51 protein-coding genes and 1 tRNA gene (2 of these 52 running past the window's edge) are annotated in these 56,558 nt (G+C 56.6%); 33 read left to right on the forward strand and 19 right to left on the reverse strand.

Annotated features, from left to right (window positions below; all coding sequences use genetic code 11):
* The 4 genes in view from folE2 to WG622_RS09670 are tightly spaced (at most 51 nt apart) and all read left to right on the forward strand, a layout consistent with a single transcriptional unit that may run on beyond the window.
* Nucleotides 1-878, forward strand: partial view of a GTP cyclohydrolase FolE2 gene (gene folE2, locus WG622_RS09655; RefSeq protein WP_339403404.1) — the 3' portion only. Its footprint begins 223 nt before the window's first position; the window shows 878 of its 1,101 coding nt (coding positions 224-1,101); its start codon lies off the left edge, out of view; it ends in the stop codon at nt 876-878.
* A 38-nt stretch (nt 879-916) separates the two neighbouring features.
* Entirely contained in the window at nt 917-1,306 is a 390-nt protein-coding gene (locus WG622_RS09660) for a lysozyme inhibitor LprI family protein (protein ID WP_339403405.1), read from the forward strand.
* A gap of 51 nt (nt 1,307-1,357) precedes the next feature.
* Complete coding sequence (locus WG622_RS09665; protein WP_339403406.1) at nt 1,358-2,806, forward strand: TrkH family potassium uptake protein; 1,449 nt, start codon at nt 1,358-1,360, stop codon at nt 2,804-2,806.
* Nucleotides 2,807-4,387, forward strand: a complete 1,581-nt coding sequence (locus WG622_RS09670) for a 5-guanidino-2-oxopentanoate decarboxylase (protein WP_339403407.1) — start codon at nt 2,807-2,809, stop codon at nt 4,385-4,387.
* 59 nt (nt 4,388-4,446) lie between these two features.
* Here WG622_RS09670 and WG622_RS09675 read toward each other — a convergent pair whose 3' ends face one another.
* From WG622_RS09675 to WG622_RS09695, 5 genes are all read right to left on the reverse strand, one after another.
* Entirely contained in the window at nt 4,447-5,484 is a 1,038-nt protein-coding gene (locus tag WG622_RS09675) for a threonine aldolase family protein (protein WP_339403408.1), read from the reverse strand.
* Entirely contained in the window at nt 5,485-5,955 is a 471-nt protein-coding gene (locus WG622_RS09680) for a YcgN family cysteine cluster protein (protein ID WP_339403409.1), read from the reverse strand.
* Nucleotides 5,952-6,884 (reverse strand): bifunctional riboflavin kinase/FAD synthetase, encoded by a 933-nt coding sequence (locus tag WG622_RS09685; RefSeq protein ID WP_339403410.1) that lies wholly within the window; start codon nt 6,882-6,884, stop codon nt 5,952-5,954. Before WG622_RS09685 ends, WG622_RS09680 begins: the two co-directional genes overlap by 4 nt.
* Nucleotides 6,885-6,991: 107 nt before the next feature.
* Complete coding sequence (locus tag WG622_RS09690) at nt 6,992-7,435, reverse strand: MaoC family dehydratase (protein WP_209357123.1); 444 nt, start codon at nt 7,433-7,435, stop codon at nt 6,992-6,994.
* A gap of 175 nt (nt 7,436-7,610) precedes the next feature.
* Nucleotides 7,611-8,501 (reverse strand): TIGR01459 family HAD-type hydrolase, encoded by an 891-nt coding sequence (locus WG622_RS09695; protein ID WP_339403411.1) that lies wholly within the window; start codon nt 8,499-8,501, stop codon nt 7,611-7,613.
* Nucleotides 8,502-8,608: 107 nt separating this feature from the next.
* On the opposite strand from WG622_RS09695, the gene WG622_RS09700 reads away from it, so the two are divergent.
* The gene (locus tag WG622_RS09700) at nt 8,609-9,025 is read left to right on the forward strand and encodes a hypothetical protein (protein ID WP_339403412.1); all 417 of its coding nucleotides are present in this window, start codon (nt 8,609-8,611) and stop codon (nt 9,023-9,025) included.
* Between the two features lie 34 nt (nt 9,026-9,059).
* Here WG622_RS09700 and WG622_RS09705 read toward each other — a convergent pair whose 3' ends face one another.
* Nucleotides 9,060-9,980 carry a manganese-dependent inorganic pyrophosphatase gene (locus WG622_RS09705; RefSeq protein WP_339403413.1) on the reverse strand — a complete coding sequence of 307 codons (921 nt, stop codon included), beginning with the start codon at nt 9,978-9,980 and terminating at the stop codon, nt 9,060-9,062.
* A 193-nt stretch (nt 9,981-10,173) separates the two neighbouring features.
* Here WG622_RS09705 and WG622_RS09710 point away from each other — a divergent pair, with 193 nt between their 5' ends.
* A complete protein-coding gene (locus tag WG622_RS09710) occupies nt 10,174-10,821 on the forward strand; it encodes a DUF2161 domain-containing phosphodiesterase (RefSeq protein WP_339403414.1) in 648 nt (215 codons plus the stop codon).
* On the opposite strand, the gene WG622_RS09715 is transcribed toward WG622_RS09710, so the two are convergent.
* Nucleotides 10,818-11,051 carry a hypothetical protein gene (locus WG622_RS09715; RefSeq protein ID WP_339403415.1) on the reverse strand — a complete coding sequence of 78 codons (234 nt, stop codon included), beginning with the start codon at nt 11,049-11,051 and terminating at the stop codon, nt 10,818-10,820. The two genes, WG622_RS09710 and WG622_RS09715, sit on opposite strands and share 4 nt — an antisense overlap.
* A gap of 183 nt (nt 11,052-11,234) precedes the next feature.
* Here WG622_RS09715 and WG622_RS09720 point away from each other — a divergent pair, with 183 nt between their 5' ends.
* From WG622_RS09720 to WG622_RS09730, 3 genes are all read left to right on the forward strand, one after another.
* The gene (locus tag WG622_RS09720) at nt 11,235-11,522 is read left to right on the forward strand and encodes a co-chaperone GroES (RefSeq protein WP_209357118.1); all 288 of its coding nucleotides are present in this window, start codon (nt 11,235-11,237) and stop codon (nt 11,520-11,522) included.
* A 42-nt stretch (nt 11,523-11,564) separates the two neighbouring features.
* Nucleotides 11,565-13,205, forward strand: coding sequence for a chaperonin GroEL (groL, locus tag WG622_RS09725; protein WP_339403416.1), 1,641 nt, complete (start codon nt 11,565-11,567; stop codon nt 13,203-13,205).
* 111 nt (nt 13,206-13,316) lie between these two features.
* On the forward strand, nt 13,317-14,150 hold the full coding sequence (locus WG622_RS09730; RefSeq protein WP_339403417.1) for a DMT family transporter: 834 nt from the start codon (nt 13,317-13,319) through the stop codon (nt 14,148-14,150).
* Nucleotides 14,151-14,188: 38 nt separating this feature from the next.
* Here the strand turns inward: WG622_RS09730 and carB are convergent, their stop codons facing one another.
* Nucleotides 14,189-17,521 carry a carbamoyl-phosphate synthase large subunit gene (gene carB / locus WG622_RS09735; RefSeq protein ID WP_339403418.1) on the reverse strand — a complete coding sequence of 1,111 codons (3,333 nt, stop codon included), beginning with the start codon at nt 17,519-17,521 and terminating at the stop codon, nt 14,189-14,191.
* A 218-nt stretch (nt 17,522-17,739) separates the two neighbouring features.
* Here carB and WG622_RS09740 point away from each other — a divergent pair, with 218 nt between their 5' ends.
* A complete protein-coding gene (locus WG622_RS09740; protein WP_339403419.1) occupies nt 17,740-18,861 on the forward strand; it encodes an aminodeoxychorismate synthase component I in 1,122 nt (373 codons plus the stop codon).
* Nucleotides 18,816-19,448 (forward strand): aminotransferase class IV family protein, encoded by a 633-nt coding sequence (locus WG622_RS09745; RefSeq protein ID WP_339403420.1) that lies wholly within the window; start codon nt 18,816-18,818, stop codon nt 19,446-19,448. The genes WG622_RS09740 and WG622_RS09745 overlap by 46 nt, the downstream gene beginning before the upstream one ends.
* Here WG622_RS09745 and WG622_RS09750 read toward each other — a convergent pair whose 3' ends face one another.
* Nucleotides 19,449-20,636: a class I SAM-dependent methyltransferase gene (locus tag WG622_RS09750; protein WP_339403421.1), complete on the reverse strand. Its 1,188-nt coding sequence runs from the start codon at nt 20,634-20,636 to the stop codon at nt 19,449-19,451.
* 254 nt (nt 20,637-20,890) lie between these two features.
* Here WG622_RS09750 and aspS point away from each other — a divergent pair, with 254 nt between their 5' ends.
* The 3 genes from aspS (at nt 20,891) to WG622_RS09765 (ending at nt 25,463) form a co-directional block, all read left to right on the forward strand.
* Nucleotides 20,891-22,672, forward strand: coding sequence for an aspartate--tRNA ligase (gene aspS / locus WG622_RS09755; protein ID WP_339403422.1), 1,782 nt, complete (start codon nt 20,891-20,893; stop codon nt 22,670-22,672).
* A gap of 159 nt (nt 22,673-22,831) precedes the next feature.
* A complete protein-coding gene (locus WG622_RS09760) occupies nt 22,832-24,205 on the forward strand; it encodes a DUF1800 domain-containing protein (RefSeq protein ID WP_339403423.1) in 1,374 nt (457 codons plus the stop codon).
* Nucleotides 24,206-24,215: 10 nt separating this feature from the next.
* A complete protein-coding gene (locus WG622_RS09765) occupies nt 24,216-25,463 on the forward strand; it encodes a DUF1501 domain-containing protein (protein WP_339403424.1) in 1,248 nt (415 codons plus the stop codon).
* Here the strand turns inward: WG622_RS09765 and WG622_RS09770 are convergent.
* Nucleotides 25,460-26,176, reverse strand: coding sequence for a response regulator (locus WG622_RS09770; RefSeq protein WP_339403425.1), 717 nt, complete (start codon nt 26,174-26,176; stop codon nt 25,460-25,462). The genes WG622_RS09765 and WG622_RS09770 overlap by 4 nt on opposite strands.
* A gap of 181 nt (nt 26,177-26,357) precedes the next feature.
* Here WG622_RS09770 and mce point away from each other — a divergent pair, with 181 nt between their 5' ends.
* The 7 genes from mce to glmM all read left to right on the forward strand — a co-directional run bounded on the left by mce (nt 26,358) and on the right by glmM (nt 33,943).
* Nucleotides 26,358-26,762: a methylmalonyl-CoA epimerase gene (gene mce, locus WG622_RS09775; RefSeq protein ID WP_209357107.1), complete on the forward strand. Its 405-nt coding sequence runs from the start codon at nt 26,358-26,360 to the stop codon at nt 26,760-26,762.
* A 62-nt stretch (nt 26,763-26,824) separates the two neighbouring features.
* Entirely contained in the window at nt 26,825-27,106 is a 282-nt protein-coding gene (locus WG622_RS09780; protein WP_209357106.1) for a DUF1467 family protein, read from the forward strand.
* 196 nt (nt 27,107-27,302) lie between these two features.
* Nucleotides 27,303-29,798: a pyruvate, phosphate dikinase gene (gene ppdK, locus WG622_RS09785; protein ID WP_339403486.1), complete on the forward strand. Its 2,496-nt coding sequence runs from the start codon at nt 27,303-27,305 to the stop codon at nt 29,796-29,798.
* Between the two features lie 150 nt (nt 29,799-29,948).
* Nucleotides 29,949-30,584 (forward strand): cell wall hydrolase, encoded by a 636-nt coding sequence (locus WG622_RS09790; RefSeq protein ID WP_339403426.1) that lies wholly within the window; start codon nt 29,949-29,951, stop codon nt 30,582-30,584.
* A gap of 71 nt (nt 30,585-30,655) precedes the next feature.
* Entirely contained in the window at nt 30,656-31,549 is an 894-nt protein-coding gene (locus WG622_RS09795) for a dihydroneopterin aldolase (protein ID WP_339403427.1), read from the forward strand.
* Between the two features lie 39 nt (nt 31,550-31,588).
* A complete protein-coding gene (gene folP / locus WG622_RS09800; RefSeq protein ID WP_339403428.1) occupies nt 31,589-32,599 on the forward strand; it encodes a dihydropteroate synthase in 1,011 nt (336 codons plus the stop codon).
* Nucleotides 32,600-33,943, forward strand: a complete 1,344-nt coding sequence (gene glmM, locus WG622_RS09805) for a phosphoglucosamine mutase (RefSeq protein ID WP_339403429.1) — start codon at nt 32,600-32,602, stop codon at nt 33,941-33,943. It abuts the gene before it with no gap.
* Here the strand turns inward: glmM and WG622_RS09810 are convergent.
* Nucleotides 33,940-34,842, reverse strand: a complete 903-nt coding sequence (locus WG622_RS09810) for a DMT family transporter (protein WP_339403430.1) — start codon at nt 34,840-34,842, stop codon at nt 33,940-33,942. The genes glmM and WG622_RS09810 overlap by 4 nt on opposite strands.
* Before the next feature lie 284 nt (nt 34,843-35,126).
* Here WG622_RS09810 and WG622_RS09815 point away from each other — a divergent pair, with 284 nt between their 5' ends.
* A complete protein-coding gene (locus tag WG622_RS09815) occupies nt 35,127-35,591 on the forward strand; it encodes an SRPBCC domain-containing protein (RefSeq protein ID WP_209357100.1) in 465 nt (154 codons plus the stop codon).
* A gap of 60 nt (nt 35,592-35,651) precedes the next feature.
* On the opposite strand, the gene ilvC is transcribed toward WG622_RS09815, so the two are convergent.
* A complete protein-coding gene (gene ilvC / locus WG622_RS09820; RefSeq protein ID WP_209357099.1) occupies nt 35,652-36,674 on the reverse strand; it encodes a ketol-acid reductoisomerase in 1,023 nt (340 codons plus the stop codon).
* A gap of 140 nt (nt 36,675-36,814) precedes the next feature.
* On the opposite strand from ilvC, the gene WG622_RS09825 reads away from it, so the two are divergent.
* The 3 genes from WG622_RS09825 (at nt 36,815) to WG622_RS09835 (ending at nt 38,939) form a co-directional block, all read left to right on the forward strand.
* Entirely contained in the window at nt 36,815-37,270 is a 456-nt protein-coding gene (locus tag WG622_RS09825; protein ID WP_339403431.1) for an Lrp/AsnC family transcriptional regulator, read from the forward strand.
* Nucleotides 37,267-37,722 carry an Lrp/AsnC family transcriptional regulator gene (locus tag WG622_RS09830; protein WP_339403432.1) on the forward strand — a complete coding sequence of 152 codons (456 nt, stop codon included), beginning with the start codon at nt 37,267-37,269 and terminating at the stop codon, nt 37,720-37,722. Before WG622_RS09825 ends, WG622_RS09830 begins: the two co-directional genes overlap by 4 nt.
* Nucleotides 37,723-37,814: 92 nt before the next feature.
* Nucleotides 37,815-38,939, forward strand: coding sequence for an aminotransferase class V-fold PLP-dependent enzyme (locus WG622_RS09835; protein ID WP_339403433.1), 1,125 nt, complete (start codon nt 37,815-37,817; stop codon nt 38,937-38,939).
* A gap of 52 nt (nt 38,940-38,991) precedes the next feature.
* Here WG622_RS09835 and WG622_RS09840 read toward each other — a convergent pair whose 3' ends face one another.
* Both WG622_RS09840 and WG622_RS09845 read right to left on the reverse strand, forming a co-directional pair.
* On the reverse strand, nt 38,992-40,191 hold the full coding sequence (locus tag WG622_RS09840) for a UbiH/UbiF family hydroxylase (protein ID WP_339403434.1): 1,200 nt from the start codon (nt 40,189-40,191) through the stop codon (nt 38,992-38,994).
* A 116-nt stretch (nt 40,192-40,307) separates the two neighbouring features.
* On the reverse strand, nt 40,308-40,952 hold the full coding sequence (locus tag WG622_RS09845; RefSeq protein WP_339403435.1) for a pyrimidine 5'-nucleotidase: 645 nt from the start codon (nt 40,950-40,952) through the stop codon (nt 40,308-40,310).
* Nucleotides 40,953-41,048: 96 nt separating this feature from the next.
* On the opposite strand from WG622_RS09845, the gene WG622_RS09850 reads away from it, so the two are divergent.
* Entirely contained in the window at nt 41,049-41,687 is a 639-nt protein-coding gene (locus WG622_RS09850) for a GntR family transcriptional regulator (protein WP_339403436.1), read from the forward strand.
* Here WG622_RS09850 and WG622_RS09855 read toward each other — a convergent pair.
* Both WG622_RS09855 and carA read right to left on the reverse strand, forming a co-directional pair.
* Nucleotides 41,670-43,568 (reverse strand): glycosyltransferase, encoded by a 1,899-nt coding sequence (locus WG622_RS09855; RefSeq protein WP_339403437.1) that lies wholly within the window; start codon nt 43,566-43,568, stop codon nt 41,670-41,672. The genes WG622_RS09850 and WG622_RS09855 overlap by 18 nt on opposite strands.
* 83 nt (nt 43,569-43,651) lie before the next feature.
* Nucleotides 43,652-44,812 (reverse strand): glutamine-hydrolyzing carbamoyl-phosphate synthase small subunit, encoded by a 1,161-nt coding sequence (carA, locus tag WG622_RS09860; RefSeq protein WP_339403438.1) that lies wholly within the window; start codon nt 44,810-44,812, stop codon nt 43,652-43,654.
* Between the two features lie 189 nt (nt 44,813-45,001).
* Here carA and WG622_RS09865 point away from each other — a divergent pair, with 189 nt between their 5' ends.
* The 7 genes from WG622_RS09865 to WG622_RS09895 all read left to right on the forward strand — a co-directional run bounded on the left by WG622_RS09865 (nt 45,002) and on the right by WG622_RS09895 (nt 51,931).
* Nucleotides 45,002-45,460, forward strand: a complete 459-nt coding sequence (locus tag WG622_RS09865) for a GatB/YqeY domain-containing protein (protein WP_209357090.1) — start codon at nt 45,002-45,004, stop codon at nt 45,458-45,460.
* Between the two features lie 105 nt (nt 45,461-45,565).
* Nucleotides 45,566-45,640, forward strand: a tRNA-Gln gene (locus tag WG622_RS09870).
* Between the two features lie 135 nt (nt 45,641-45,775).
* A complete protein-coding gene (locus WG622_RS09875) occupies nt 45,776-45,985 on the forward strand; it encodes a hypothetical protein (RefSeq protein WP_339403439.1) in 210 nt (69 codons plus the stop codon).
* A gap of 49 nt (nt 45,986-46,034) precedes the next feature.
* Nucleotides 46,035-47,216, forward strand: a complete 1,182-nt coding sequence (locus WG622_RS09880) for an ATP-binding response regulator (protein WP_339403440.1) — start codon at nt 46,035-46,037, stop codon at nt 47,214-47,216.
* Complete coding sequence (locus WG622_RS09885) at nt 47,206-48,297, forward strand: type 1 periplasmic-binding domain-containing protein (protein WP_339403441.1); 1,092 nt, start codon at nt 47,206-47,208, stop codon at nt 48,295-48,297. Before WG622_RS09880 ends, WG622_RS09885 begins: the two co-directional genes overlap by 11 nt.
* Nucleotides 48,298-50,217 (forward strand): PAS domain-containing sensor histidine kinase, encoded by a 1,920-nt coding sequence (locus WG622_RS09890; protein WP_339403442.1) that lies wholly within the window; start codon nt 48,298-48,300, stop codon nt 50,215-50,217.
* Nucleotides 50,218-50,485: 268 nt separating this feature from the next.
* Nucleotides 50,486-51,931, forward strand: a complete 1,446-nt coding sequence (locus WG622_RS09895) for a primase-helicase family protein (protein ID WP_339403443.1) — start codon at nt 50,486-50,488, stop codon at nt 51,929-51,931.
* 1,855 nt (nt 51,932-53,786) lie between these two features.
* Here the strand turns inward: WG622_RS09895 and WG622_RS09900 are convergent.
* From WG622_RS09900 to WG622_RS09910, 3 genes are all read right to left on the reverse strand, one after another.
* Nucleotides 53,787-55,028 (reverse strand): hypothetical protein, encoded by a 1,242-nt coding sequence (locus tag WG622_RS09900; protein ID WP_339403444.1) that lies wholly within the window; start codon nt 55,026-55,028, stop codon nt 53,787-53,789.
* Between the two features lie 211 nt (nt 55,029-55,239).
* The gene (locus WG622_RS09905) at nt 55,240-55,413 is read right to left on the reverse strand and encodes a hypothetical protein (RefSeq protein ID WP_339403445.1); all 174 of its coding nucleotides are present in this window, start codon (nt 55,411-55,413) and stop codon (nt 55,240-55,242) included.
* Nucleotides 55,410-56,558: the 3' portion of a DUF6538 domain-containing protein gene (locus tag WG622_RS09910; RefSeq protein ID WP_339403446.1), read on the reverse strand. Its footprint extends 117 nt past the window's final position; 1,149 of the gene's 1,266 nt are visible here — the last part of the coding sequence; its start codon lies beyond the right edge, outside the window — the gene reads right to left on this strand; its stop codon occupies nt 55,410-55,412. The genes WG622_RS09905 and WG622_RS09910 overlap by 4 nt, the downstream gene beginning before the upstream one ends.

Below are 56,558 nucleotides of genomic sequence, written 5' to 3' on the forward strand. Positions count from 1 at the left end.
CTCTGCCGGATCTGCAAAACGGGCCGACCAGCCTGATCAAAGGCGCTAAGAAACAGATCCAGCACGTCGGGATCTCGAATTTCCGTCTGCCGATTTCCTACCGCACCCGCGAGGGCGGCGATGTGACCCTTGAGACCTCTGTTACCGGCACGGTCAGCCTTGAAGAGGACAAGAAGGGCATCAACATGTCCCGCATTATGCGCAGCTTTTATAAGCACGCGGAAAAGACCTTTAGTTTCGAAGTGCTGGAACATGCGCTGAAAGACTACAAGGCAGACCTCGGCAGCTTTGATGCGCGCATACAGATGCGCCTGCGCTATCCAATGAAGATCCCGTCCTTGCGCTCGGGTCTTGAGGGGTATCAGTATTACGATATCGCTATGGAAAAGGTGGATGTGAACGGCAAGCCGCTCAAGATCATGCACCTGGACTATGTCTATTCCTCGACCTGCCCCTGTTCTCTGGAGCTGTCCGAGCACGCACGCCAATCGCGCGGACAGTTGGCGACGCCGCATTCCCAACGCTCTGTGGCGCGGATTTCGGTGGTCACGAAACCGATCCAGAAACTGTGGTTCGAAGACCTCATCGACATGGCCCGCCGCGCCGTGCCAACCGAAACGCAGGTCATGGTGAAACGCGAGGACGAACAGGCGTTTGCGGAGCTGAATGCCGCGAACCCGATCTTTGTTGAAGACGCCGCACGCCTGTTCTGCGCTGAGTTGCAGCAAGACGAGCGCATCGGTGATTTCCGCGTCATCGCCAGCCATCAGGAAAGCCTGCACAGCCACGATGCGGTCTCGATCCTGACCGAGGGCGAGACATTTGAGTCAGGCTCCATCGATCCCAAGCTCTTCACAACACTCTTCCACGTTGGCTGATCCCTGCTAAGCTGGGATTAACCAGCTTAGGGGGTATTATGCGTAAGATTTTGATTGCTTTGGGGCTTTTGGCCTCGCCTTTGGCCGCACAAGAGGTCGATTGCACCAACGCCACGACACAGATGGAAATGAATTTTTGCGCGGCGCAGTTTTATGGCTATGCGGACGAAGACCTGAACCTCGCCTATAAACTGGCCATGGCGCAGGCCAAGGAAATGGACAAATACATCGCAGCAGACGAGCTGCCGTCGGCCACAATGCTGCGCGATGCTCAGCGTGCCTGGATCACCTATCGCGACCTCGCTTGTGCCGCGGAAAGCACCTTGGTGCGCGGGGGTAGCATGGAGCCGCTGATGTACTATAGCTGCATGGAACGCGAGACCCGCAGCCGCACGGAAAGCCTGCGCATTTTCGGAGAAACGAACTAACCCACTCGCTATGAGTTGACACTGGGTGAGGTTCACGCCAACGCTGCGCCTATGATCGACCTAAGACCAGTCGGATATGTCATTGGCCTCATGGTGGCCATGCTGGGTGTTGCGATGCTGCCGCCCATGGTGATGGATATCATCGACGGGCAGGGCCATTGGCCGGTCTTTGGCGAAAGCGCGCTGTTTACCGTTCTTGTAGGCGGACTCGTGGCCCTGGCCTGTCAGTCGGGCAACCAACAAGGGCTGACGCTGCAACAAACCTTTATGCTGACCACGGGCGTCTGGCTGGCTCTGCCGATCTTTGGCGCATTGCCCTTTGTATTGGGGGCGACCGAGGCACGATTTGTCGATGCCTTTTTTGAGGCGATGTCAGGTCTGACCACTACGGGGTCTACAGTTCTGACGGGCCTAGAAACCCTGCCGCGCGGGCTCTTGCTCTGGCGCGGTATTCTCCAATGGCTCGGCGGGATCGGGATCATTGTTGTGGCGATGGTGTTTCTGCCAGAACTGCGGGTCGGCGGCATGCAGATCTTCCGTTCCGAAGGCTTTGATACCATGGGGAAAATCCTGCCTCGCGCGACGCAGATTTCCGCGCAGATCTCGAGCATTTATATCTTTCTGACTGCTGTCTGCATCGTGGTCTACCTGATCTTTGGCATGTCATTTTTTGACGCCTTAGTGCATGCGTTCACCACCGTTTCGACCGGAGGCTTTTCGAACTATGATGCGTCCTTTGGCACCTTTAGCGGGCCGACGGAATATGCGGCCGTTGTGTTCATGTTCCTCGCGGCCTTGCCCTTCGTGCGCTATGTGCAGTTGGTGAACGGCGCTTCATCCCCGCTGTTCCAAGATTCTCAGGTGCGCAGCTTTCTGGCGATCATTCTTGTGCTGGTCGTGCTTTCGTCAATTCTGCTCACCACGGTTTTTGCAAAACACCCGGAAGAAAGCTTCCGCGAGGCACTGTTTAACATCACCTCGATCATCTCGGGCACGGGCTACGCCAGCGCGAATTACATGACTTGGGGCAGCAGCCTCATCGCCATGTTCTTTTTCATCGGCCTGATCGGAGGCTGCGCGGGCTCGACTGCCTGTTCGATCAAGATCTTTCGCTATCAGCTGTTGTTTTCGGCCATTCGCGTTCAGATCCAAAAGATCCACACGCCAAATGGCGTGTTCACCCCGCGCTATGCGGGTCGCGCGGTCAGCGACGACGTGCTGAGTTCGGTGATGGTGTTCTTTGTCTTCTTTGTGGTCTCACTAGGGCTCTTGTCTGTGTTTCTGGCAATGACCGGTTTGGATTTTCTGACGTCTGTGTCCGGTGCTGCGGCGGCCATCGCAAATATCGGCCCGGGGCTGGGCGATATCATCGGGCCGTCCGGAAATTTCAGCACGCTCAATGATACCGCCAAGTGGCTCCTGGCCATTGGAATGCTGGTTGGACGGCTCGAGCTTTTGGCCGTCTTTGTAATCTTTACCCCCCAATTCTGGAGAGCCTAGATGCCCAAACGCCCTCTCGGAGCGCAAATTTCCCATATGCTGAAGGCGCGTGGCGTCGATGTGATTTTCGGGATCCCCGGCGTGCATAATGTCGAGATGTATCGCGGCATCGAAGAGGCTGGCATCACGCATGTTCTTGCGCGTCATGAACAGGGTGCGGGGTTCATGGCCGATGGCTATGCGCGCGCGTCGGGCAATCCCGGCGTGGCCTATGTGATTACGGGGCCCGGCTTGTGCAATGCGATGACGCCGATGGGGCAGGCCTATAGCGACTCTGTGCCTGTGTTGGTGATTTCTTCCTGTCTGGACGAGACTGCCTCCTACAAAGGTCAGTTGCACCAAATGAAAGACCAAGAGGGCGCAGCGGCGACGGTCTGCGACTGGAGTCATGAGGCCTATACGGCCGATGCGGCCTATCAGTTGATCGACCGCGCCTTCAGCGAGTTCAAAACCGCTCGGCCGCGGACCAAACATATTCAGGTGCCGATTGCTTTGGCTGGGTCAGAAGCGGATGCAGCGCCCGCGCCGCAGAACTGGTCTGGCGCTGAGGCATTGGACGTAGGCAAGGTTTCGGATGTCGCCTCGCGGCTGGCCTCGGCTAAACGCCCGCTGTTCGTTTTTGGCGGCGGCGCGAAGCACGCCTCTGACGAGGCGCGTGCAGTTCTTGCGAAAACCAGTGCGGCGTCTTTTGTCACCTACGCTGGCCGCGGAGTTGTGGACCCCTCGGATCCTTTGACCTACGGCGCTACTTTGGCACGCCCCTCAAGTGCTGATGTAATCGCGACTGCGGATCTGGTGATTGCGGTGGGTACGGAACTGTCTGAGGTCGATCTCTGGCGGCGCGACTTGGGTCATGTGTGCGATCTGGCGCGCGTCGATATCGATCCGATGGTCCTTGGAGATCTCCATCGCAATGATGTGCAGGTGCTGAGCGACGCGAAGAGCTTTCTGGCGGCTTTGGACGCACAATTAGCGGAACAAACGTCCGAATGGACAGCTGCCGAAGTCGCCAAGTCCCGTGAGATCTGGCGCAATGAGACGGATTCAGAGCGCCCGGGCATCGTCGCGATCTGTGATGCTCTGCGCGAGGCCATGCCGGATGATGCGATGTATTTCTCGGATATGACGCAATTTGCCTATGTCGGCAAAGAGGTCTGGGACATGGAGCGCCCAGGCCATTGGCACCATCCGTCAGGCTTTGGCACGCTGGGCTATGCGCTGCCTGCTGCCATCGGAGGCGCTATGGCGCGGCGTGGCAAGCCTACGGTCTGTATCGCGGGCGACTATGGGTTTCAGTATACGGTGCAAGAATTGGGCGCGGCCGTGGAAATGGGCCTCGGGTTCCCGATCCTCTTGTGGGACAATGCCAAGCTTAAAGAGATCGAGGATTCCATGGTCCGCAGCCAGATCGCGCCAAATGCGGTGACGGCTTATAATCCTGACTTCTTGGCGTTGGCTAAGGCTTATGGCTGCCTCGCGGTTGAGCCTGCGAGTCTGTCAGAACTGACGACTGAAACTCTCAAGGCCTTTGACGCAGATCGTCCGACATTGATCAGAATGACACCTGCGCTGGCGGGGTAGGGGCTTTGCCCCTCGACCTGCGGTCTCACCCCAGGATATTTCTGGCAAGAGTATGAGGACTAGCCTTTAACGATTTCTATGAACTGGTCGATGCGTTCGTCACTGATGGACCAGTCGCAAACCAGTCGGGCTGGCAGAAGGTTTTCGTCGGGGCCGTCTAGTGGGCCGTCCAGCAGATAATACATAGCGCCCGCCGCTTGCAGACGCTTATGTGCATCGCGACGCAATTGGCAGAAGATCATATTGGCTTGAGGCTCGAAGTCGAACACAACGCCGGCGTCTTTTAGGCCCGCCGTCAGACGTGCGCAGTTGTCGTTGGCTTGACGTGCCGTTGTCTTCCAAAGGTCACCCGCCAGATAGCCCTTCATCTGCGCCGACAGGTAGCGCAGCTTGGAAAAGAGATGTGCTCCGCGCTTGCGCCTCAGTTCAAACTCCCAAGCTTTGGCCGGGTCAAAGATCACAACGGCTTCGACGCCCATACAGCCGTTCTTGGTGCCTCCGAAACTGACCGCATCGACGCCCAAGCGCCAAGTCATGTCCGCGGGGGAGCAGTTCAGCGCAACCAGAGCATTCGCAAAGCGCGCGCCATCCAGATGCACGGGGCAGTCGAAGTCTTTGGCGACGGCTGTTAGCTCTGCAAGTTCTGTGAGCGTGTAGATCTGGCCAAATTCAGTAACCTGCGTGATCGAAATAGGGCCACGCTGCGCGCCATGCACGCCAAGCACGCCGGTTGCGGCGATCTTTTTGCGCAGCACTTTGGGATCGAGTTTGTCGCCATGGCCCACGGTGGTTAGCTTGGCGCCGCTGTAAAACTCGGGCGCGTTGCATTCGTCCATCTGGATATGGGAATGGCGGGCACAGAAAATCGTGTCCCATGGGTTTGCGAGACAACCCAGAGCAAGAACATTCGCCGCTGTCCCCGTTGGAACGAAATGCACCATCGCTTCGGGCGCTTCAAAGAGGTCGCGGATCTGCGCCTGAACCTCTGCGGTTAGAGGGTCATTGCCATAGCCCATGGCATAGCCGTCATTGGCCTCGGCCACAGCCGCAAGCACCTGAGGATGAACAGGTCCTGCATTATCTGATGCGAAATACATTTACAGCGGCTCCTCGATAATATGATCTTCCCATTCGTCCTCGGAAACCTCCCACTCCGAGACCGTCATACCCTGCACCGAAATGCCCGCGTCGTGAACTGTTTCGGCGCGTCCCGAAATCAGGGGGTGCCAGTCATAGAGCGGCTTTCCCTCCCACAATAGGCGATAGGCGCAGGTCTTGGGCATCCAATAGGCATGCGTGTCGATATTGTCGGGGCTTAGAACGATGCATTCCGGGATGAACTGATGGCGGATTTCATATTGCGCGCAGCGGCAGGTGCTGTCGTCCAGCAGGCGGCAGGCGACGCGGGTGAGGGCGACCTCTCCGGTGTCGGCATCTTCGAGTTTGTTCAGGCAGCATTTGCCGCAGCCATCACACAGCGCTTCCCATTCTTTCTGGGACATCTTTGTGAGGGGCTTCTTTTCCCAAAATCGCTTGCCCAGCCCGTTGCGATCAATCGGGTCCGTCATAGCGCGCTCAGGATCTCGCGGCACTTTGCGCAATCGGCGTCCATTTGGGCGACCAATGCCTCCAGGCCGTCAAATTTCAGCTCGGGTCGTAGGAAGTCCACCAAGGCCACAGAGAGCTGCGCGCCATAGAGGTCCCCTTTGAAATCAAAGAGATAGGTTTCAATATTGGCGGTGTTCTCGCCGAACATTGGGCGCACGCCGACAGAGCTTGCGCCGTGATAGCTGCCCGCATGGGGGCCGTCCAGAACGTCAACAAGCACGGCATAGACGCCGAACTTTGGGGGATGCAAACCGTCGATAGACATATTGGCCGTCGGAAATCCCAGCTCGCGCCCGCGTTGTTCGCCACCAATCACGGGGCCTTCGATGCGGTGCCAATGGCCTAACATCGCGGCGGCGTCGCGTGGGCGGCCGTCGCTCAGTGCATTGCGGATGTTGGTCGACGAGACTTGCTGGTCGCCACCCGTCACAAGCGGTGCAATGGTCACCCCAAACCCGAGCTCTTCCCCCAAAGCGATCAGATCATCAGCAGTGCCTTTGCGCCCTTTGCCAAAACAGAAATCCGCGCCGACGACCACATGGGCCAAACCCAACCCATCGACGATCACATCCTGCGCAAACTCGCGAGGTGTTAGGCTCGCCAAAGCCTGATTGAACGGCAACTCATAAAGACGCTCGACGCCAAGCTTCTCCAACCGCGTTGCGCGTGCGTCCGGACCGGTCAGGCGAAACGGAGCCATGTCAGGTGCGAAATAGGCACGCGGATGGGGTTCAAAACACATGACACCCAAAGGCGCATCCGGCGCGGCGGCTTTGGCCAGAGAAATCACAGATTGATGGCCAATATGAACACCATCAAAATTTCCGATGGCGACGGTCGCGCCGCGGTCTTCATTCGCAATGAACTTATAGTCTCGGAGTATCCGCATAGGCCAAAGCGTTAGCCCTGTCAGACACCCCGTGCAAGGGGTATCGTCCCGTCGGCTTTCATCTTGCCAAAAATACTCAAATTCCCCGCGACCCGCGCGCGCTGCCCTCAGTCGAATTTGCGAGACGGTGCCATGACCATCGCTTCGCCGATGAGAACCTTCTTGCCATCCACGATACAGCGGCAATCCAATTGCACACGGCGTTTGCCGATCTCGATCCCGGTGACCTCGACCTCTGCCGTCACCAAATCGCCAGGTCTCACGGGGGCGAGGAACTTCAGGTTCTGGCTCATGTAGATCGTGCCGTGACCAGGCAGCTGTTCCCCAATGACTGCCGATACCAGCCCAGCGGTCAGCATACCGTGGGCAATGCGACCCTGAAAGATCGTGTCTTGCGCATAGTCATCGTCCATATGCACCGGATTGTGGTCGGTCGAGACCTCTGCGAATTTCTGAATGTCGTCATCCGTGACCACTTTACGCACATAGCGCATCATGCCCATTTCGATGTCTTCGATACAGATCGTACCGCGTGGGAAATTGTCCAACATTTGGTCCTCCGCAGATCGAGCGCAAAACAAATGCACGCGATTCATCCTTCCTGCGAAATTTTATTACTTCGCAGGTGCAGAAAATCAAGAGGAATTAGAGTGCCCTCTGGGCGTTCGGTAAAGAATTTGACTCAGAGCGTGATGTAAAAAGCTCAGGCTTTACCGCGCCCTTGGGTCATCTCAGGAAGCCGATGGAGTATTGTGGATGGCGCGCCTCTTTGGCAATATAGGCGTCCAGAGCGTCTGGATCGGGTTGCCGGTCGGTTTTCGTCTCGGCCGCCGCGAGGCCGCCTGTGATGAACAAAGCATCGATGTCCTCGCCCATTGCGCCTGCAATATCCGTGTGAATGCCGTCACCAATTGCGAGGATCTTTGTGACGGGGATGTCGGCCAGATTGCGTGCGTTTGTGACCTCGGCCAGTCGGCGGCGCGCCAGATCATAGATCGGTGGATGCGGCTTGCCGAAGTAAAGGCTCTCGCCGCCCATCTCGGTATAAAGTTTCGCGAGCGCACCCGCGCACCATTCCCGCACCTCGCCGCGGTCGACGATGATATCGGGGTTGGCGCAGAGCAGTTTCATGCCCTTCTGCTTGGCATAGAGGAAGGCCGGGCGGTTCACCTCGGGATCGGCCATCGTGTCATTGGGGCCGCAGCAGACGATGCCTTCGGCCTCTTCGAGTGGGACGATTTCGATGTCGAGTGGGTTGTCGAGCACGTTGAGGGGCTCAAAGAAGCCTTCATCGCGCGCCCATTCACCCATGAAATGCACCTTTTGGCCGACGGCGCCCTGATACATGGCCGAACGCGCGGAATCGCCCGAGGTCGAGATCGTGTCATAGGCATCGGCCGGAACCCCAAAGCTTGCAAGTTGCTCCCCCACACCTTTGCGGGGCTTCGGAGAGTTCGTGACCAGAACCACGATGCCACCACGCGCGCGGTAATCCTGCAGCGCTTTGACCGCCTCAGGGAAAGCCGTGATGCCGTTATGCACACAGCCCCAAAGATCGACGAACAGCGCGTCGTAGCGGTCAGAGATATCAGCGAGGGTTTCGATGATTTGGGTCATGTGTTGGTCCAATTTCGTAGAAATTTACTGGCCAATATCATCTGGGTCTGAAATCCACCAGCAGACAAAAAACCCTGCCATAATTTTTTCAAATTCCGAGCAAATTTATGACGAGTTTGATGCGTGAGCTGCACGCCACCAGCGTCCTGGGGCGTTGGAGTAAACATGTGAAAGGTACTGCAATGAAACATCTGACCGCTGCCACGGTCATGGCGTTGCTGGTGTCCGGTCCGCTCTTTGCGGCCAATGCAACAGATACGCCCGCTGATACGTTACACCCGAATATTCATGACAAAGTGGGCAATGGCCCCGGTGCGAACTCTAATGCCAATCCAAATGGGAACAATGGGCAGGGGTCCAATGGCGGGGCGATACACGGGATCGGAAACGTGCCCGGGCAATCCGGTGCCGATCCGAGTGACGGTGAGCCTGGTTTTGCCGACCAGTTGGAAACGGTGCATGGCGGCATTGGCGCGAAAAACAAAAACGCGGCCGATGGTGGCCGCGTTGAGATTGAAGGGTAAGGCTTAAGGGTGCCGCCTTAGGCACCCTTGGTTTTTAGACCTTGAGGTTCGGAATGATTTGCTTTTTGCGGCTCATGATGCCGGGCAGAACCACAGTGTCGCCCGCGACAGTCGCGCCAAAGCTCTTTTCAGCAACGCCTTTAACCAGATCGTTTGGCACCAGAAGGGTGGCTTCTTCTTTGAGGATGTCCACGACGAACAAGAGAACCTCGTCTACGCCGTCCTCAGTTTTGACGGTGGCATAGGTCTCCATCAGACTGTTTTTGCGGTTCAGCGGGATTTCTGGCGCGGTGGTTTCCAGAACCGAGACGCGGAACTTGGTGCCGTCGACTTCGTATTCCTTAGAGTCCATGCGGATCAGCTCTGCGTCAGAGAAGGCCGAGACATCGGATTTCGCGGCGAACATTTCAGACGCGTAGTCGGTGATGTTCAGACCCAGATCGGCGGCCAGTCTCTCGGCCACGGCCTTGTCGTGGTCGGTGGTGGTTGGAGAGCGGAATTCCAGCGTGTCAGAGAGGATGCAGGTCAGCGCCGCGCCTTTGATGGCGTCGGGCATTTTAGCGGCGTCCTCGCCCATCAGGTCGATCAGGATGGTGGCTGCGCAGGCCAGAGGGCGGACGGTGATCTCAATTGGGCCTTTGGTTTCCAGACCGCCGACCAGCTTGTGGTGGTCGATGATGGCTTGAATGTCGGCGTTGTTGATATTGGCTGGCAGCTCGGCTGGGTTGTTGGTGTCAACGATCACGATGGGCGCGTCATCGGCAACGTCTGCGATGATCTCAGGTTTCTCAAAGCCCCAGCGGGTCAGCATGAAAGCGGCTTCGGTGTTTGGCTCTCCGAGCAGCACAGGTTTGGCCGGGGTGCCTTTGACTTCGTTCAGGTACCAGGCCCAAACGATGGCAGAGCCGGTGGAGTCGGTGTCGGGGGATTTATGGCCAAATACTTGGATCGTCATCGGGTATGTCCTTGGTGGTGCCGGGGAGGCGTACGATTTTGCGGGCCTTATAGGCGGGGATTTCGGTGTTGTCACGTGGAGAGATGTCGCATTGAGGGCGCTGCCCTCTTGGCCTTGCGGCCAATTCACCCGGGATATTTTGAGCAAGAGAAAATGGGTGGGATTGGAGGCGGTCGCGGGGTAGCGTGGGTGCATGAAAGAGACGGATCTATATCTGCCGGTGAAGGCTTGGCTAGAGGGGCAGGGGTTTGAGGTGAAGGCCGAGGTCGGCGCTTGCGACGTGATGGCCTGTCGCGAAGGTGAAGATCCGGTGATTGTAGAGCTGAAGGTCGGGTTTTCCTTGGCTCTGTTGCAGCAGGCGGTGGCGCGGCAGCGGGTTTCCGATTGGGTCTATGTCTGTGTGCCGCGCTGGAAGGGGAAATCTGGGTGGCGGACGTTCAAGGGCAATGTCGGGCTGTGCAAACGGCTGGGCGTTGGGGTGTTGTCGGTCAAGTCGGAGGACGGTCATGTGCAGGTGCATGCTGACCCTGCTGAGTTCAAGCCGCGCAAGAGCAAGCCGCGCAAAGGGGCGCTCTTGAAGGAGTTTGAACGGCGCGAGGGGGACCCGAACCTTGGCGGTACGCGCGGGAAGGTAGAGACGGCCTATTTGCAGGAAGCGCGGCGATGTGCGGCTTATTTGGCGGAGCATGGGCCGAGCCGGGGGGCTGAGGTGGCAAAGGCTGTAGGTGTGCCCAAGGCGACGGCAATAATGGCGGCGAACCATTATGGGTGGTTTGAGAAGTTGGAGCGTGGGGTTTATAGCGTCACAAAGGCGGGTGTGACGGAGCTTTCCAGCAATTAGTGCAGGCTTAGAAGAACCTCAATGTCTCGGTGCCCAAGACGTTCCATGATTTTTCGTTCTTCGCCATTAAGAGTTTTCCCAGCATCGATCAGGTCGCGGATCAATCGAGCGATCTGACTTGTGGATTGGTAATATAAATCTGGGTAGCTGTTTGAAAGTTCTTTGACCAAACGCGTCAGTATGACCTTTTGTTTTTCCGCATCTGTTTCTGATCTCTTGTCTTGCAGCATGTCGAGTCCAATTCTGTTCTAGTGTGTAAGATAGAGCGGTTTTGCAATCGGCAAAAACTTTCCACACACCGTTGACTCCTCCCAATCCAACTCCTAACTATTCGCTTGTTAGCACTCGCCGACTGGGAGTGCTAACGACTCCGCTGAGGGAGTCAGGGAGACACTTTGTTAGGGAAACCTATAATGGCACTTACACCTCTACACGATCGTGTGCTGGTTCGTCGTCTTGAGAGCGAAGAGAAAACCGCAGGCGGTCTGATCATTCCAGATAGCGCAAAAGAAAAGCCTTCTGAGGGCGAAGTTGTTGCAGTGGGCGCAGGCGCGCGCAAAGACAGCGGCGAGCTGATTGCTCCGGCAGTTGCGGCTGGCGACAAGGTTCTGTTCGGCAAATGGTCCGGCACCGAAGTCACCGTCGACGGCGAAGAGCTGCTGATGATGAAAGAATCCGACATCATGGGCATCCTGTCCTAAGTCGTCGATCCAATTTCAAGAATTTCAAAGAGGTAAAGCACAATGGCTGCTAAGGACGTAAAGTTCGACACCGATGCCCGCAACGCAATGCTGCGCGGCGTAAACATCCTCGCGGATGCTGTTAAAGTTACTCTGGGCCCCAAAGGTCGGAACGTTGTTCTGGACAAATCTTTCGGCGCTCCTCGCATCACCAAAGACGGTGTATCCGTTGCCAAAGAGATCGAGCTTGAGGACAAGTTCGAGAACATGGGCGCGCAGATGGTCAAAGAGGTTGCGTCTCGCACCAATGACGAAGCGGGCGACGGCACCACCACCGCGACCGTTCTGGCGCAGGCGATCGTTAAAGAAGGTCTGAAGCAAGTTGCAGCTGGCCTGAACCCAATGGATCTGAAGCGCGGCATCGACCTGGCAACTGCGAAAGTTGTTGAAGCGATTGTTGCTTCCGCACGCGAAGTCAAAGACTCTGACGAAGTTGCTCAGGTTGGCACCATCTCTGCAAACGGCGAAGCAGAAATCGGTCGTCAGATCGCAGACGCGATGCAGAAAGTTGGCAACGAGGGTGTGATCACCGTTGAGGAAAACAAAGGCCTCGAGACCGAGACCGACGTTGTTGAAGGTATGCAGTTTGACCGCGGCTACCTGTCCCCATATTTCGTGACCAACCCAGACAAGATGACTGCAGACCTCGAAGACTGCATGATCCTGCTGCACGAAAAGAAACTGTCTTCTCTGCAGCCAATGGTGCCTCTGCTTGAGTCTGTGATCCAGTCTCAGAAGCCTCTGCTGATCATCGCAGAAGATGTTGAAGGCGAAGCGCTGGCAACTCTGGTTGTCAACAAACTGCGCGGCGGTCTGAAAATCGCGGCTGTGAAAGCACCTGGTTTCGGTGATCGTCGTAAGGCGATGCTGCAAGACATCGCGATCCTGACCGGCGGCCAAGTGATCTCTGAAGACCTCGGCATGAAGCTTGAGAACGTCACCATGGACATGCTGGGCACCGCCAAGCGCGTCAACATCACCAAAGACGAAACCACTGTTGTGGACGGCGCTGGTGAGAAGGCAGAGATCGAGGCACGTGTTGGCCAGATCCGCGGCCAGATCGAAGAGACCTCTTCTGATTACGACCGTGAAAAGCTGCAAGAGCGTGTTGCGAAACTGGCAGGCGGCGTTGCGGTTATCCGCGTTGGCGGCATGACCGAAGTTGAAGTGAAAGAGCGCAAAGACCGCGTTGATGACGCCCTGAACGCGACCCGTGCGGCCGTACAAGAAGGCGTGATCGTGGGTGGTGGTGTTGCTCTGGTACAGGGCGGCAAGGCTCTGGACGGTCTGGAAGGCGCAAACGCTGACCAGAACGCAGGTATCAACATCGTTCGCAAAGCTATCGAAGCGCCTCTGCGTCAGATCGCTGAGAACTCTGGTGTCGACGGTGCAGTTGTTGCGGGCAAGATCCGTGAATCTGACGACACTGCCTTTGGCTTTAACGCGCAGACCGAAGAATATGGCGACATGTTCGGCTTTGGCGTGATCGACCCTGCCAAAGTGACCCGCACCGCTCTGGAAGATGCGGCGTCGGTTGCTGGCCTCTTGATCACCACCGAAGCAATGGTTGCGGACAAGCCTGTCAAAGATGCACCAGCAGGTGGCGGTATGCCAGACATGGGCGGCATGGGCGGCATGATGTAATCATCACCGCACATCTGTGTGAATTGAGGGTCGCTCCGGTTGGAGCGGCCCTTTTTTGTGGCTAAGGGTGGGATGCCTTCGGCGAGGATATTTGGAGCAAGAGAAAAAGCGATGCGAATTTTTGTGCTGACCCTTGTGACCATGGTGGCCTTTGCCGCGAACTCGGTTCTCAATCGTGTGGCGATTGTGGATGGGGGAATGGATGCGGTTGTGTTTGGCGCGTTGCGGCTGGCGGCGGGGGCGGTGATGCTCGCGGCTCTGGTGGCTTGGCAGGGCAAAGGATTTGCGCTGGGCGGTCGCGCAAGGGCCGTTGGGGTGGCCTCGTTGTTGGCCTATATCTTTGGATTTTCGCTGGCCTATCAGGCGCTTGATGCGGGTGTGGGGGCTTTGGTTTTGTTTGGCGTTGTTCAGGTGACGATGTTTGTCGCAGCGCTGACGCATGGCGACGATGTACCCGCACAGAGGATGCTTGGGGCTGGGATCGCGGTTGCGGGCCTGGCATGGCTTTTGTGGCCGAGTGAGGCCTTGACCTTGCCGATAGGGGCGGTGGGTTTGATGGCAGCGGCGGGTGTCGGCTGGGGGATCTATTCTTTGGCCGGGCAGGGGGCGAAGGATGCAACGCAATCCACGGCCATGAATTTCATTCTGGCAGCGCCCGTGGGTTTGGCCGCGATGTTCTTGTTGCCGGACTGGGGCGTGTTGAGCGTGACCGGCGTGGCTTTGGCGATTGTGTCAGGTGCTGTGACCTCGGGGCTGGGCTACGCCTTGTGGTACGCCATCATCCCGTCGCTCGGGGCAAGTCGGGCAGCCGTTGCGCAGTTGACCGTGCCGGTGATTGCAATGGGCGGTGGCATGGTGTTTTTGGCCGAAGATTTGACGATCCGTTTTGTGATCTGTTCGATCTTGGTCTTGGGCGGCGTGGCCCTTTCCATAAGAAAAGGGTGAGCCGCGAGGACCCACCCTTTACGTGATTTTTCAGATGCTTATGCCTGCAGGGCGCGGACTTCGATCTCGCCTTCTTCGCGCGCTTTGATGGCGCGGGCGGCGGCGTGAGAGGCCGCTGCGGTGGTGAAATACGGGATCTTGTCGTTCAGAGCGATCGAGCGGATGTCGCGGCTGTCGTCGATGGCCTGCTGACCCTCGGTGGTGTTCATCAACAGAGCGATGTCGCCGTTCTTGAGGTTGTCGGTGACGTTTGGACGGCCCTCATAGACCTTCTTGACCACACCACAGTCCACGCCATTTTCCGCCAGCCATTTCTGGGTGCCAGAGGTCGCGATAATCGAGAAGCCGAGGCCTGCGAGGATCTGGGCTGCGTCCAGCATCTCCGCGGTTTTGTCGGAGTCTTTGATCGAGATGAACACGGTGCCTTCACTTGGCAGAACCATGCCCGCGCCCATCTGCGCCTTGAGGAAGGCGCGCGCAAAGCTGCGGTCCCAGCCCATGACTTCGCCGGTCGAACGCATTTCTGGGCCGAGGATCGTGTCGACGCCAGGGAAACGGTTGAACGGCATGACCGCCTCTTTGACCGAATACCAAGGCATCATCGGATCCGCCAAGGTCATCTGATCCGCGATCTTTTGCGGCTTCGAGATGTCGGCGTCCTCAGCATAGGGTGGGCGCTCTGGGAAGTTCGACAGTGGCTCGCCCGCCATAAGGCGTGCCGCGATAGAGGCGATAGCACTGTCCGTGGCTTTGGCCACGAATGGTACTGTCCGCGAGGCACGTGGGTTGACTTCGATCAGGTAGATCACTTCGCCCTTGACGGCGAATTGGACGTTCATCAAGCCCTTCACGTGAAGCGCTTTGGCCAGCGCCACAGTCTGTTCCTTGATCTCGGCGATCACGCTGTCAGAGAGGCTGTAGGGCGGCAGCGAACAGGCGGAGTCCCCAGAGTGTACGCCCGCTTCTTCGATGTGCTGCATGATGCCTGCGATGTGGACGTTTTCACCGTCGCAAAGCGCGTCGACGTCGAGTTCGGTCGCGCCATCGAGGTAGCTATCGAGGAGAACCGGGCTGTCGCCGGAAACCACCACGGCCTCAGAGATATAGCGCTCCAGCTGCGCCATATCGCGCACGATTTCCATCGCGCGGCCACCCAGAACATAAGAGGGGCGGATGACCAGTGGGAAGCCGATCTCTTTCGCGATATCAAAGGCTTGCGCGTCCGTCGATGCGATGCCGTTGTTTGGTTGCTTGAGGCCCAGTTGATTGACAAGCGCTTGGAAACGCTCGCGGTCTTCGGCCAGGTCAATCGCGTCAGGCGTGGTGCCGAGGATCGGGATGCCTTCGGACTCCAGAGCATTCGCCAGTTTCAGAGGGGTCTGGCCGCCGAACTGAACGATGACGCCGTGCAGCGTGCCGTTTTCCTGTTCAACGCGCAGGATTTCCATGACGTGTTCAAAGGTCAGCGGCTCGAAATACAGGCGGTCCGAGGTGTCATAGTCGGTGGACACGGTCTCTGGGTTACAGTTGACCATGATGGTCTCGTAACCCGCGTCGGTCAGCGCGAAACAGGCGTGACAGCAGCAATAGTCAAACTCGATGCCCTGGCCGATCCGGTTTGGACCGCCGCCGAGAATCACGACCTTTTTCTTGTCGCTTGGGCGCGCTTCGCATTCTGCTTCGCCAAAGACAGGCACTTCGTAGGTGGAGTACATGTAGGGCGTCTGCGCTTCGAATTCGGCGGCGCAGGTGTCGATGCGTTTGAACGAAGCTTTGACGCCTGCGGCGACACGCTTTTTGCGAACATCGTTTTCAGAGAAACCGGTAAGTTTCGCCAGACGCGCATCGGTAAAGCCGAGCATCTTCAGCTCGCGCAGGCCCTGTTCGTCATTCGGCAGACCGTTTGCGCGTACGTTTTCTTCGGCGTCGATGATTTCGCGGATACGATCCAGGAACCATGGGTCAAACATAGTGGTCGCGAAGATCTCATCGTTGGTCAGCCCGTGACGCATGGCCTGCGCGATGGTGCGCAGGCGGTCTGGGGTCTGTTTGCTGATCGCTTTGATCACTGCCGCTTTGTCTGGCGCGCCTTCGATCTCGATCTCGTCAAAGCCGGTCAGGCCGGTTTCCATCGAGGCCAGCGCTTTTTGCAGGCTTTCGTGGATGGTGCGGCCGATGGACATGGCTTCGCCCACGGATTTCATCGCGGTGGTGAGGTAGGGTTCAGAGCCTGGGAATTTCTCGAACGCAAAGCGTGGCATCTTGGTGACGACATAGTCGATGCTGGGCTCGAAAGACGCAGGGGTCACTTTGGTGATGTCGTTGTCGAGCTCGTCCAGCGTGAAGCCAACCGCCAGTTTCGCAGCGATCTTGGCGATCGGGAAGCCGGTTGCTTTGGAGGCGAGCGCCGAGGAACGGGACACGCGCGGGTTCATCTCGATCACAACCATACGGCCGTCAGCCGGATTCACCGCCCATTGCACGTTCGAACCGCCGGTTTCTACGCCGATCTCGCGCAGAACCGCAATCGAGGCGTTCCGCATCATCTGGTATTCTTTGTCGGTCAAAGTCAGCGCAGGGGCCACGGTGATCGAGTCACCGGTGTGCACGCCCATCGGGTCTACGTTTTCAATCGAGCAAACGATGATCGCGTTGTCCGCGGTGTCGCGGACCACTTCCATCTCGTATTCTTTCCAACCCAGCAGGCTTTCATCAACGAGGATCTGGTTCACAGGGGACGCGTCCATACCGGTGCGGCAGAAGTGCATATAGTCTTCGCGGTTGTACGCCACACCGCCGCCAGTGCCGCCAAGCGTGAAGGCCGGACGGATAATCGCAGGCAGGCCGATGTCTTCGAGTTCTTCCAGAGCGATCCGTACGCCTTCGTCCAGATCCGCGTCGCCGTTCTCTTTCTTAGGCGCGGTCACAATGGTCGCTCGCGGGTTCTCAAGGCCCAGACGGTCCATCGCCTCGCGGAACAATTTCCGGTCCTCGGCCATTTCAATCGCGTCGCGTTTCGCGCCGATCATTTCTACACCGAATTTTTCAAGCACACCCATTTCTTCCAAAGCCAGCGAGGTGTTCAGACCAGTCTGACCACCCATTGTTGGTAAGAGCGCGTCGGGGCGTTCTTTTTCGATGATCTTGGCAACCACATCGGGTGTGATGGGTTCGATATAGGTTGCATCCGCCAGTTCCGGATCGGTCATGATCGTCGCTGGGTTGGAGTTCACGAGAATGACGCGATACCCCTCTTCTCGAAGCGCTTTACACGCCTGTGCACCGGAGTAGTCGAACTCGCATGCCTGGCCGATCACAATCGGACCTGCGCCGATGATCATGATGGATTTGATGTCAGTTCTTTTGGGCATGGCGGACCTCGGGGTTCAAAGCGGCAGGAGAGCGCACAGGGCGGCGCGCAAATTGTCCTGCCTTATAAGGATCGGCGGGCAAGGTGCAAGGGGTTTATAGCGAGTTTTGCGCCAAAGGTCTTCTGGGCCGATTTCAACTGAGAAAAGCCGCTTTTCACCCTGTTCAGCGAGAGCGAGAGCGCTATACCAATTTCGTCAAACACTTGCAGGAGATGCGCGTGCAGATTCGCTTTGATCAGGGGCCCTTGGGCGCTGGGACGTGGTTCGGGGATCCGTTCCGCGTGATTGAAGCGTGGGAGCCCGCGGATGTGCCGGCTGCGTTCGACGAAATTGAAGCGGCGCAAAGCGAGGGGCTTTGGGTCGCGGGCTACGGCACCTATGAGCTGGGCTATGCGCTGGAGAAGCGGTTGTTGCCCCTGATGCCAGCCGAGCGGCGATTGCCGTTGCTGCGCTTTGGCGTTTATCAAGCCCCGTCGATACGGCCTTTGCAGCACGGATCGACGGCTTTGACAGAGCCTTGCCCTTTATGGACGCAAGTCCGCTATGAAGAGGCTTTTGATCAGGTCAAAGCCTATATCGGCGCAGGCGACACTTATCAGATCAACCTGACCTTCCCGATGGAGGCCGTTTACGAGGGCGACCCTTCGGCGCTCTATGCGGCCCTGACCGCGCGGCAGCCGGTCGGGCAGGGGGCCTTGGTGTTGCAAGAGGACGGGCCGGATCTGCTCAGCCGCTCGCCTGAATTGTTTTACCGCACGCTCAGCGATGGCACGATTGAGACGCGCCCTATGAAGGGCACGCAGCCGCGCCTTGAGGATCCTGAAGAGGATGCCAAACGGGTTGAATGGCTGAGGAATGACGAAAAGAACCGCGCGGAAAATTTGATGATCGTGGATCTTTTGCGCAATGACATCAGTCGGGTTGCTGAAACCGGATCGGTCGAAGTGCCCGAGCTCTTCAAGATCGAAAGCTACGCTACCGTGCACCAGATGGTGTCGCTTGTGCGCGCAAAGCTGCGCGCCGATGCGGGCTTGGGTGATATCTTCAAAGCGCTCTTCCCTTGCGGATCGATCACCGGCGCGCCGAAACTGCGAGCCATGGAGATTATTCGCGAGCTGGAACCCGAACCGCGCGAGATCTATTGCGGCGGCATTGGCTGGGCGGCGCCAGACGGGCGCAGCAATTTCAATGTGGCGATCCGCACGTTGATGGTGGAGGATGGTCTGGCCAAGCTCAATGTGGGTGGTGGCGTGGTCTGGGACAGCACCGGCCCATCTGAATATGAGGAAGCCCTATGGAAAGCGCGCTACGCGACAGCCTTCCGCGTGACGCGCGACTGATCGAGACCTTCCGCTGGGAGCCTGAGGCCGGATTTATCAATCTGGACCGGCATCTGGCGCGGATGGCGCGGTCGGCAGGGGTTTTGGGCTTTGACTATGAAGATCTTTGGGCGCTCTATGTGATTCAGGCCAGCGGGGATATGCCCCTGCGGTGTCGGCTGACTCTTGGTGACGAAGGGTTCGCGTTTTCGTCGGCGCCGCTGGGCAACACGCCGGATGTGTGGCGTGTCGCGATCAGCGATGTCAGGCTGCCGTCTGAAGACGCGCTTCTAAAGCACAAAACCACGCGCCGTGACCTCTACGACAAGGCGCGCGAAGAGAGGCCAGAAGGCATCGATGAGGCGCTTATGCTGAACGAGCGTGGCGAGGTGTGTGAGGGCACGATCACAAACGTCTTTGTCACACTTGAGGACGGGCAGATCGTAACGCCTCCGCTGTCCTGCGGGTTGCTGCCCGGCATTCAGCGCGAAATTGCCTTAGAAAACGGAACCCTCGAAGCTGTAGTGACCGTCGACATGCTGAAAACGGCGAAGGCCATTCACATGGGCAATTCCCTTCGGGGCATGATCCCTGTGGAATTGGTCTGATCAGGTGCGATAGAGATAGTCTCTACTCAATGGCACGGCCTTTTGCCGGCGTGAGATCTGAAACTGAAACACACATTGCCGATGCAGGCGGAAGGTGAGTTCGCTCGCGATCAAATAGAACCGCCACATGCGGCAGAACCTGTCGTCATAAATCTCCCTAGCTTCATCAATCCGTGCCATAAAGCGGTCGTGCCAATGTTTCAGCGTCTCGGCATAGTGCAGCCGCCAGACCTCGACATCCGTCACCCAGAGGTCTTCTTTCTCGACCGCTTTCAAACATTCCGACATCGACGGCACATAGCCGCCGGGGAAGATGTATTTGGTGATCCAGGGGCTCGTGCGACCAGGCGGGGCTGCGCGCCCGATTGTATGGATCAATGCCACGCCGTCTTCTGACAGTTTGTCGTGCACATGGCGAAAATACTCGCGGTAATGTGGCACGCCGACGTGTTCAAACATGCCCACGGACACGATCCGGTCAAAGGTCTGGTCGACCGCGCGATAGTCCTTCAACAGGATTTTCACGCGATTCTCTAACCCCGCTTGGCGGACACGCTCGGTCGCCACCGCGTGCTGTTCCTCGGACAGGGTGACCCCGGTCACCCGAGCGCCGTACTCTTGCGCTAAGGTCAACGCCAGACCGCCCCAGCCACAGCCGATGTCCAGCACATGCATGTCGGGCTCGATCAATAATTTCCGCGCGATATGGCGTTTTTTCGCGACCTGCGCGGCCTCAAGGCTCAAGTCGGGGTCGGTGAAATAGGCGCAGCTGTACTGCTTGTCTTCATCAAGAAAGAGGTCATAAAGCCGCCCGCTGAGGTCGTAGTGATGCGCCACATTTTTTTGCGCGCGGCCGACCGGATTGAATTGTTCGACATAGCGTTTGAGTGGCGCGATCCGCGACTCCAGACCTTCGCCGTGACCGACCGCAAAATTGCGCACGCCCAAGGCGATAAACCCGTAAAGATCGTCCCCAGCGATGGTCAGAGTTTCATCCATATAGGCTTCGCCGACGGCCAGCTCAGGATTGAACAGAATGCGGCGGGGCAAGTCAGGATCTGAAAGTGTAATCCGGATAGGATCGCTCCCGTCTCCAATCCGTTCGATCTGCCCATCCGGCATCGTGATTTCCAAAGCGCCGTCCCGAATGAGCCCCCGCATCATTCGCAAAAATAAGGTCGCCCACATGCGCAAAGCCCCCTTGTTTACTCACTAAAACAGGTCAGTTGACCCGCAACTCCCGAGGCAAAGTCTGCCGAAATTCCCCCCGTTTTGTAAAGATTTTCGAATTTCGAGCGAAATTCGACGCAGCGCACGTGGCCACGGATGCGCAAAAACGGGTCATTTGGTCAGCATTTGCTTGACTTCCGGCCGCGTTGACTGTGTATCACCCCAGACGAATTTCGGGCCCCATCTGGGCGGCCCTTAGGAAAGGCATCGATATGCACGCTTACCGCAGCCATACCTGCGTAGATCTGAACAAATCCAACGTGGGCGACACCGTGCGCCTCGCAGGCTGGGTCCACCGTGTCCGAGATCACGGCGGCGTTCTGTTCATCGACCTGCGCGACCACTACGGCATCACTCAGGTGATCGCGGATGGCGACAGCCCGGTGTTTTCCGAGCTGGAAAAGGTGCGTTCTGAGTGGTGTATCCGCATCGACGGCAATGTGCTTGAGCGTGACGAGAGCCTTGTGAACCCGAACCTGCCAACCGGCGAGATCGAAGTTTTCGTCCGTGACCTCGAAGTGCTGGGCGCGTCTGATGAGCTGCCGCTGATGGTCTTTGGCGATCAGGAATATCCTGAGGAAACGCGCCTCAAGTACCGCTTCCTCGACCTGCGCCGCGAGCAGATGCAGAAAAACATGACCCTGCGGTCGGACGTTGTGTCCTCGATGCGCAAGCGGATGTGGGACAAGGGGTTCAAAGAATATCAGACCCCGATCATCACCGCATCTTCCCCGGAAGGCGCGCGCGACTTCCTCGTGCCATCGCGTCTGCATCCGGGCAAATTCTATGCGCTGCCGCAGGCCCCTCAGCAGTTCAAACAGCTGATGATGGTCGCGGGCTTTGACAAATACTTCCAGATCGCGCCGTGCTTCCGCGACGAAGACCCGCGCGCAGATCGCAGCCCGACCGACTTCTACCAGCTCGACCTCGAAATGAGCTTTGTGGAGCAACAAGACGTCTTTGACACCATCGCGCCGGTTCTGGCGGGTGTGTTTGAGGAATTCGGTGGCGGCCGCAAGGTCGATGCGCCAAGTGAATGGCCGCAGATTTCTTATCGCGACGCAGCACTCTGGTATGGCTCTGACAAACCCGACCTGCGCAACCCAATCAAAATGCAGGTTGTCTCTGAACATTTCGCGGGCTCTGGCTTTGCGATCTTTGCGAAGCTGCTGGAACAAGACGGCACCGAGATCCGCGCGATCCCAGCACCGAAAGGTGGCAGCCGCAAGTTCTGTGACCGCATGAACAAATTCGCACAAGGCGAAGGCCTGCCAGGTATGGGCTATATCTTCTGGCGTGATCAGGGCGAAGGCCTAGAGGCCGCGGGGCCTCTGGCGAAAAACATCGGCCCAGAGCGCACCGAGGCGATCCGTCAGCAACTGGGTCTGGGCGTGGGCGATGCGGCCTTCTTCCTTGGCGGCAAACCCAAGGCCTTTGAAAAGGTTGCGGGCAAGGCGCGTGACGTCATCGGGGCCGAGCTTGGTCTGACCGAGCAGGACCGTTTTGCCTTTGCATGGATCGTGGATTTCCCGATCTATGAGCAGGACGAAGAAAGCGGCAAGATCGACTTTGAACACAACCCGTTCTCGATGCCTCAGGGTGGCATGGATGCGCTGAATGGCGATCCGCTAGAGGTGCTGGGCTATCAGTATGACCTCGCGTGCAACGGCTACGAGCTGGTCTCTGGCGCGATCCGGAACCACAAGCCAGAAATCATGCTGAAGGCGTTTGAACTGGCAGGCTATGACGAGGCCGAAGTGAAATCCCGTTTCGGCGCGCTTTACAAAGCGTTCCAATACGGTGCGCCGCCACACGGCGGTTGCGCGGCAGGTGTCGACCGCATCGTAATGCTTTTGGCCGATCAGCAAAACATCCGCGAAGTCATGCTCTTCCCGATGAACCAGCGCGCGGAAGACCTGATGATGAACGCGCCAAGCGATCCATCCTCTGATCAACTGATGGAGCTGGGCCTGCGGGTTATTCCTCAGGAATAACAACGACCTAAAGCGCAAAACATGCAGGGCCCTTCGGGGCCCTTTTGTTTTGCGCGGCACCGCGCTTGGCGAAAAATCGCGTGGCTGCCGACGGAACGACCCAATTGTGCCGTATTATGGACACAAGGATTTACGACGCATGTGCGCAGGGAGGGTCGGATGTTCAATACAGAGGTTGCAGAAATTCGGTTTGGAACAGGTCTTTCCCCACGTGTGTCCGCGCCTCAGAGTGCTGAGGAAATGCTTGATGATCTTGTGGGGCCTGACCGCATGATGCGCGCTTTTCCAATCGAAGGTTTCGACGACTTCCGCCACCGCATTGTGGCGTTTCAAAAGGCGCGGCGCAGCGAGCGCAAAGCCAAGACTGAGGACGACCGCGCGGCAGCCACCAAGGCTAAGAAACGCGCGAATACTGCGGCGCGCAAAGCCTATGCAGGCATGATCCGCGATACTCTTTTGCGGCGCACCCAAACATCCACCGGCTTTCGCGAACGGCTCGCGTTTTTCTGGGCCGATCATTTCACCGCGCGGGGCAAGAGCAATATCGTGCGCTTCGCGACATCGCCTTATATCGAAGAGGCGATCCGCCCCCATATCGCAGGCCGTTTCGAGGATCTGCTGATCGCAGCGGTCACCCACCCGTTGATGCTGCACTATCTGGATCAGGCGCAATCCGTTGGACCCAACAGTAAACTTGGTAAACGCCGGGCCCGAGGGCTGAACGAAAACCTCGCGCGCGAGGTGATGGAACTGCATACGCTGGGCGTCGACGGTCCTTATACGCAGGACGATGTGCGCCAATTGGCGGAACTTTTTGCAGGGCTAAGCCTTAACCAAGAGGGTGGATTTAAATTCAAACCTGCCCATGTCGAACCGGGCGCGGAAACCGTTTTGGGCAAGAGCTATGGTCGCAAAGGTTCTTTGGATGACATCCATGCAGCCCTGCGCGACCTCGCGCGCCATCCGGCGACCGCGCGGCACATCGCGACCAAACTGGCGCAGCATTTTACGGCGGATACGCCTGATCCCGACCTGATTGACAAGCTGACAGCGGCCTACCACGAAAGCGATGGGAATTTGCTGAACGTCTATGTCGCCCTGCTGAACCATCCCGCAAGCTGGCAGCCCGAGATGACCAATATCAAACGTCCCATCGACTTTGTCGCCACCGCCATGCGGGCGCTGGACGTGGGTGAGGCTACATTGGCGCGTAGCAATCAGAAGTTTCTTCTGAACCTGATTGTCACGCCGATGCAGATCATGGGGCAACCCTGGCAAACGCCAAACGGGCCCGACGGCTGGCCTGAGGAAGATAGCTTTTGGATCACGCCGCAATTCATGGCTGCACGTCTGGCTTGGGCCCTATCTGCGCCGCAAGAGATGCTGCGCGTGCTGCCGGATCCGCGCGAATTTGCGCAAACTGCTCTGGGGCAGAACGCCCCTGCCGAGGTTGCCTTCGCGGCCTCTGCTGCCGAAAACCGATGGGAAGGCATCGCTCTGGTGCTGACCTCTCCTGCCTTTCAGAAATTTTAGGGGGAACGATATGACACATGAAATTTCACGCCGAAATTTCCTTGGATCTGCCGGGGCCATTGGCTGTTCATTGGCCGCCAGCCCACTGCTGACACCGGTCAGTCTGGCTGCTGCGCCCGGCGACAATCGACTGGTGGTGATCATCCTGCGCGGAGGCATGGACGGCATTGATGTGCTGCGCCCCTGGGGGGATCTGAGCCTCGCGTCCCATCGTCCCAATCTCGCGGTGTCCCGTGACAATGAACTGCATCTGAACGAATTTTACGGCATTCACCCCGGCTTGAAATCGCTTAAGCCGCTTTGGGATCGTGGAGAGCTGTCCTTTGTGCAAGCCACCTCGACGCCCTACCGCGACAAGCGGAGCCACTTTGACGGGCAAGACTTGCTTGAGGCCGGAACCGTGGATCTTGCGCCTATGGGTCGCCGCGACGGCTGGCTCAACCGGATGCTGCCCTACCTGGGAGGCGCTCAGGCGCGGACGGCCTTTGCCTTGGGGCGCGAGAATATGTTGATCCTGACGGGGGAAACGCCTGTGTCCAACTGGTCTCCGGATGTGGATCTGGGCATGAGTTCGCAAGGGCTGCGCCTGCTGGATCTGGTGATGAAGGGCGACCCGACCATGGCTGCTTCCATGCAAGAGGCCATAAGTCTGGCCAGTTCTGATGGGGACTCCGTTGCTTTGGATATGCACGGCGGGATGGTCGACCAAGAGGATATGATGAACGCGATGGCCGATGACGTTCAGAATGCACGCAAAGGCAAGACACACCTGAAAATCGTAGACTTCGCGGCCGAGCAATTGCGGGCTGAAACCCGGATTGCATCCTTCTCAATTGGTGGCTGGGACACCCACGCGGCGCAGAACCGGACCCTGAACCGACCGCTGCAGGAACTGTCTGAAACCATCCTGCGTCTGCGCAAAGAGCTCGGCTCGATTGTCTGGGGACAGACGACCGTGCTTTGTATGACCGAGTTCGGCCGCACCGTGCGCGAGAATGGCACAAAGGGCACGGATCACGGCACCGGAGGCACGATGATCGTGGCAGGTGGCGCGGTGCGCGGTGGGCAAGTGCACGGGCGCTGGCCGGGGCTTGAAGAAGCAGATCTTTACGACCGGCGTGACCTTATGCCGACGACCGACATTCGGGCCTGGGCCGCCTGGGCGATGCGGGAGTCCTTTGGGATGTCGAAATCTGCGTTGGAAACATCTGTTTTTGGTGGACTGGATATGGGGTCGGGTCCGAAACTCTTGCTTTAGACGCTTTGTTGGGTGGCGAGGCGTTGATTGAGCAGTGACGCCAGTCGCGCGATGATTTTATCGCTTGGTTTTCGGGCCTTCTGCGTGGCCAACAGTGTTTCGGCAGCGGTTTGCAGATCAATGTCACCCGCACTGCGCGCGATGCCAGAGACAAATCGACCAAGGTAAACCAACTGGCGTGCTTCGCTGTTTGGCGAAAGGCTTGAAGCCGCTTTGCGCAGGTCATCGTTATAGGCCAAAGCATCCGGGTGTACTATCTCTAGGTTGGCTGCACGGGGGCGGGCGGATGTAGCCAAGGCCGACAGGTGTTTTAGTACGGCTTGTTGGAAGACTGCGACTGACGTTAGAGGTTTCGACAAGAACCCATGGGCTCCGGCTGATATCGCGGCATGGGCCAAGGTATCATCGCCTGAGGTCGCTAAAATCGCCTGAATACCGTGATCATAGCGATGCAAATCCCGGATCAGATCGAGGCCGGATCCGTCAGGCAACCCAAGATCCACAATGATCACAGAGGGCCGATAAGTGCGCAGATGTTTGCGTGCCGCCGCCAGCGTATCTGCCCGCCTGATCCGAGCCCCACTTTTCAGACAGAGCAACCTAAGGGCCTCGCAAGCGAAACGGCTGTCTTCGACGACCAGAACCGTCACGCCCAACAGCGGGCGCTGCGCAGTGGGGGAGATGAGGGGCGGGAATTGCGGGAGATCATCCATGAGTCTTTCCTTTCCGATGGAGGAAAGCCTAGGCGCATATTGCCTAATGAGCCGTTAAGTTCAGCATCCTCACCCATTGCGCGCCAAATGGTCGCGAGGAACGTCACGGCACGGCGGTTGCTTTGCTAAAGGGGATGCCGGATAAGTCTGGCAAATTCGCAGCCATGCCAAGAGGTTTATTATGATCGGTCGCCTGAACCATGTCGCTATCGCAGTTCCAGATCTGGAGGCCGCATCCGAGCAATATCGCACGGCGCTTGGGGCTAAGGTCGGCGCGCCTCAGGATGAACCTGATCATGGGGTGACCGTGGTCTTTATCGAGCTGCCCAACACCAAGATCGAATTGCTTTATCCGCTGGGCGACGCGAGCCCGATCAATGGCTTTTTGGAGAAGAACCCAGCCGGTGGCATTCACCACATCTGTTATGAAGTCGAAGACATCTTGGCCGCGCGCGACCAGTTGCAAGCCTCTGGTGCGCGTGTGCTTGGGTCCGGCGAGCCAAAGATTGGCGCGCATGGCAAGCCAGTGCTGTTCCTGCACCCTAAGGACTTTAACGGCTGTTTGGTGGAGCTCGAACAGGTCTGACCCATTGCAGCGCGCATCGCGCGTGCTATGTGCTTTGGGGTAGGAATTAGGAAATCACGCTCATGGGTATCACCTCTGCAATTGTTCTTTATGCCGTGCTTTGGTTCATGACGTTCCTCTGCGTCATTCCGTTTCGCCTGCAAACGCAAGGCGATCTCGGAGAGATCGTGCCAGGCACGCAGGCCGGAGCACCAGAGGTGCACAACCTGAAACTAAAAGCCTGGATCACCAGCGGAATTGCTGCGGTTTTGTGGGTCATTCTATATTGGGTAATCACGCAGGGCATTATCGACGTGCGCGATTTCAATTGGATGGACAGCCTGCCGCCTGTCGGCGAAAGCTAAGAGGCGCTTTGCCCGCTTGGCGGATGGCCAATTCCAACGGAGTATTTGCTGCAAGATGAAATCCGAACGCGTCCCGCGCGCGTCAAGCTTTTCCTTGCCAGGTTAAGTGCAATGCTTATGCTGCACGGACAGCAGGAGAAATGCCGCGGTGCAGAATAATAGTTCCTATATCACGCTGATCACACCGGATGCACCGATGTCGCCTGATACCCACGGCGGGCGGGCGAAGTGTTTGCAACGTCTGGTGCGCATGGAGATGCCTGTGCCCACGACTGTGGCGCTGTCTTTTGAGGCCGTCCATAATATAGCGGCCGGTGATATGCCGGATCTGGCGCGGTTGATTTCGCCCTTTGAAGAGGGGCAAATTCTTTGTGTGCGGCCGAGCTCTCAGGATCCTGACTGGGGCGGGCCCGGTGCTGTGTTGAATATCGGTATGAATGCCGAGCGTCATGCGCATTTGTCCAATACGCTGGGCCGCGAGGCGGCGGATGAGCTCTATTTCCGGTTTATTCAGGCTTATTCAGTGCATGTGGCACGGCTTGATCCGGATATGTTTGATGACATTGACCCCACAGATGCCAATGCGGTGAATGAGGCATTGGATGCCTATGAGGATGAGGCCGATGAGGCCTTTCCTCAGGATCCGAAAGAACAGCTCGGCGGCGTTTTGCGCTCGATGGCGCGGGCTTGGGAAGGCACCTCGGCGCGGCTCTTGCGGATGGCGAAAGGGGCGCCTGCGGATGCGGGGCTTGGTCTTGTGGTTCAGGCGATGGTGCTTGGGCTGGGGCAGGGGGAATGCGGCTCGGGCGTGTTGCAATTGGTGGATAGCGTGTCCGGCACGCCGATGATCAAGGGGCGCTATCTGTCGCAATCTCAGGGCCGGGATGCTTTGGAGGCGGGCGAGAAGTCGCTGTTCCTTGAGAAAGATGACCGCGGCCCGTCGTTGGAAGATCAAGCACCAGAGGCCTTCTCTGAGCTGATCAAACACGCCGAAGCCATGCGCGTGCGCCTGCGCGAAGAGATGCAGGTCGAGTTTACGTTGGAAAACGGCGGCGTGCATATTCTGGACGGGGTGCGAGTTCAGCGATCTGCGCGCGCATCGGTTCGCATCGCTGTGGCTTTGGCCGAAGACGGGGTGATCTCGCGCCAGGAAGCGCTGTTGCGGGTGGAGCCGCGCGCGTTGAATGAACTTTTGCACCGGCAGGTGGATCCTGATGCGGACCGCGATGTGGTCGGATCAGGCGTGGCCGCGAGTCCGGGGGCTGCGACGGGGAAAATCGTGTTCTCTGCGGCTGATGCTCAGGCCTCGGCGGCGCGAGGTGAGGCTGCCGTTTTGGTGCGGCGTGAGACAAACCCTGAGGATATTCGCGGCATGCATGCGGCGGTTGCTGTTCTGACGGAACGTGGTGGTATCACCAGCCACGCCGCAGTGATCGGACGCGGCATGGGTCTGCCCTGCGTAGTGGGCGCGAGCGAGATCCGATTTCAGGCGCGACGCAAGCAATTGATCGCGCCGGATGGGCGGGTCTTTGGCGAAGGCGATATCCTGACCATCGATGGATCCAACGGTCAGGTCTTGGCGGGACAGCCGCCGATGCTTGAAGCCGCCTTGGATGAGAGCTTTCAAAAGCTCATGTCCTGGGCCGATGAGAACCGCGATATCGATGTGCGTGCCAATGCTGACACGCCGGCAGATGCCTTGACCGCGCGTAATTTCCAAGCGCAGGGCATCGGGCTCTGCCGCACCGAGCACATGTTCTTTGAAGAAGACCGCCTGACCGCCATGCGTGAGATGATCTTTGCGGATGAAAGCGATGATCGCAAAGCCGCTTTGGAGCGTTTGTTGCCGATCCAGCGTGAGGATTTCGTCGACCTCTTCCAGATCATGCAGGGACGCCCCGTTTGCATTCGTCTGTTCGATCCTCCTTTGCATGAGTTCCTGCCAAGCGACCGCACCGGCTTGCGCGATCTGGCCGAGGCCTTGAACCTGCCGCTTTCAACGGTGGAACGTCGCGTTGAGGCGCTCTCTGAATATAACCCCATGCTCGGCATGCGTGGCGTGCGTTTGGGCATCGCAGTACCCGAGATCTATGACATGCAGGCGCGTGCGATCTTTGAAGCCACAATCGAGGCGTCCAAGGATGGCGATGCTGTGGTGCCCGAGATCATGATCCCTCTGGTCAGCGCGAAACGCGAGGTCGAACTGGTCAAAACCCGGATCGATGCGGTGGCTGCAGCCGTACGGACGGAACATAGCGATGCCTTTGAGTTCAAACTGGGGGTGATGGTGGAAACCCCACGGGCTGCGCTGCGCGCCGAAGAGATCGCGCCGAACTGTCATTTCTTTAGCTTTGGCACCAATGACCTCACGCAGATGACCTATGGTCTGTCGCGCGATGACGCGGGGCGGTTTATGTCGGCCTATGTGCAGCAAGGTGTTTATGCAGAGGATCCGTTTCACACGCTGGATACTGACGGCGTGGGCGAGTTGGTGAAGCTTGGCGCAGAGCGCGGACGCAAGGAACGCCCCGACTTGGTGCTGTCGGTTTGTGGCGAACATGGCGGCAGTCCCGAGTCGATTGCCTTCTGCCGGAAGGTGGGAATGAACTATGTTTCCTGTTCACCATTCCGTGTTCCGGTGGCGCGATTGGCGGCGGCACAGCTGGCCATACGGGATCAAATTGGAAGCTAAGTTTCTGTTTTGATTTAATAAGTCACACAAATCGCTCAAAAACTGTGCGAAATTGTCACGGGGCTAGACCCGTCACGGGCTTTTCTGTAAATCGCTTCGATGTCTGGCCGGACCTGGGGAGGATCCGGCATTTCTATATGAGAGAATGCAATGCGCATCTTGAGAAATGCAATTATGGCCCTTGCGCTGCTGGCGACTCCGGTTGCAGCAGACACACCGGCTTCCCCGCTTGAGCAGGCCCTTGCGGTCGAGCAATCCCGTATGGCGTTGCTGAATGGTGACCGGCTGAAGGGCTTTTTGCTGTTCCGCAACAAACGCGGCGCGCAGCCCGTCGAACGCACCACCGAGTGGATCGACGCGCAGCCGTTCTTGGAAGGCGACAAGCAATGGGCCTGTTTGGCCGAGGCGCTTTACTTTGAAGCGCGCGGCGAAAGCACTGCCGGTCAATTCGCTGTGGCCGAGGTCATTTTGAACCGCGCCGAAAGCCGCCGCTTCCCCAACACTGTGTGTAAGGTGATCAACCAAGGCACAGGTCGCAAGCACCGGTGCCAGTTCTCCTATACCTGCGACGGTCTGGCAGAGACCATCACGGATCAACGCGCCTATGAACGCATGGGCAAGATCGCGCATATTATGCTGAATGGTGGCCCTCGGGATCTGACCGATGGGGCGACGTTTTACCATGCGAAATATGTGAACCCTGCCTGGGCGCGCCAATTTACGCGCACGGCCACTGTGGGCCAGCACCACTTTTACCGCCGCGCGACCCGCCTGTCGCAAAACTAAAGGTAGGGTTTCCGCTCTGGTTCTGATGGTGCGCCGCTGCTATAGCGGCGCAAATCGTTTCAGGAGCCCCCATGAGCGCATCCGCCTTTGATCATCCCGAAGCCCGCGCCAAGGCGACCGCGCCCAAAGGCGTGCATGATCGCCTGTCTCTGCGCGACCATATCGTCTCTGTGGAAATCGGAGCGTTTCAGGCCGAGCGGGATATGGAGCAGCGGCTCAGTTTTGACGTTGTGGTCGAGGTCGCGGCCCCCGAAGCGGACCTTGGCGACGATGTGGATTTGATCCTGTCCTATGACCGGATCACTTGGGCGATTGAGCATGAACTGTCAGCAGAACGCCTGAACCTGCTTGAAACGCTGGCCGAGCGGATCGCGGATCGCATTTTGGCGGAGCCTTTGGCGATGCGGGTCTTTGTGCGTATCCAAAAGCTCGACAAAGGCAACGGCGCGCTGGGAGTAGAAATCGAGCGGGTGCCGGGGCAGGGGGATGGGCCGGTCGCGGCCGCGCGTGCTCCGGTTGTTGCGTTTCTGAGTAACGCCGCCCTCACGTCGCCTCAAGTCTCGACTTGGATTGCACAGCTTGACGCGTTGGATGCGCCGATGGTGCTGTGCCTGGACTTGCCCGAGGGCCGTGAGGCCGTGGATCTGGAACGGGCGCAGCTTAATATCGACCTTTTAGAGATCGAGCAGGCCGCGTGGCGACTATCTGCAGACTACCCTGCGTTGACCGTTGCGGGGACGCGGACGGAGCTGGACTGGGCGATGAAGAACCAACTCTCTGTGGTTTGGGCGCCTTCGAAGCTGGTTCTGGATGCGACCGACTCACCTGATCTTGCCCCAAAAGCACTCGCATGTTGGTTTGCTGAACAATGGCAGGCATCCCGGATGATTTGTTTCGGCGACACGTTGCCGACACCCCACACAATTCCCACACAGACTGTAACACTGGATCAAAGCGAATTCTGAGCGCTTGCCACAGCGCGTTTGATCGCACATGCAAAAGATATGAAGACCTATTACCGTGCCATACCGCAAGTTGATGCGGCCCGTCCTGAAGGTGCCTTTGACCTCGCCGGAGGCTGGGCGTGGTTTTCTCAGGTCGAAGTTCTGCGGCGTGGGCAAGCGCCCGAAATCATCCCTGCGGCCCAAGCGACGGAAGAGGCGCTTGCGCGGATGACGGAGCCGCGTGGCACGCTCGCGGGGCTTGATATGGCCACACCGCAGGTCATGGGCATCCTGAACGTGACGCCTGACAGTTTCTCGGACGGCGGCGAATTTAACGCCCCCGATGCGGCCATCGCGCGGGTGGCCGAGATGGCCAACCAAGGCGCGACGATCATCGACATTGGCGGAGAATCCACCCGTCCGGGCGCAGGTCATGTGGCCGTGGTCGAAGAAATTGCGCGCACAGCACCCGTAATCGCCGCGGTAACGGCAAAATCAGACGTACCGATCAGCATCGATACCCGCAAAGCCCCCGTCGCACGCGAAGCGCTTTCGGCAGGTGCAACGCTGATCAATGATGTGTCCGGGTTCACCTGGGACGGAGATCTCGCGCCATTTGCAGCAGAGGCGGGTGCACCGGTCTGTGTCATGCATGCGCAAGGTGATCCGGCCACAATGCAGGACGATCCGACCTATGACGACGTGCTGCTCGACGTTTATGATTTTCTAGAGGCACAGGTCGGCTATCTGACCAGCCTCGGCATTCCACGACATCAAATTCTGGTCGATCCGGGCATCGGCTTTGGCAAGACTTTGACGCATAACCTCGCGCTTTTGGCGCGGCTCAGCCTGTTTCACAGCCTGGGCTGTCCGATTTTGCTGGGTGCGTCACGCAAACGATTTATTGGTACATTAAGCAACACCGAAGACGCCCACGACCGGATGCCCGGCTCCGTGGCCGTCGCTTTGGCAGGCGTGGCGCAGGGCGTGCAGGTTCTGCGCGTGCATGACGTGGCAGAGACCACGCAGGCGCTGACGCTTTGGCAAGCGGTGACGAAAGGGACGAATTAAATGACACGTAAGCTCTTTGGCACCGATGGGGTGCGTGGGACCGCGAATACCTATCCAATGACCGCCGAAATGGCGCTCAAGATTGGCGCGGCTGTGGGGCGGTATTTCCGCAAAGACAAATCCGACGCGCACCGTGTGGTGATCGGCAAGGACACTCGGCTGTCAGGCTATATGTTTGAACATGCTCTGACGGCGGGGCTGACTTCTACTGGGATGAATGTCTTTTTGCTGGGTCCCGTGCCGACGCCGGCGGTTGGCCTGCTGACAACCTCAATGCGTGCCGACCTCGGTGTGATGATTTCAGCCAGCCACAACCCGGCCTGTGACAATGGCATCAAATTCTTTGGCCCAGATGGGTTCAAGCTGTCTGACGAAGCCGAAGCCGAAATCGAAAGGCTGGTATTTGAGGGCGTCGAGCCCGCGCAGGCCCAACATATCGGCCGCGCGAAACGGATCGATGACGGCCGCTTCCGCTATATCGAGCGTGTAAAGAGCTCACTGCCATCTGCGCTGCCCTTGAGCGGTCTAAAAGTGGTGGTCGATTGCGCCAATGGTGCGGCGCACCGTGCAGCGCCCGAAGCCTTGTGGGAAATGGGCGCCGAAGTCGTTTCGATTGGCGTCTCTCCGAATGGTTTTAACATCAACGACAAATGCGGCTCGACCTATCCGGCCACCATCAGTGAAGCCGTGGTGCGCCATAATGCCCATGTGGGCATTTCGCTGGATGGGGACGCGGATCGCGTGATGATCGTGGATGAAGCGGGCATGGTGGCTGATGGCGACCAGATCATGGCGCTTTTGGCGGATCGTTGGGCAGGCGCTGGGAAACTGGCCAATGACACCTTGGTTGCAACCGTTATGTCCAATCTTGGGCTGGAGCGGTTCTTGCAAGCGCGTGGCCTCAAGCTTGAACGCACCAAAGTTGGCGACCGCTATGTCGTTGAACGAATGCGCCAAGGTGGGTTCAACCTTGGCGGCGAACAATCGGGCCACATTGTCATGACCGATTACGCGACCACAGGCGATGGCCTTTTGGCAGGCCTTCAGTTCCTTGCGGCAATGGTGGAAACTGGTCGCCCTGCGAGTGAACTCACACAGAACTTCGAGAAGGTTCCTCAGCTTCTGAAGAATGTGCGCTACGGCGCTGGGCAAGATCCGCTTGAGGTGGCTCAGGTCCAAAAAGCCATTGCGGATGCGGAAACCAAGCTGAACGGCTATGGCCGCCTGTTGATCCGCAAGTCCGGCACCGAGCCTCTGATCCGTGTGATGGCGGAATGCGAAGATCCGGTACTGCTCGAGCATGTAGTGGACGGCATCGTTTCGGAAGTGGCCGCGAGCGTCTAGCCGCGCGTGAACATCCGTTTGAGGGCGCCGTATTGTGACACTGCGACGCCCGAGAGGATCAGCAATAGCGCCAGGAGCATGGTGGCCGGCAGAGGCTCGCCAAGAATGAGCGCGCCCATGACCACGGACCAAACCGGTACCTGATAGTTCACGAGGCTCATGAAAGTGGAGCCCGCCTCTCGGATCACGCGCACACGCAAAAGGTTTGCCGCAGCCGTCGGGATCAGGCCAAGCACGGCGATCACGATCAACGTGTCTTGCGGAATCGCCGGAGGGAGGCCCTCGACGATCAGAGCAATCGGCAGAATGACTGCCGCGCCAATGAGAAGTAGCACAGCGGACAGGCCAACCGGATCCGCTGCAGGCATTTTGCGCAGCACGATGGAACACACAGCATAGCACGCCGTCGCACCTAGCAGGGAGAACCGCCCCCACGTTTCCATCGAGCTGCCGGATGAGGCCAGCACATCGCCGCCCATCAAAAAGGCCACGCCAATAAAGCCCACGACAAAGCCAAAGACCTTTCGCAGGTTCATCTTTTCATCTGGCAAAAACACATGAGCGAGGGGCAGAATCATCAGCGCAATTGCCGCCATGCTGATCCCTGCAAAGCCCGAGGTCACATATTGTTGCCCCCATCCGATCAGAAAGAAGGGCACGACCGAGCTGAAAATCGCAACGAAAGTCATGCGTCCCCAAGCGCTCTCTTCGGGGAAGAGTTTGAAGCCGCGCAACCCCCAAAACAGCGTCAGGAGGATAGATCCAAGACAGATACGGCTGGTCGCCAGCCACAGCGGAGAAAGGTCTTCGATCGCCAGTTCTGTAAGGAGAAACGTCGATCCCCAGACAAAGCCAAGCGTGGCCACCATGATCCAATATTTAACGGGAATGTCCGGCATCGTACCCTCGTAAATTCCCGCGCACGTTCTGCCTGTTTCAGAGCGGCGTCAAGCCAGTTTCCTGTGTGAAACCGCTGTGTTGGAGTCAGTTGGCAATGGATCCGATTCAACCAATTGTTACACCGCTGCCTAAGAATTAAGCTTTAGGTTGATTTTGAAGATGGAATGCGTACCATAGTTGAAAACAAAATTGAGCGCAGAGCAGATTTGAACATGTATCACCGAAAGACGCGGGCGATGGCCTAAGTGTAGGGATTGCATGTGAAAATTAGAAGGAGACCATTATGCCTTCACCGATACAGAAGAGAGTCCTCGTCGAGTGCGACGCAGCGACGGCCTTTGATATTTTCGTCCTTCATTTAGATCGCTGGTGGCCCGTTAGGGAACATTCGGTCTCGGGTGCGCAGGGTCAGGTCCCTCTAGCGGTCCATGTTGATGCGCAGCCCGGAGGGGCCATCACTGAAACCAAATTCGACGGTTCAGCCACAGTCTGGGGGCATGTGATGGAAATCACGCCGGGCGCACGCTTTGTGGCGTCTTGGCATCCGGGGCACGGATCCAAAATGGCGACCAAGCTGGACGTGAGCTTTCAAAACGCACCGCTTGGCAAATGCAAAGTCACGCTGGTGCATGGCGGCTGGCGCGTCTGGGGTCCAGAGGCCTTTAAGCGTCGTGATATGTATCTAGGTGGTTGGGACTATGTTCTTGGCAAATGCTATACCGAGAGCGTGGCAGAGCTTTTGGCCTGACGCGGCAAAAGAAAAGGCCCCGCCGACGGGCGAGGCCTGATCAATCGGAAGAACTCCGAGTTAGTTCTTGGATTTGTCGACCATTTTGCCAGCCGCGATCCATGGCATCATGCCACGCAGTTTCGCGCCGGTTTCTTCGATCATATGCTCGTCGTTTGCACGACGGGAGGCTTTCAGAGTTGGCTGACCAACCTGGTTCTCCAGCATGAAGTCGCGGACGAAACGGCCGGACTGGATGTCTTCCAGAACTTCTTTCATGCGCGCTTTGGTTTCGTCGTACTTCAGGATGCGTGGGCCGGTGACGTACTGACCGTATTCCGCCGTGTTCGAGATCGAGTAATCCATGTTCGCGATGCCGCCTTCGTAGATCAGGTCTACGATCAGCTTCACTTCGTGCAGACATTCGAAATAGGCCATCTCAGGCGCATAACCCGCTTCGACCAGAGTTTCGAAACCGCAGCGGATCAGTTCGACCAGACCACCGCAGAGAACAGCTTGTTCACCAAAGAGGTCGGTTTCGCATTCTTCGCGGAAGTTGGTTTCGATGATGCCGGAACGACCGCCACCGATTGCTGAGCAATAGGACAGGCCGATTTCAAGCGCTTTGCCGGTTGCGTCGGTGTTCACAGCTACAAGGCAAGGCACGCCGCCGCCTTTGGTGTATTCGCCACGAACGGTGTGACCTGGGCCTTTTGGCGCCATCATGATCACGTCAACGCCTTCTTTTGGCTCGATCAGACCAAAGTGCACGTTCAGGCCGTGGGCGAACGCGATGGCTGCGCCTGGCTTGATGTTGTCGTGGACGTATTTCTTATAGGTCTCTGCCTGCAGTTCGTCGGGCATGGTGAACATGATGACGTCGCACCATGCTGCCGCTTCCGCGATGCCCATCACTTGCAGGCCTTCCGCTTCGGCTTTCGCCGCAGATGCAGAGCCTTCGCGCAGCGCAACAACAACGTTCTTCGCGCCAGAGTCGCGCAGGTTCAGCGCATGTGCGTGGCCCTGAGAGCCATAGCCCAGGATAGCAACTTTCGCTTCTTTGATCAGGTTCACATCGCAATCGCGGTCATAATATACGCGCATGATTTTCTCCTCATTGTCCCATCGGGGGTTGAATTGACGCCAGCATAGGGATGATTGAAGGGGTTTCGAGTGCATTTTGCGCGAAATTCTGAGTATGAATGCACTGTTCATTCGCAAAAATTTAAAATAATGAAGTATTCATGCTTGATGATCTCGACCGCCGCATTCTGCGGCGCATGCAATTCAATCCGGATCAGTCGATTCCTGATCTCGCCGATGCTCTGGGCGTCACATCCTCGCGCCTGACGCGACGGCTGGAGCGCCTGCGCGAGGCAGGCATCCTGCGCGGCATCCGCGCGGTGATTGACTGGCGTGCCTTGGGATTTGAGGTCGAGGTGTCTTTGCGCGTGACGCTCGACAAAACCCAAACCCGCGCCTTTGACGATTTCATCGAAGCCGCCCGCGGTATTGCCGAAGTCATCGAAATCCAGACCTTCCTTGGCCGCGTCGACGTGCGCCTCTCGGTGATTGCACGTGACATGCCGCACTACCAGCAGATCTATCGCGACAAGATCCTCGCCTTACCCCATATCGCCGACATCGAGGCCCTGATGCATGTCGCCCGCATCAAAGCCGAAGAAAGCCTGCCGCTATGATGGAGCTGGACGAGATCGACCGCGCGCTGATCAAAGCGCTGAGCAAAGACGCCACCCAATCTGCGGGCGCCTTGGGGCGGAAGCTTGACCTCAGCCAGCCAGCCACATGGCGTCGCATCAAACGGTTAGAGTCCGAGGGCATCCTTGCTGGACGAACGCTCGATCTGGATCGAGAGAAACTGGGCTTTGGCGTGACCGTTTTTCTGGGCGTCAAACTCGCCACTAAGGGACGCGTGAGCCTTGATGACTTCGAGCGCGCCGTAACGGCCATCCCCGAAGTGCAGCGGGTCGAGCACGTCCTAGGCATGTATGACTATCGCCTGCGCGTCACCGCCCGCGATATCGCTGATTTCGAACGTGTGCTGCGCCGCCGGATCATGACACTTCCCGGCGTCGGCGATGTCGAGGCCAACGTGTTGCTCAGCGAAGAACGCAGGCCCGGACCGCTTTAGGTCTGATCCAAACCAAGAAAGCGTCGATTTAGCCCTAGGCAGCTTGGAGTTTGGCCGCCACTATAACTAGGTAGATGATTTCGGAGGAACCTATGGCATTGTTGAACACGATTGATCCCGACGGCTTGGACGAATTTTCCGTGGTCTTCACAGACCGGTCACTCAACCACATGTCCGCGAGCTTTCAGCAGGTCATGCGCGACATCTCGGGGATGCTCAAAGAGGTCTATAATGCCGACGCGGTGGCCCTGATCCCCGGCGGTGGCACCTACGGCATGGAGGCCGTCGCCCGCCAGTTCGCCCGTGATGCCAAGACCCTCGTGGTGCGCAACGGCTGGTTCTCCTACCGTTGGAGCCAGATTTTTGAATCCGCAGGATTTGCCGCTGAAAGCACGGTGATGAAAGCGCGTCAGACCGGCAATGGCGCCACCGAACCTTTCGCACCTGCGCCGATCGAAGATGTGGTGGCCAAGATCCACGAGCAGCAGCCGGATGTGGTCTTTGCCCCGCATGTGGAAACCTCCGCAGGTGTGATCCTGCCCGATGACTACGTAACGGCCATGGCCGCCGCGGCCCATGAGGTTGGTGCCTTGATGGTGCTCGACTGTATCGCCTCTGGTTGCGCTTGGGTCGACATGAAGGCGACCGATGTTGATGTGCTGATCTCTGCACCGCAAAAGGGGTGGTCAGCGTCTCCGTCGGCTGGTCTTGTGATGATGGGCGAACGCGCTTTGGCGCGGCTGGATCAGACCGAAAGCGACAGTTTCGCCATCGATCTCAAAAAATGGCACGCCATCATGCAGGCCTATGAGAACGGCGGCCACGCCTATCACGCCACCATGCCGACCGATGCGCTGAAAGCCTTCCGCGATACAATGCTAGAGACGCGGGACTACGGCTTTGAAAAATTGCGCGAGGCCCAATGGGAACTGGGCAATCAGGTGCGCGCTATGCTCAAGGGCAAGGGCGTGACCTCTGTCGCCGCCGAAGGGTTCGGAGCACCGGGAGTCGTGGTCAGCTACACTGGCGACCCAGCCATCCAAAACGGAAGCAAATTCAGCGCTTTAGGCATGCAGATCGCGGCGGGCGTGCCATTGGCCTGTGACGAGCCAGAGGGCTTCATGACCTTCCGGCTTGGGCTCTTTGGTCTGGACAAGCTCTATGATGTGGACGCCATCGTGGCGCGACTAAAGGCGGCCTTGGATCAGGTGCTCTAGGGCTTTCATCTTGCCAAAAATACTCATCAGACGGTTTGCCATGCAAACCGTCTTACCGCACACCAAGACCCATTTGCATGAGGGTCTTGCGCACCGGGGCCAGCCCGTAAAGCGCATTAAGCCCCATAGCACGCGCGTCGCGTAAAAGCGGAGCTTCAACCATCGAGGCGCGGTTCAGCATATCGATGCCGCGCACCCGCAGACTGATGTCGCCATGGCGTTTCCGATGATAGGTGTCCAGCATGTCGCGACTTCCGAGGGCATCCGGAGAGGCCTGTGCCAGATCCAACAGAGCGCCAAGATCCGCCAAGGACATATTCAGCCCCTGCGCCCCAATCGGCGGCACCACATGTGCAGCCTCTGCGATCAGAGCGATGCGTTCACCAGACATGCGAGAGGCGACTTGGCTGATGATCGGCCAGATCGTGCGTTGCGAGGCGAGTTTCAGCGGGCCGTAAAGCCCCGCGCTGCGGGTCGTCATCGCGTCTTCGAAGGCTTTGTCCTCTAGATTAAACAGTGCTTGTGCTTTGGCACTACGTTCCATCCACACAAGGGCGGAGCAGGGCTGGCCGTCGCGGTCTGGAAGCGGCACTAGAGTAAATGGTCCACCAGTGCGATGGATCTCGGTTGAGACATTTTCATGTGGGATCGGGTGGGTCACCGCGAGGGCCAGGGCTTTCTGGCCATAGCGCGTGGTGCGCACTGGAATACCGGCCGCCTCGCGCATCGGAGAGCCTCGCCCATCGGCGGCGATCACAAGTTTGCAGGTGCTGACGCTGTCATCGCTGAGGGTCACGCGGGCTTGGGCGGCTCGGGTGAACAGTGCTTTGGTGCCTGTGCCCAGACGCAGATCCACATTGGGCAAGGTTTGAAGATGCGTCACTATTTCGCGGCGCAAGAGCCAGTTGGGCAGGTTCCAGCCAAACGGCTTCTCCGAAATTTCGGATGCATTGAATTCTTTGACGATCCGCGCTTTGGGCGTTTCGCCCCCCGCGTCCACAATCCGCATGACCTGAAGCGCAGCGGCGTGGTTCTCGAGCCGCGACCAGAGCCCGGCGCGCTCGAGCAATGCCTGTGCAGGCTGCAGGAATGCCGTGGTGCGCATATCCGCGCCCTTGGTCTCGCGGTCCGTGATCGGGGGCATCGGATCCAGACATTGCACGGTGAAACCCGCTTGCGCCAAAGCGGCTGCTGCGGTCAGGCCAGCGATGCCCCCGCCCGAGATCACGATATCGAAATGCTGCACGCTCATGGGCACTCCTCTTTGCCTGACATTTAGGCCTGTTGCGCGAGGCGGGAAAGGGGCAACTTGCCGCTGCGCGAGCGGCCCGCGAAGGATTTGAGTATTTCGGGCAAGATGAATGCGGGTCAGAGAAGCTGGCTTAGGAACGCGCCGAGGTCGTTTGTGTGGTGCTGGAGGTGCGGCTCGTTTTTGGCGTCTGGTGCGACGAGTACGGTTTTTAGGCCCATGTCGTGTGGAACCTTCAGGTTGCGATGATCGTCCTCGAACATGGCAGCTTTCGTGGGGTCCAGCCCGTCTTTGGCAAAAACAGTTTCAAAGGCGATGCGTTCCGGTTTCGGAAAGTATCCAGCGTGTTCAATGCCATAGATCTTTTCAAAAGGGGCGCTGAGCCCGCGCGCTGCAAGAACGTTGCGCGCATAGGGGGCTGAGCCATTGGTGTAGACGATCTTGCGTCCCGGTAAATCTGCGATCATGTCGGCCAGCTGTGGATCGGGATCGAGCACGGAGAAATCGATATCGTGGACTTCGTGCAGATAAGGATCAGGATCAATGTCGTGCACACGCATGAGGCCAGCAAGCGTGGTGCCATAGTCGCGCCAGTAGGTGGCGCGAAGCCGGTCGGCTTCGGCTTGGTCTACGCCGACTTCGCGCATGACATAGCGGGTCATGCGGTCTTCGATCTGATCGAAAAGCCTCATTTCGGGCGGGTAAAGCGTGTGGTCCAGATCAAAGACCCAGGTGGTCACATGAGAGAAAGCGTGTTTTGGCATGTGCGAGACCCTAGGAGGCTTGGGTGCGAAGTCAATCTGTCCCTTGCAAGTTAATCAAGGGGATGCATAGTCTGTCGCATTCTGAGGAGTGACACCATGAGCCAAAACCGCGGGCAAACCCGGGACGCCTATTCGCTGATTTTGGAGGCGATTGATCATGGCGAATATAAGCCAGGGGATCGTTTGGTTGAAAGCGATCTGGCAGAGCGCTTTGGGGTCTCGCGCACGCCAATCCGTGAGGCGTTGCAACGGTTGGAAACGCAATCCTTGCTGGCACGCGATGGGCGGAGCTTGATTGTCGCATCCCTAGATCACAACCAGCTTTCAGAGCTTTATCTGGTGCGTACCGAACTCGAAGGTCTTGCGGCGCGGCTGGCTGCGCGCCATGCGGCGGTCGAAGAGGTTAAAGTGCTGCGCGACATGGTCGAAGAAGACAAAGCAATTGTCGACGATCCTACGGCTCTGTCTCGCGCGAACCGGCGGTTTCACAAAATGATCCATCTGGCGTCCCACAACCGTTATCTGGTGCAGCAACTGGATCTGGTGCACCGCACGATGGCGCTCATGGCGACCACGTCTTTGGCCGTCGAAGGGCGGGGCGTTGTGGCCTTGCAAGAACATGCTGCAATAGTTGAGGCTATTGCAAACCGTGACGAGGATGGCGCCTACCAAGCGCTCAAAAGCCATATCTCCGAGGCATTTGAAACACGCATCAAACTAAGTGCTGACAGCTGAATACCCCGCTGTCTGGCCTTCGGCAGTTTGCCCGTGGGTGGTTTTATCCCAGAAAAATGGCAGAAAGATCAGCTCAAATAGGGCCTTATAGGCCGCAATCGTCGCCATTGGGAAATAGATCACAAAGCAGGTGACCCAAGGGATCAGGCCTCGCCTGTTTTGTCCCCGCATCGAGAGGCCTGCGATCGTGAAATCAATGAGGGTTGCGGCCCCAAGGGTCACCATTGAGGCCCCTATAAGATGCGGCGACAAATCTGCGAGACCGAGCGGCTCTGAAAGTCCAAAGGCCAAGAGCCAGAAACACCACAGAACTGGCGCAAGCAGGAACTGCATAAGGGCCGCGAGAAGGATGACATTGAGCCCGATGAACCGCCCGGGCCCAAGGGATTGCAGCAGCAGACCCGGGCGTTTCATATGCACCAGATAGGTGATCATATAGCCCTTGAGCCACCGCGACCTTTGTCGAACCCAGGACCGAAAGCGGTAGGTGGCTTCTTCTTGGGTGACGGTGAGGGACAGTTCGGTGCGATACCCAAATCGCGCCAGACGGATGCCGAGGTCCGCGTCTTCGGTGACGTTATGCGCGTCCCATCGGCCAATACGTTCCAAGACATCTCGGCGCATAAAAAGCGTTGTACCACCGAGTGGGATCGGCACGCCAATGCGGGCCATGCCGCGCAGGATAATTCGAAACCACATGGAATATTCGAGCGTAAAGCAACGTGAGATCCAGTTGGTGTCGGGATTATAATAGTCCAGAACCCCCTGCACACAGGCCACATCTGGTGCGGCATTGGCAAAATGCGCGGCGATGGTTTCTAGCTGGCGTGGGTCCGGCGCGTCTTCGGCGTCCCAGATGCCGATGATGTCGCCTCGGCAGAAATCCAGGGCATAGTTCATGGCGCGGGGTTTGGTGGTAAGCCCGCTACCCTGAGGCACTGTCACAACGCGCATCCACTGCGGCAAAGTCGTGCGTGCAAGCGTGTCCTGTGTAAGCAGGTCTTTTTCTTCGAGCACCAGCACGACATCCAAAAGTGCCCGCGGATAGGTGAGCGCGCGGAGCCTGTGGATCAGGGCACCCGCGATCTCGGTTTCTTTGAAAAGCGGCACCAGAACAGAGATTCTGGGCAGGCGGCCAGAGCGTTTTTGTGCCTTTTTCTCAAGTGCGGGCGTGGCCTGTCTGCTGGCGGCCAAAGCCACGCATTTCATCGCAACACCAATCAAGAGAAAACCCATGGTCAACAGAACCAACAGGCTGATACTGAACTCTGGGGCAATGTAGAACAAAGCAGTCATCGCCAAGCAAAGCGTCGCGACACAGGCCAAACGAAGCCAGAGTGTCTGCGCCCAGCCTCGGCAGCTTAGCTCTATTGCCAAACGCGTCTCACAGGCTCGCGTCAGAGAGGTTCCGTGCATCTGGGCCACCACATGCTGGATGTCGCGTTCCTTGGCCAAAACCATTTTGGGCAGGCGGATATTGGCGGGCAAATGGGGGCGAAGGCGCTCAAACTCCTCGGGCCGACTTGTGGCCAGGATCAGCTGCCCCGGCGTCTCAATCCATGGCACTGCTGCGTGTTTCAGGCACATCTCGGGTCGCAGAAATTGTTTGAGGCGTGGGTCCGGTGGCGCTTGTCCAAGGTCGATCACCTGGGTCTGAAGCTCTGCCGCCAAAGCCTCCAGAGCCTGGGTTTCTGTGATCCACCTATTGGAGATCAGAACGTCCGTTAAGCTGGTGTCCCAGACCTTGAGGCGTTGTTTCGCGTAGATGAACTGTAGAGAGCTTATGTGCCCCGCCTCAAGCAATCGCCGACCAGCGCCAAGATGCGGATCGTCCTGTGCGCGTTGTGTCAGGTCCGAGAGGGCTGCGTTTTGATAGCCCATAAAACTTCGCCTCCAGAGTGCTGACGTTACTCTGGAGGCGAAAAATTACCGAATGCTTAAAGTTTTACGAGAATTCGCGCGGGTCAGGCCGCTTTTGCCTCGTCCATATAGGCTGCGAAACGCTCAAACAGATAGAAGCTGTCCTGCGGGCCCGGGCTTGCCTCTGGGTGATGCTGCACGGAATAGACGGGCTTGTCTTTGATGCGGATACCACAGTTGGACCCATCAAAGAGGGACGTATGCGTTTCCATGACATGATCGGGCAGGGTGGCGCTGTCGACTGCGAAACCGTGGTTCATCGAGGTGATTTCGACCTTGCCGGTTTCGTGATCCTTGACCGGGTGGTTCGCGCCATGGTGGCCGTGGTTCATTTTGATGGTTTGACCGCCAAGCGCCAGAGCCAGCATCTGGTGGCCCAAGCAGATGCCAAAGACCGGCAGGTCCGCTTTCAGGATTTCCTGGATCATGGGCACGGCATATTCGCCTGTTGCCGCAGGGTCGCCAGGGCCGTTGGACAGGAAAACACCGTCCGGGCTATGCGCGAGGATTTCCTCAGCGGTTGCTGTAGCTGGCAGGACAGTCACATCGCAGCCCGCTGACGCCAGAGACCGCAGGATGTTGCGTTTCGCACCAAAATCGATGGCGACAACCTTGTGACGTGCGTTTTCCTGACGCTTGTAGCCCTCAGGCCAGGCCCACCGCATTTCGTCCCACTTATAGCTCTGCACGCAGGTGACCTCTTTGGCCAGATCGAGGCCTTCAAGGCCCACGAACTCGCGGGCTTTGGCGACAAGAGCGTCGGTGTCAAACTTGCCCTCAGGATCATGTGCAATCGCCACATGCGGTGCGCCAGCCTGACGGATCGCGCGGGTCAGGCGGCGGGTGTCGACGCCTCCGATGGCTATGCGGCCACGAGACGCCAGCCAGTCCGACAGATGCCCGGTGGAGCGCCAGTTGGATGGCTCTGTTGGATCCCATTTGACCACCATGCCCGCGGCGACCGGATCAGCGGTTTCGTCATCCTCAGGGGTCACGCCTGTGTTGCCGATGTGCGGGAAGGTGAAAGTCACGATCTGGCCCGCATAGGATGGGTCGGTCATGATCTCTTGGTAGCCGGTCATCGCTGTGTTGAAACACAGTTCCGCCACCGTCTCGCCGGTTGCGCCAAATCCGCGTCCGTAAAACAGGGTTCCATCGGCCATAGCAAGGCAGGCAGTCGGTGCTGAAGTGGACGCAAGGGTCATGAGGCGAGTCTCCGGGCTGACAAATTGTCGGGAAACTAAGATTGAACCCACCGGGCGTCAAGGTCTGGGGTGAAAGTAGAAAGTGTTAAAATACAACAACTTAGCTTTTTTCTTCACAAGTTGCACAGACCTTTGCTTTCTTCTATGGTTCAAGCTTCGTATCTGAGACGCATCAAAAGGTGGGCAAACATGCGTGACACGATCAATGAGGCTTTGAAGCAAGCCATGCGCGACAAGGCCAAAGAGCGCTTGTCGACCCTGCGTCTGATCAATGCAGCGATTAAAGACATGGACATCTCTTTGCGTGGCGAAGGCCGCGAAGAAGGAGCCAGCGACGATGACATCCTTAAAATCCTCGCCAAGATGGTGAAGCAGCGCCAGGAAAGCGCGCGCACCTATGAAGAGGGTGGTCGTCTGGATTTGGCAGAGCGTGAATTCGAAGAGATCAAAGTGATCGAAGAATTCCTACCGCGTCAGCTGGAGGAAACCGAAGTGGTGTCCGCCATCGACACTGCGATCTCGGCAGTCGGCGCGAGCTCGATCCGCGACATGGGCAAGATCATGGGCGCATTGAAATCCAAATACACCGGCCAGATCGATTTCGCGAAAGCGGGACCGATGGTGAAAGAGCGTCTGAACCAGCTTTGAGCGGACTGAATTTCGAGCCATAGAAAAAAATCTCTGTCGGCTCGAAATTTTCACGATTCAGGTCTTGCGCCTTGGCAGATCACATCGTATTCAGCCGCTCACCGTTGGGGTGTAGCCAAGTGGTAAGGCAACTGTTTTTGGTACAGTGTACCGTAGGTTCGAATCCTACCACCCCAGCCATCTTCCTTTCTTGAGTGTTTGCTAGGTGCGGCCAGGCTATTGAGGCCCAGAATGCCCCCGAAAATGCCCCAGTTCGGGTGTGGCGGGTGTGCTCTTTGTTAATGCGGCCGCGCCTCACTCACGAGGTAGCAAGGCGTGATCCACCCCATAGGCCGCTCTGGTCCAATCGTCATGCTTGTTGTCCCGGCGATCCCCCCGCGTGAGGTGGTGTGGGTTGATGCAGGTGCGCGTTTGTTGAACCACCGCATGTCCGCAGCATTCAAACGAGTTATTGGCTATCCGTTTGTACCAGAGGATATCCAAGCGCGTGCAGTGCTCAGATCTCGTATCCCGTATCACACGTAAAAGGGGTGCTTGTCGCCCAGACTACATCGCCAACGAACAATCTCTGCCAATGAAAAACTCCCTCCCTATCGAACTGAGTACAATTGTACTTGTAGAAGATGACGAAGACACACTAGTCGCACTGTCTGATGCACTTGTTGACGAAGGGCTAGTTTGTCGCCCATTCGCAAGGCCGGAAGACGTGCTAGAATACATTTCAGAAGGTGGGGACTGCTCCGCCCTTGTCACTGACATTAAAATGCCGAAAATGTCTGGGCTTCAGCTTGTGTCGAAGCTTCGGGATTTACCGAACCCAACGAGCGAGACGCCCGTTATCATCGCTTCTGGGAATGCGACAAAAAAAGAGGTTCAGGAGGCTTTGCGCCTCAGTGTAAGTGAGTTTTTAGATAAGCCGATACAGCTTGATTATCTCGTTGATTTGCTTCGCCAAATGCTCAGCAAATCGCGTTCAAAAACCTCCGAACACGAAGGCGATTTGAACGAGACCAGTGACAACGAATTATCCAATACTCTGCGATTGGTGGCGCATGAAATGCGTACGCCTTTGAATGCAGTGATTGGATTCTCTTCGTTGCTCCTTGACGAGCAAATCAAATTCGAAAGAGAGGCTGTCATGTCAGTGGCAGAGTATATTTTCGAAGCTGGAAACGAACTACTGTCAAAAACAAATTTGGCAATTGGAACCCTTTCCATGAGCGAAGGAAATCCGCCTGAGCTTAAAGCCGCACACGCCGAAAGAATGATGGTCAGCGTAACCGAACGCAAGTCGGTTCGCGACGCCGCAAAACAAAAACACATTGAAATCATTGATCATATTGGTCTCAAGTTGTGGCGTCTTGACCCATATTCAACGATGAACGCCTTAGAGCAAATCATCCTCAATAGCCTTAATGTAACCGAGCCTGGCGGAAAGATCGTTGTGGAAGCCAGAGAGCGCGAAAATGGTTTGGAGATTAGAGTTACGGATGAAGGTCCGGGCATGTCATCAGATCAAATCGAAAGAGCTTTACGCCCGTTTTCCAAGTCGGACTTGTCAAAAAACGGCGTAGCCGAAGGGCTTGGCCTCGGATTGCCATTCGCTAGGAAATGTATGGAAAGACAGGCTGGAAACTTACGCGTTGCCTCCAGTGTCAACAATGGGACAGCGGTCAGCTTGGAACTACCAAAGCACGAGCTGCTGCCGGAAAATCCCCAACCTTTGATGAAGGAGAGCCAGCAAGATGCCCTTTAGGACTTTATCAAGTATTGCCGCGTGTTTCTTTGCACTGCCATCACTTGCATCTGAGGCAATTAATCATGAGGCAATTGTTGCAGAGGCTTTGAGGCCAGCGTCGAGTTGGAATTTCCCGGTAGAAGACGCAGCGGCTCTGTCAAAGAAGCACGTGGTTTATCTAGCAGCGAACCTGCAAAATTCGGGAATCCTCTCAGTTGCGGAGGGGCTGAAGGAAGCTGTTTCGAAACTCGATTGGTCTTTGGAAATCATTGACGCCCGAGGAGATCAATCCAAAATCGAAGAGGCGTTGGACCGCATCGCACGGCTTGCTCCAGATGGGTTGGTTTTGGGGGGCTTCAACGCAACAGACCACTTAGGCCCCCTGAACGTGATTTCGGGAGAAGGAACTAAGATCATAGGATGGCACGCTTCGGCCTATCCCGGTCAAATTCACGGAACACCTGTATTCAACAACATTACAACAAATCCTTTGCAAGTCGCACAAGTTGCAACAAGTTATGCAATTGTCGCCACCAATCGTAGAGCAGGTGCGGTCATATTCACGGACAGCCGTTTCGAAATCGCTCTGGAAAAATCAAATGAGATGGCTCGGATAATTTACCTATGCGCGACATGTCAACTTCTGGAAGTTGTAGATGTCCGCCTAGACCAAACCTCCGAAGTAATGCCTGACGTTGTTTCGCGCTTGCAAGATACATATGGGGATCTTTGGAATGTCAGCTTGGGCATCAACGATTTGTATTTCGATGGCGCATTCTTACCGCTCAGTCTTTCCGAGGACCGTGCCATTGGGGATTTGGTTAACGTATCGGCAGGCGATGGTAGTGCATCTGCTTATCAACGTATCGAGAGTGATCTTTTTCAATCCGCAACCGTTCCGGAACCACTAAACTTTCAGGGTTGGCAATTGGCCTATGAGCTTAACCGGAAGATGCAGGGCTTGAACACACAGCTGTTCGTGGCTCCGACGAAATTGGTAACGAAAGTCAATTCCAAAGAGGACGGTGGCGTAGATTGGCGTTTTGATCCCTCGAACGGGTATAGGGCATTATTCAGCGACAGCTGGGTGGCTAAATAAGTGTCGTTCAGCAAACGCTTTGCGCTGAAAGAACGCGTCATTGTTGTCGTGGCGATCGGCTTCGTGGCGCTGATCTCTACCTCCTTGCTTGTTCAATTGAATTTCTCGCGCTTTTCGGATTTTGCCGAAAATTTCTACCAAACTCAGCTGCCACTGGTTGAAACCGCATACGATCTTGAACACGCCAGTATCCGGATTTCCGCCCTTGCGAAAAACTTGCGATATACGGACAAGCAAAGCGACCTAGACACACTTTATTTAGAGTTCACGCGAGTAGTGAAGGAGCTGGAAGAGCTCACGGCTAAGCTGTCGGTCCAAGGCGGCTACAGCGACGTTCTTGCCTTAAATCGTTTGAGTCAGGCACTCGCACAGGAAGCAAAACAAATATTTGCCTCTAAAGTTAGGCAACTAAATGGCTCCGGCATCACAGGCACGTCGTTTGCTGACAAAACGCTAGTTGGCAACTCTTTGCAAAAAAGCACGAAACAACTTGCGGATTTAGCGACTGAATACAGGGCTCAAGTTGAAACGAAACTGCTGAAAAATTCTAGTGATTTGCAGGCAACGCGAGTTAGATTCAGCTTCTTGAATCTCTTTGTCCCATTTCCAATTTCATTGCTAATGTTTCTGTCAATCTGGGGACTTATGAGAAGGTTCAGTCTTAGAACCGAGAACTTGCATTCGGTTCTCTTGGGCGAGACTGCAACCCTCAACAAAGACTTTTTTAAAAGCTGGGACGAATTGAGTGATTTGGGGCTGGTCGCGATAGAATTTCAAGACCAAAAGAGAGCCCTAGAGCTTTCAAAGTTGGAGTACGAGCGACTAAATAATGATGTGCAAAACATCATTGATGGCGCCAACAGCCCCATTTTCGCCTTCGATATGACTCAGCGAATTACAGTTTGGAATAGAAAAGCGATTGAACTCACAAAAATAGATATCGATCGCGTGAACGAGGGAATGTTTCTGAAAGACATTCTGTGTGACGAATGTTTGAGTGAATTCGAAACACGGCTGATTGCGCTTTCGCAAGATGCCGACTTAGACGCGTGGGAAAGCTACTTGGTGGCAAATGACGGACGTCGTATCCCAGTTCTCTGCAGTTTGACCAGCCAGCTACAATCGAGCCGGAACAAAGGCGAGATTTTCTGTATTGCACAGGATTTAACCCAGAGAAATGCGTTACAAGCTGAAGCGATTCAAGCATCAAAGCTTGCAAACTTGGGAGAAATGGCAACCGGGATGGCGCACGAATTGAACCAACCCCTCAACGCCATGAACATCACGTTAGCCTCTCTTCGGAACACTCTTAAACCTAACAAGTACAATCCAGAAAAGGCCAGCACACTAATCGATAGGGTCGCAAATCAGGTAGAAAGAGCATCTAACATCATTGACCACATGCGCATCTTTGGAAGGCGCGCAGACGACCCAGCCCAAGTTTTTGAAATGGGTAATTGTATCAATCGCGCAGCCAACTTGCTTGCGCCCCAACTAAAGCTTGCATCGATTGATCTCAGTCTGAGGATTGAAAGCAATCTTTTAATTTGTGGTCATGCAATCTTGTTCGAGCAGGTCATCCTTAACCTACTTTCAAATGCCAAGTTTGAACTGGAAAAACGACAGGTCCAGAACCCCTGGATAAAAGTAGAGGCTGCACGAGTGGACCAGCATATTGCTATTTCTATCGAAGACAACGCAGGTGGGATAGATGAAGAAGTCTTGCCAAAGATCTTTGAGCCATTTTTTACGACCAAGGAAGCTGGAAAAGGTACAGGTTTGGGATTGTCTATCAGCTATGGGATAATCGAAGACATGTCCGGCAAGCTGGCCGTCAATAACTCCCAAAATGGGGCGAAGTTTGAAATTAGGTTTGCGGCGAACTTGGACGTCGTATCAACTCAGAATGAGGTTGCATAACGGCAATCCCACAGCTTTCCTGAACTGGAACCGTACCTTGCGCGGCTCCTGAGTGGGCGTGGGGAGTGGCCGAAAAAGCCCCAGATTTTGCACTTTCGAAAACCCTTAAAAATAGGGGCTTTTTACAGGGGACCCTTCCCCGGTAATCGTAAGGGATTTCGCGACTGAAAATTTCGGCATTTTTCGACACCTAAACAGGTCGCTTTTTCACTCTTTCGACAAACGTAAAACTGGGGATTTCAAGCAACCATTTTAAGAAAGAAATTTTATGCAAAATCATAACATTCAGATCAATGATCGACGGGCCAATGCCGCCATTAACGAAGAGGACGTCCACAGGCTCGCCCGAGCAATGTCGAGCTGGTATGTCCGCCTCGATGGCAAGTATTACGATGCCAGTGATCCCAAGAACAAGTACTCTCGGGACGACGTGCAGGCAGCATCGACCTTCCGCTTCCAGGAAGACTATCCAGAGATCCCACTTTCGGAAGAACTCCTTCGAGAGGTCTTCGAGACCGCTCTGACCAAGAAAACCTTCGACCGAACGCTCGCAGTCCCAACTTGGAACGGAAAAGTCCAGTGCCTTCCAGGGCAACGGGATCGGTTCAGCTGGAAGCAGGGTATGGTGACCATCAACACCTGGACCGAGCCGGTCTACCGCAGCGTCGAGGTTGCTGAAGGTGCCCTCGGGACGATCGGTGACTTCCTCGACTTCATCTTCGACACCGAGCGAGAAAAGGATATCTTCCTGAACTGGCTTGCATGGTGCCTCCAGAATGAGGATGAGAAGCCCACGTGGGGTCCGTTGCTTTACTCGAAAAGCAAAGGTACCGGCAAAAGCACGCTGTGCGACATTGCTCGAGCGTTGTTCGGCAAGGGCAACTCCATCCGCCAGAACAACGTCGATAAGCTGACCGGGCAGTTCAACCTTCAGGTCTTGCTGTCCAAGCTGGTGATCTCGGAGGAGCTCGACATCCGACCCGGCGCCAAGGCAGCAAATGCGCTGAAGACCTTCATGACCGAGACTGATGCGAGTGCCGAAGCGAAGGGACGCGAGCTGCAACGGATCGAACAGTGCTTCGCTGCGATGTTCACCTCCAATCACCTGCCTCTCTGGATCGAAGAAAACGACCGTCGGTATTGGGTTGTTGGGATCGAACATGACGGGCGTGCTGGTGGTACGAGGTCGGCAGAGTTCGGAGAGCTCGTAGGGAACCTCTACGCTTACCTGGAGCACGATGCCCACCTTGCAGAGGCCTACGCCTATCTGATGCAGCGAGAGCTTCCAGAGGGCTTCTCAGGAAAGGCCTTCAATGTTGCTGAGCTGATGACACCCGCCATGGAGTTGATCTTCGGCAATGGTGCACGCACCTCCAACGAGATCCTTCAGGAGTATCTGGACGAGAACGAGCTGAACTGGATCCCGCAGAAGCAGCTGAGTGAGTATATCACCGGCGAGCTGCGCGGGAACGTGAACGCGCTACGCCACTCGATGACTGAGTTGGGCTGGAAGAAAGCTGAAGTGAAGTACGGTGGTCGAGACTACCGCCGATCTGTCTGGGTGCGTCCAGGGTTCACTGCTGCTGGTGGGAAGTTGATCCATCCCGATAGTACGAGTGAGCTTCTCATTAACGAGGACGAACGGACCCACGATCAGATCATGGGGCGCAACCAAGTCTTCGAAGTCGCCATCTCGGAAGAGGACATTTACTGATGTACCGAGAAAAGAACGAAGCCTGGATGCAGGACGTGCTTGATAACCACTACGAGGAGGCCCTTGCGAGGGCCAACTCACTCCTTGCCGAGGTCGAGCAGGATCCGGTTACTGGATGTCTCCCCACACCCACTCAGGAGCCGCGCAAAGTCCGGTTCCGAGGGATGCAGCTGGAGGCCTATCGGTTCATTTACTGTGTGGCGGAAGGCGTGGCGTTACCGTGGGGTATCGTGGTGCGCCATCGGTGCCATAACCGCACCTGCATCAACCCACACCACCTCACGCGGGGGGATCGCCGGGACAACAAGCATGACGATTGGACCAGAGCGGCCTACGGAGTGGATCACGCCTTGCTACCTCGTGAGTGAGGCGCGGCCGCATTAACAAAGAGCACACCCGCCACACCCGAACAGGGGCATTTTCGGGGGCATTCTGGGTCTCTAAGGCCTGACGGCACCTAGTAAACACTCAAGAAAGGAAGATGGCTGGGGTGGTAGGATACCTTGCTTCTCGATACCGTTCTTCGGCTTTACCCAAGCACCTAGCAAACTGGGGCATTTTAGGGGGCATTTCTTAGGCTCGGTGACATGGGGCACTTCGACATCCCAGCCATACCCTAGGGGGCCTCTCTGGCCCTCTCTGGGGGTGCTGGGGGCTTCTTTCTGAGTCATTGTCTGGGGGAGGATCTGTGCTGCGTAAGGAGGTCTCTCTGGCCTTCCCTTAGGGTTTCTCCCTGTGGCTTCAACTCCCTCCTAATAGGTACCAGTAATGGGAGATAGGGGAGAAGAAAGAAGAAGTGGGGAGGAAAAGAGCAAGCAGTCAATGGCGTTCTGGGACAGTCGCCTGCTACGTAGGGGTTGGGCTATAAATAAGTACCAGTAATGGGAGATGGGGGAGGGAAGAAGAAGAAATACAGAAGGACAGAATGTATCAGTAATGGAACTTAGGCATTGCGTTCCTTCTCGGGGAAATGGGTACAAGTAATGGGTTGCTGGGAAAGAAAATACTTCCTTGCACTATCTGTAAGGCCGTAGCGAAGTACGTACTCCATCAGGATGTTCATCAGTTTATCGTGCTCGTCCACTATATCCAACCTCCGTTATGTACGGTGCGAGGGTAGGAAGGAAGTGCTAACGAAGTGTTAATGGGAGGCGCTAAGTGTCCAATTGGAAAACTTTGCTAAGGTGACGCTATCCAAGAAATAGTTTAACATAATCGCTCAGTGAGCAGTTACAGGTCGCTCGAATGAAAATCATATTTATTTCAGTGCTTCTATCTATCGTAGCCTCCCTCGCATTCGCAAAAGCTCCAGTCGTACCCAAAGGGCAGAGTTTCGATTGTACTCCAACACACGTTTGGGACGGAGACGGACCAGTGTGGTGCAGCGAAGGACCGAAGGTTCGCGTTTCTGGTATCAATGCTCGAGAAACCGACGGGACCTGCAAAGAAGGCCACCCGTGTCCCGGACTGGATGCAACTTGGGAAATGGCGCGTGACCATTTGGTGAGTTTAGTAGGCACACCAACTGGCCGTAAATCGAAACACGGGCATATTATTGTGCATGGGCCAACTATGCAGTGCATTTCCGTTGGAAGAGCTGGGCGTGACCGCACAGGTGCTTGGTGTGTCTCGCCAAGAGGAGGTGACATCAGCTGTGCCATGATAAAAAGTGGACTCGTCGTGAAGTGGAAAACGTATTGGAAGCAACACGATTGTAGCGACTGATTGTGCTTTACTGGCTCAGCAAGCTGGCCTCCCGGCGAGTTTGTTATCAGCCTGCAAAGTCAAGAATTCGTGACCAAGCAGGACCCCCGACCTTTTGCAGCGCCGTCTTTTCATCAACAAACCTTTCGCCTTATGCACACTCGATAATTTCATTCAACCTACCGCGTGGCCGTGAGCTTGAAACACAGTACCCGAATGCGTTCATAACAACCTCAAGATACTCTGAACGTTCACAGGCCAAATCGCTGCCCGTTGCGCAATTTCTTGTTGATTGCGCCCAATCAAGAAACATCCCTTCTGGATCAGCCCCAGTGCGACTAATGACTGAGCTATCTTCTCGGGAAATTCTCAGAGTTCGAAGATCTAAGTCGAACGAGAATTGCGCGATTCCACTGCTCTTGCGATTAATTTCACTACCGAACGTGAAGTAGTCATTTACACCCTCAATTGTACAACGCGCCGAACCACATGTTATCGAAAGTTCCTCTTCACGGAGCGAATAGGAACGGTAGTTCCATCGGTTTGCAAAACTCACTTTGTCATCTGCAATCGCAGCTCTACTGAGGTTTTTGCCGAAATACCGAACCCGATCCCCGTACACTTGGTCAACAAAGCTCAAAGCTGCCGAGTTGGGAGAAGACCAAGCTTCTTGGTACAGCTGCGTGAAAGCGCGAGCCCATGTTTCCGCCCCGAACGCGCTTAAAGTAAACTCGTTGAACCCAAGTTCGTCTCCAGTTTCGGGTCCACATTCTATATTGACTAGGCTTTCTTGGATCCGATTTGCTGTACTGTTTACACTGAAATCGTGACCGTGAGATGCCAATAGTAAAGCTATGTAGCCTGCCTTCGCTACACGTGCTGTTTCCCGGTTGTCTTCCCAGCCAGAAACAACACCAACTAGGGCCGCATCAGAGCTCAACACAAACTGAGTTAGGTTTCGATTTTCCCGAGCGTGTGGGATTCTGAAGTAACTTGCATCACCTTGCGCGCCCGTTGTCGATGCCACACGCCTGTTTCGAACCGTTAAACCAGCCCCACTTTGGTTCTGGAAAATAACTGATAGACGCTCGCCTTCTGCTACTCTCAATTCTGGTCTTAAAGCGACGGCGTTTCTAACACTAAATTTAAACAGACTCAGGTTGTGAGAAGGGTCATGAATTATTTCGCTGGCAGACCCATACCTAGGCGAAGAAACCGTTCCACATTCATTGAAGCCACGATCTGAACTGACTACCCAACCATCAGATGTCACGAACGCACCTAGACTGTCGGCGTTAGCTGAAAGCGCAGACGAAGAGCAGAATATAGCGCTGCAAAATGCTACCCTTGTAAGACTGAGTAAGGAATGGCGCTTAGTGATATCGCGATGCATTGTGTCCTCCGGAGTGCAAATTTCTCATCCTTTCGACAGAATGAGAAATTGCCCATTGATATTCAATAACAGTAGAGTGTGAACAAATATCAGCGACCTCTTTAAGAAGATCATGCAAGCGTTAAAGGTTCGCGCTTCCCTAACTTCATGTCATTTAGCAAAAAAACAGAGAAGGTCCCCCGCCCGAGCTTTAGCCCGGACGGAGTGAAGATCATGGTGGTAGCCTCTCGGTGAGCACATACTCAGCCAGCCAAGCCCAGTAGTCCTGCCGTGTTGGAAAGCCCTGTCCCTGAGCCGCGACATCCTCAGCGCGCTTTCGGGACAAGCCACCATCAAACTCAGCAATGGCAGCGCGTTCCTCAAAGGCTTCGATATCAGGGATCATGGTGCCGTGACCCGATCCACCAAGTCTCGCTTTTGCTGGTCAGAGATGCCTGCGGAGTAGAGCGAGTAGGTGATACCGTTCTCTGAGCGAGCCGCTGAGTGCCCCACGATGCTGGCGGTGAAGTGCTCCGGAGCTCCAGTCCGCTCACACTGGGTGATGAACCACTTACGGGTGCTGTGGAACACCAGACCGGGCCTCTCGATCTTCAGCCTTTTCCGAAGAAGAGCAAAGCGCTTAGTGATGTCGTTCACTGTGAGGTCAGGAAAGAGCGGTCCCTGCACTGGCTTTCTTTTCAACAATGCCAGAAGCTCAGGATGCACCGGGACCCACCGCTCTGCTGCCTCGGTCTTCAGAAGACGCAAGTGGTTGGGACGAAGATGGAAGAAGAACCCTGCTGGCCCCTTGTCCACGATGTCCTCCCCAAGGAGACCCGCTGCTTCACCTGCTCGCATCCCAGAGAAGAGACAGAGCTTCATCACGTCAGCAATGACATGCTCCCTTGCATTCAGGAGCTTCTTCACCTCGTCATCCGTTGGCACAGCGTAGGGCTGAGGACGGATCTTGGCTTCGAAACGAACATGCGCAAAGGGATTGGCCTCCAGCAGGTCCTCATAGACACACCACGTGAGCCACTGGTTTACCTGCGCCCAGATACGCCTCTGGGTGCGCCCCGAGATGTGATCTCTGCGTCCCATCGACCACGTGACGGCTGCATCCAAGGAGAGACCCCGCGTAGTCTGGGACTTCCCGATGTTGGCACTGAGCTTAGAGATGAGGGACAGGAACTCCTTCCCATCCTCCTTCACCAGCTCTGAGAGCTTCTTCTCTCCGTGCTTGGAGGCAAAGAGCTCCACCGAGTAGCGCACACTCTTAAAGCCACCGGGCCGGAGTTCTCGGATACGTCGGTGTAGATAACGGCGAGAGGCACTCTCCACCGTGGTGTTCTTCGCGATCTTCTTCACGAAGCCCGCTTGCTCAGAGTGCTGCAGACTGTCACGGAGACGAGCAAGAGCCTCTTCGGAATGGCGGGACCATCCAGAGGAGGAAGGCAGCAAGAGAGCGCCAGAGAGGGCCTCCTCGACAGTCTTCTCGTACTGGGTGTTGACCTCTGCCGCTCGTTTCCGAGCAAGCTTCAGGTCTCCGGT

This window comes from Cognatishimia coralii (assembly GCF_037478305.1).
GTDB lineage: Bacteria > Pseudomonadota > Alphaproteobacteria > Rhodobacterales > Rhodobacteraceae > Cognatishimia > Cognatishimia coralii.

What these genes read in the sequence shown, in the direction of transcription:
- WG622_RS09660 (WP_339403405.1), top strand. Translation starts at nt 917, where the DNA reads ATGCGTAAGATTTTGATTGCTTTGGGGCTTTTGGCCTCGCCTTTGGCC.
- WG622_RS09665 (WP_339403406.1), top strand. Translation starts at nt 1,358, where the DNA reads ATGATCGACCTAAGACCAGTCGGATATGTCATTGGCCTCATGGTGGCC.
- WG622_RS09670 (WP_339403407.1), top strand. Translation starts at nt 2,807, where the DNA reads ATGCCCAAACGCCCTCTCGGAGCGCAAATTTCCCATATGCTGAAGGCG.
- WG622_RS09675 (WP_339403408.1), bottom strand. Translation starts at nt 5,484, where the DNA reads ATGTATTTCGCATCAGATAATGCAGGACCTGTTCATCCTCAGGTGCTT.
- WG622_RS09680 (WP_339403409.1), bottom strand. Translation starts at nt 5,955, where the DNA reads ATGACGGACCCGATTGATCGCAACGGGCTGGGCAAGCGATTTTGGGAA.
- WG622_RS09685 (WP_339403410.1), bottom strand. Translation starts at nt 6,884, where the DNA reads ATGCGGATACTCCGAGACTATAAGTTCATTGCGAATGAAGACCGCGGC.
- WG622_RS09690 (WP_209357123.1), bottom strand. Translation starts at nt 7,435, where the DNA reads ATGTTGGACAATTTCCCACGCGGTACGATCTGTATCGAAGACATCGAA.
- WG622_RS09695 (WP_339403411.1), bottom strand. Translation starts at nt 8,501, where the DNA reads ATGACCCAAATCATCGAAACCCTCGCTGATATCTCTGACCGCTACGAC.
- WG622_RS09700 (WP_339403412.1), top strand. Translation starts at nt 8,609, where the DNA reads ATGACGAGTTTGATGCGTGAGCTGCACGCCACCAGCGTCCTGGGGCGT.
- WG622_RS09705 (WP_339403413.1), bottom strand. Translation starts at nt 9,980, where the DNA reads ATGACGATCCAAGTATTTGGCCATAAATCCCCCGACACCGACTCCACC.
- WG622_RS09710 (WP_339403414.1), top strand. Translation starts at nt 10,174, where the DNA reads ATGAAAGAGACGGATCTATATCTGCCGGTGAAGGCTTGGCTAGAGGGG.
- WG622_RS09715 (WP_339403415.1), bottom strand. Translation starts at nt 11,051, where the DNA reads ATGCTGCAAGACAAGAGATCAGAAACAGATGCGGAAAAACAAAAGGTC.
- WG622_RS09720 (WP_209357118.1), top strand. Translation starts at nt 11,235, where the DNA reads ATGGCACTTACACCTCTACACGATCGTGTGCTGGTTCGTCGTCTTGAG.
- groL (WP_339403416.1), top strand. Translation starts at nt 11,565, where the DNA reads ATGGCTGCTAAGGACGTAAAGTTCGACACCGATGCCCGCAACGCAATG.
- WG622_RS09730 (WP_339403417.1), top strand. Translation starts at nt 13,317, where the DNA reads ATGCGAATTTTTGTGCTGACCCTTGTGACCATGGTGGCCTTTGCCGCG.
- carB (WP_339403418.1), bottom strand. Translation starts at nt 17,521, where the DNA reads ATGCCCAAAAGAACTGACATCAAATCCATCATGATCATCGGCGCAGGT.
- WG622_RS09745 (WP_339403420.1), top strand. Translation starts at nt 18,816, where the DNA reads ATGGAAAGCGCGCTACGCGACAGCCTTCCGCGTGACGCGCGACTGATC.
- WG622_RS09750 (WP_339403421.1), bottom strand. Translation starts at nt 20,636, where the DNA reads ATGTGGGCGACCTTATTTTTGCGAATGATGCGGGGGCTCATTCGGGAC.
- aspS (WP_339403422.1), top strand. Translation starts at nt 20,891, where the DNA reads ATGCACGCTTACCGCAGCCATACCTGCGTAGATCTGAACAAATCCAAC.
- WG622_RS09760 (WP_339403423.1), top strand. Translation starts at nt 22,832, where the DNA reads ATGTTCAATACAGAGGTTGCAGAAATTCGGTTTGGAACAGGTCTTTCC.
- WG622_RS09765 (WP_339403424.1), top strand. Translation starts at nt 24,216, where the DNA reads ATGACACATGAAATTTCACGCCGAAATTTCCTTGGATCTGCCGGGGCC.
- WG622_RS09770 (WP_339403425.1), bottom strand. Translation starts at nt 26,176, where the DNA reads ATGGATGATCTCCCGCAATTCCCGCCCCTCATCTCCCCCACTGCGCAG.
- mce (WP_209357107.1), top strand. Translation starts at nt 26,358, where the DNA reads ATGATCGGTCGCCTGAACCATGTCGCTATCGCAGTTCCAGATCTGGAG.
- WG622_RS09780 (WP_209357106.1), top strand. Translation starts at nt 26,825, where the DNA reads ATGGGTATCACCTCTGCAATTGTTCTTTATGCCGTGCTTTGGTTCATG.
- ppdK (WP_339403486.1), top strand. Translation starts at nt 27,303, where the DNA reads ATGTCGCCTGATACCCACGGCGGGCGGGCGAAGTGTTTGCAACGTCTG.
- WG622_RS09790 (WP_339403426.1), top strand. Translation starts at nt 29,949, where the DNA reads ATGCGCATCTTGAGAAATGCAATTATGGCCCTTGCGCTGCTGGCGACT.
- WG622_RS09795 (WP_339403427.1), top strand. Translation starts at nt 30,656, where the DNA reads ATGAGCGCATCCGCCTTTGATCATCCCGAAGCCCGCGCCAAGGCGACC.
- folP (WP_339403428.1), top strand. Translation starts at nt 31,589, where the DNA reads ATGAAGACCTATTACCGTGCCATACCGCAAGTTGATGCGGCCCGTCCT.
- glmM (WP_339403429.1), top strand. Translation starts at nt 32,600, where the DNA reads ATGACACGTAAGCTCTTTGGCACCGATGGGGTGCGTGGGACCGCGAAT.
- WG622_RS09810 (WP_339403430.1), bottom strand. Translation starts at nt 34,842, where the DNA reads ATGCCGGACATTCCCGTTAAATATTGGATCATGGTGGCCACGCTTGGC.
- WG622_RS09815 (WP_209357100.1), top strand. Translation starts at nt 35,127, where the DNA reads ATGCCTTCACCGATACAGAAGAGAGTCCTCGTCGAGTGCGACGCAGCG.
- ilvC (WP_209357099.1), bottom strand. Translation starts at nt 36,674, where the DNA reads ATGCGCGTATATTATGACCGCGATTGCGATGTGAACCTGATCAAAGAA.
- WG622_RS09825 (WP_339403431.1), top strand. Translation starts at nt 36,815, where the DNA reads ATGCTTGATGATCTCGACCGCCGCATTCTGCGGCGCATGCAATTCAAT.
- WG622_RS09830 (WP_339403432.1), top strand. Translation starts at nt 37,267, where the DNA reads ATGATGGAGCTGGACGAGATCGACCGCGCGCTGATCAAAGCGCTGAGC.
- WG622_RS09835 (WP_339403433.1), top strand. Translation starts at nt 37,815, where the DNA reads ATGGCATTGTTGAACACGATTGATCCCGACGGCTTGGACGAATTTTCC.
- WG622_RS09840 (WP_339403434.1), bottom strand. Translation starts at nt 40,191, where the DNA reads ATGAGCGTGCAGCATTTCGATATCGTGATCTCGGGCGGGGGCATCGCT.
- WG622_RS09845 (WP_339403435.1), bottom strand. Translation starts at nt 40,952, where the DNA reads ATGCCAAAACACGCTTTCTCTCATGTGACCACCTGGGTCTTTGATCTG.
- WG622_RS09850 (WP_339403436.1), top strand. Translation starts at nt 41,049, where the DNA reads ATGAGCCAAAACCGCGGGCAAACCCGGGACGCCTATTCGCTGATTTTG.
- WG622_RS09855 (WP_339403437.1), bottom strand. Translation starts at nt 43,568, where the DNA reads ATGGGCTATCAAAACGCAGCCCTCTCGGACCTGACACAACGCGCACAG.
- carA (WP_339403438.1), bottom strand. Translation starts at nt 44,812, where the DNA reads ATGACCCTTGCGTCCACTTCAGCACCGACTGCCTGCCTTGCTATGGCC.
- WG622_RS09865 (WP_209357090.1), top strand. Translation starts at nt 45,002, where the DNA reads ATGCGTGACACGATCAATGAGGCTTTGAAGCAAGCCATGCGCGACAAG.
- WG622_RS09880 (WP_339403440.1), top strand. Translation starts at nt 46,035, where the DNA reads ATGAAAAACTCCCTCCCTATCGAACTGAGTACAATTGTACTTGTAGAA.
- WG622_RS09885 (WP_339403441.1), top strand. Translation starts at nt 47,206, where the DNA reads ATGCCCTTTAGGACTTTATCAAGTATTGCCGCGTGTTTCTTTGCACTG.
- WG622_RS09895 (WP_339403443.1), top strand. Translation starts at nt 50,486, where the DNA reads ATGCAAAATCATAACATTCAGATCAATGATCGACGGGCCAATGCCGCC.
- WG622_RS09900 (WP_339403444.1), bottom strand. Translation starts at nt 55,028, where the DNA reads ATGCATCGCGATATCACTAAGCGCCATTCCTTACTCAGTCTTACAAGG.
- WG622_RS09905 (WP_339403445.1), bottom strand. Translation starts at nt 55,413, where the DNA reads ATGATCCCTGATATCGAAGCCTTTGAGGAACGCGCTGCCATTGCTGAG.